At 49.1% G+C, this 57671-nt stretch carries 45 protein-coding genes (1 of these 45 running past the window's edge); 12 read left to right on the top strand and 33 right to left on the bottom strand.

The genetic code is table 11. The features are described 5' to 3' along the window. Positions 1-85: 85 nt before the first annotated feature. The 3 genes from DXT99_RS21310 to DXT99_RS21320 form a co-directional block, all read right to left on the bottom strand. The gene (locus DXT99_RS21310) at positions 86-1000 is read right to left on the bottom strand and encodes a sugar phosphate isomerase/epimerase family protein (RefSeq protein ID WP_115567622.1); all 915 of its coding nucleotides are present in this window, start codon (positions 998-1000) and stop codon (positions 86-88) included. Between the two features lie 32 nt (positions 1001-1032). Beyond that, positions 1033-4629, bottom strand: a complete 3597-nt coding sequence (locus tag DXT99_RS21315; RefSeq protein WP_115567623.1) for a PVC-type heme-binding CxxCH protein — start codon at positions 4627-4629, stop codon at positions 1033-1035. A 392-nt stretch (positions 4630-5021) separates the two neighbouring features. Continuing rightward, the gene (locus tag DXT99_RS21320; protein ID WP_115567624.1) at positions 5022-6020 is read right to left on the bottom strand and encodes an arabinan endo-1,5-alpha-L-arabinosidase; all 999 of its coding nucleotides are present in this window, start codon (positions 6018-6020) and stop codon (positions 5022-5024) included. 232 nt (positions 6021-6252) lie between these two features. On the opposite strand from DXT99_RS21320, the gene DXT99_RS21325 reads away from it, so the two are divergent. Beyond that, positions 6253-7125, top strand: a complete 873-nt coding sequence (locus tag DXT99_RS21325; RefSeq protein ID WP_115567625.1) for an AraC family transcriptional regulator — start codon at positions 6253-6255, stop codon at positions 7123-7125. Positions 7126-7192: 67 nt separating this feature from the next. Here DXT99_RS21325 and DXT99_RS21330 read toward each other — a convergent pair whose 3' ends face one another. The 9 genes from DXT99_RS21330 to DXT99_RS21370 all read right to left on the bottom strand — a co-directional run bounded on the left by DXT99_RS21330 (position 7193) and on the right by DXT99_RS21370 (position 20961). Further along, complete coding sequence (locus DXT99_RS21330) at positions 7193-8404, bottom strand: sialidase family protein (RefSeq protein WP_115567626.1); 1212 nt, start codon at positions 8402-8404, stop codon at positions 7193-7195. Positions 8405-8535: 131 nt separating this feature from the next. Further along, entirely contained in the window at positions 8536-10080 is a 1545-nt protein-coding gene (locus DXT99_RS21335; protein ID WP_115567627.1) for a RagB/SusD family nutrient uptake outer membrane protein, read from the bottom strand. Positions 10081-10103: 23 nt separating this feature from the next. Beyond that, positions 10104-13352, bottom strand: coding sequence for a SusC/RagA family TonB-linked outer membrane protein (locus DXT99_RS21340; protein ID WP_246000919.1), 3249 nt, complete (start codon positions 13350-13352; stop codon positions 10104-10106). Between the two features lie 625 nt (positions 13353-13977). Further along, positions 13978-14190, bottom strand: coding sequence for a hypothetical protein (locus tag DXT99_RS21345; RefSeq protein ID WP_147294271.1), 213 nt, complete (start codon positions 14188-14190; stop codon positions 13978-13980). 155 nt (positions 14191-14345) lie between these two features. Next, on the bottom strand, positions 14346-15392 hold the full coding sequence (locus DXT99_RS21350; protein WP_115567629.1) for an arabinan endo-1,5-alpha-L-arabinosidase: 1047 nt from the start codon (positions 15390-15392) through the stop codon (positions 14346-14348). 109 nt (positions 15393-15501) lie between these two features. Then, complete coding sequence (locus tag DXT99_RS21355) at positions 15502-17010, bottom strand: arabinan endo-1,5-alpha-L-arabinosidase (RefSeq protein WP_246000920.1); 1509 nt, start codon at positions 17008-17010, stop codon at positions 15502-15504. Between the two features lie 193 nt (positions 17011-17203). Next, positions 17204-18211: a glycoside hydrolase family 43 protein gene (locus tag DXT99_RS21360; protein WP_246000921.1), complete on the bottom strand. Its 1008-nt coding sequence runs from the start codon at positions 18209-18211 to the stop codon at positions 17204-17206. Between the two features lie 101 nt (positions 18212-18312). After that, positions 18313-19854, bottom strand: a complete 1542-nt coding sequence (locus tag DXT99_RS21365) for an alpha-N-arabinofuranosidase (protein ID WP_115567676.1) — start codon at positions 19852-19854, stop codon at positions 18313-18315. A gap of 651 nt (positions 19855-20505) precedes the next feature. Further along, positions 20506-20961: an Lrp/AsnC ligand binding domain-containing protein gene (locus tag DXT99_RS21370; RefSeq protein ID WP_115567631.1), complete on the bottom strand. Its 456-nt coding sequence runs from the start codon at positions 20959-20961 to the stop codon at positions 20506-20508. 163 nt (positions 20962-21124) lie between these two features. Between DXT99_RS21370 and DXT99_RS21375 the strand changes: the two genes are divergently transcribed. Then, complete coding sequence (locus DXT99_RS21375) at positions 21125-22078, top strand: asparagine synthetase A (RefSeq protein WP_115567632.1); 954 nt, start codon at positions 21125-21127, stop codon at positions 22076-22078. Between the two features lie 366 nt (positions 22079-22444). Next, a complete protein-coding gene (locus tag DXT99_RS21380) occupies positions 22445-23863 on the top strand; it encodes a thioredoxin-like domain-containing protein (protein ID WP_115567633.1) in 1419 nt (472 codons plus the stop codon). Positions 23864-23907: 44 nt separating this feature from the next. Here DXT99_RS21380 and DXT99_RS21385 read toward each other — a convergent pair whose 3' ends face one another. From DXT99_RS21385 to DXT99_RS21395, 3 genes are all read right to left on the bottom strand, one after another. Continuing rightward, a complete protein-coding gene (locus tag DXT99_RS21385; RefSeq protein ID WP_115567634.1) occupies positions 23908-24543 on the bottom strand; it encodes a YczE/YyaS/YitT family protein in 636 nt (211 codons plus the stop codon). A 362-nt stretch (positions 24544-24905) separates the two neighbouring features. Next, positions 24906-25463, bottom strand: a complete 558-nt coding sequence (locus DXT99_RS21390) for a DinB family protein (protein ID WP_115567635.1) — start codon at positions 25461-25463, stop codon at positions 24906-24908. Between the two features lie 137 nt (positions 25464-25600). Further along, complete coding sequence (locus tag DXT99_RS21395) at positions 25601-27430, bottom strand: M61 family metallopeptidase (protein WP_115567636.1); 1830 nt, start codon at positions 27428-27430, stop codon at positions 25601-25603. A gap of 404 nt (positions 27431-27834) precedes the next feature. Between DXT99_RS21395 and DXT99_RS21405 the strand changes: the two genes are divergently transcribed. Next, positions 27835-28170 (top strand): DUF962 domain-containing protein, encoded by a 336-nt coding sequence (locus DXT99_RS21405; RefSeq protein WP_115567638.1) that lies wholly within the window; start codon positions 27835-27837, stop codon positions 28168-28170. 48 nt (positions 28171-28218) lie between these two features. On the opposite strand, the gene DXT99_RS21410 is transcribed toward DXT99_RS21405, so the two are convergent. From DXT99_RS21410 to DXT99_RS21420, 3 genes are all read right to left on the bottom strand, one after another. Next, positions 28219-28614, bottom strand: a complete 396-nt coding sequence (locus tag DXT99_RS21410) for a hypothetical protein (RefSeq protein ID WP_115567639.1) — start codon at positions 28612-28614, stop codon at positions 28219-28221. 131 nt (positions 28615-28745) lie between these two features. Beyond that, positions 28746-29189, bottom strand: a complete 444-nt coding sequence (locus DXT99_RS21415) for a septal ring lytic transglycosylase RlpA family protein (protein ID WP_246000924.1) — start codon at positions 29187-29189, stop codon at positions 28746-28748. Between the two features lie 17 nt (positions 29190-29206). Beyond that, positions 29207-29911 (bottom strand): alpha/beta fold hydrolase, encoded by a 705-nt coding sequence (locus DXT99_RS21420; RefSeq protein ID WP_115567640.1) that lies wholly within the window; start codon positions 29909-29911, stop codon positions 29207-29209. 120 nt (positions 29912-30031) lie between these two features. Here DXT99_RS21420 and DXT99_RS21425 point away from each other — a divergent pair, with 120 nt between their 5' ends. Beyond that, entirely contained in the window at positions 30032-30382 is a 351-nt protein-coding gene (locus DXT99_RS21425; RefSeq protein ID WP_115567641.1) for an MmcQ/YjbR family DNA-binding protein, read from the top strand. Positions 30383-30464: 82 nt separating this feature from the next. Here the strand turns inward: DXT99_RS21425 and DXT99_RS21430 are convergent, their stop codons facing one another. The 3 genes from DXT99_RS21430 to DXT99_RS21440 are packed head-to-tail and all read right to left on the bottom strand — an operon-like array spanning position 30465 to position 32020. Then, positions 30465-31226 carry a hypothetical protein gene (locus tag DXT99_RS21430; RefSeq protein ID WP_246000926.1) on the bottom strand — a complete coding sequence of 254 codons (762 nt, stop codon included), beginning with the start codon at positions 31224-31226 and terminating at the stop codon, positions 30465-30467. A gap of 54 nt (positions 31227-31280) precedes the next feature. Further along, complete coding sequence (locus tag DXT99_RS21435) at positions 31281-31586, bottom strand: hypothetical protein (protein WP_115567642.1); 306 nt, start codon at positions 31584-31586, stop codon at positions 31281-31283. Positions 31587-31588: 2 nt separating this feature from the next. Then, positions 31589-32020, bottom strand: a complete 432-nt coding sequence (locus tag DXT99_RS21440; RefSeq protein ID WP_181885212.1) for a GNAT family N-acetyltransferase — start codon at positions 32018-32020, stop codon at positions 31589-31591. A gap of 258 nt (positions 32021-32278) precedes the next feature. Between DXT99_RS21440 and DXT99_RS21445 the strand changes: the two genes are divergently transcribed. From DXT99_RS21445 to DXT99_RS21455, 3 genes are all read left to right on the top strand, one after another. After that, positions 32279-32506 (top strand): PH domain-containing protein, encoded by a 228-nt coding sequence (locus DXT99_RS21445; RefSeq protein WP_115567644.1) that lies wholly within the window; start codon positions 32279-32281, stop codon positions 32504-32506. Positions 32507-32726: 220 nt separating this feature from the next. Beyond that, positions 32727-33008, top strand: a complete 282-nt coding sequence (locus DXT99_RS21450; RefSeq protein WP_115567645.1) for a hypothetical protein — start codon at positions 32727-32729, stop codon at positions 33006-33008. Between the two features lie 224 nt (positions 33009-33232). Then, a complete protein-coding gene (locus DXT99_RS21455) occupies positions 33233-33493 on the top strand; it encodes a hypothetical protein (protein ID WP_115567646.1) in 261 nt (86 codons plus the stop codon). A 57-nt stretch (positions 33494-33550) separates the two neighbouring features. Here DXT99_RS21455 and DXT99_RS21460 read toward each other — a convergent pair whose 3' ends face one another. Continuing rightward, positions 33551-33937, bottom strand: a complete 387-nt coding sequence (locus tag DXT99_RS21460) for an Hsp20/alpha crystallin family protein (RefSeq protein ID WP_115567647.1) — start codon at positions 33935-33937, stop codon at positions 33551-33553. A 560-nt stretch (positions 33938-34497) separates the two neighbouring features. On the opposite strand from DXT99_RS21460, the gene DXT99_RS21465 reads away from it, so the two are divergent. Both DXT99_RS21465 and DXT99_RS21470 read left to right on the top strand, forming a co-directional pair. Next, positions 34498-35190, top strand: a complete 693-nt coding sequence (locus DXT99_RS21465) for an OmpA family protein (protein WP_115567648.1) — start codon at positions 34498-34500, stop codon at positions 35188-35190. A 256-nt stretch (positions 35191-35446) separates the two neighbouring features. Further along, positions 35447-35881, top strand: coding sequence for a hypothetical protein (locus DXT99_RS21470; RefSeq protein ID WP_115567649.1), 435 nt, complete (start codon positions 35447-35449; stop codon positions 35879-35881). A 35-nt stretch (positions 35882-35916) separates the two neighbouring features. Here DXT99_RS21470 and DXT99_RS21475 read toward each other — a convergent pair whose 3' ends face one another. Next, positions 35917-37446: an FAD-dependent oxidoreductase gene (locus DXT99_RS21475; protein WP_115567650.1), complete on the bottom strand. Its 1530-nt coding sequence runs from the start codon at positions 37444-37446 to the stop codon at positions 35917-35919. A gap of 292 nt (positions 37447-37738) precedes the next feature. Between DXT99_RS21475 and DXT99_RS21480 the strand changes: the two genes are divergently transcribed. Continuing rightward, entirely contained in the window at positions 37739-38185 is a 447-nt protein-coding gene (locus tag DXT99_RS21480; RefSeq protein ID WP_115567651.1) for a hypothetical protein, read from the top strand. Between the two features lie 207 nt (positions 38186-38392). Next, complete coding sequence (locus DXT99_RS21485; protein ID WP_115567652.1) at positions 38393-38797, top strand: Dabb family protein; 405 nt, start codon at positions 38393-38395, stop codon at positions 38795-38797. A gap of 198 nt (positions 38798-38995) precedes the next feature. Here DXT99_RS21485 and DXT99_RS21490 read toward each other — a convergent pair whose 3' ends face one another. The 10 genes from DXT99_RS21490 to kaiC all read right to left on the bottom strand — a co-directional run. After that, complete coding sequence (locus tag DXT99_RS21490; RefSeq protein ID WP_246000929.1) at positions 38996-40975, bottom strand: OmpA family protein; 1980 nt, start codon at positions 40973-40975, stop codon at positions 38996-38998. 16 nt (positions 40976-40991) lie between these two features. Continuing rightward, on the bottom strand, positions 40992-41966 hold the full coding sequence (locus DXT99_RS21495; protein WP_115567653.1) for a PorP/SprF family type IX secretion system membrane protein: 975 nt from the start codon (positions 41964-41966) through the stop codon (positions 40992-40994). Between the two features lie 4 nt (positions 41967-41970). Continuing rightward, the gene (locus tag DXT99_RS21500) at positions 41971-46113 is read right to left on the bottom strand and encodes an ice-binding family protein (protein WP_115567654.1); all 4143 of its coding nucleotides are present in this window, start codon (positions 46111-46113) and stop codon (positions 41971-41973) included. Positions 46114-46633: 520 nt separating this feature from the next. Further along, positions 46634-47593, bottom strand: a complete 960-nt coding sequence (locus tag DXT99_RS21505; protein WP_115567655.1) for a PorP/SprF family type IX secretion system membrane protein — start codon at positions 47591-47593, stop codon at positions 46634-46636. A 2-nt stretch (positions 47594-47595) separates the two neighbouring features. Continuing rightward, the gene (locus DXT99_RS21510; RefSeq protein WP_246000931.1) at positions 47596-51330 is read right to left on the bottom strand and encodes an Ig-like domain-containing protein; all 3735 of its coding nucleotides are present in this window, start codon (positions 51328-51330) and stop codon (positions 47596-47598) included. 707 nt (positions 51331-52037) lie between these two features. Next, positions 52038-52451 carry a response regulator gene (locus DXT99_RS21515; protein WP_115567656.1) on the bottom strand — a complete coding sequence of 138 codons (414 nt, stop codon included), beginning with the start codon at positions 52449-52451 and terminating at the stop codon, positions 52038-52040. Between the two features lie 587 nt (positions 52452-53038). Then, positions 53039-55048 (bottom strand): OmpA family protein, encoded by a 2010-nt coding sequence (locus DXT99_RS21520; RefSeq protein WP_115567657.1) that lies wholly within the window; start codon positions 55046-55048, stop codon positions 53039-53041. 11 nt (positions 55049-55059) lie between these two features. Next, on the bottom strand, positions 55060-56757 hold the full coding sequence (locus DXT99_RS21525; RefSeq protein ID WP_115567658.1) for an Ig-like domain-containing protein: 1698 nt from the start codon (positions 56755-56757) through the stop codon (positions 55060-55062). Between the two features lie 327 nt (positions 56758-57084). After that, positions 57085-57360: a circadian clock KaiB family protein gene (locus DXT99_RS21530; RefSeq protein WP_181885213.1), complete on the bottom strand. Its 276-nt coding sequence runs from the start codon at positions 57358-57360 to the stop codon at positions 57085-57087. Between the two features lie 65 nt (positions 57361-57425). Continuing rightward, positions 57426-57671, bottom strand: partial view of a circadian clock protein KaiC gene (gene kaiC, locus DXT99_RS21535; RefSeq protein WP_115567660.1) — the final stretch only. It continues 1218 nt past the right edge of the window; only the last 246 of its 1464 coding nucleotides appear in the window; its start codon lies beyond the right edge, outside the window; it ends in the stop codon at positions 57426-57428.

Genomic DNA, 57671 nt, shown 5'->3' on the forward strand with positions numbered 1-57671 from the left:
CCCCAAAGCCAAGCCCCACGATTGCCACGTTTATCTTCTTCTGGCTCATGATGTAGTATGTCTTATTTACAGTTGAACAGATGTTTTACTTTGTCTCAGCGGTCGCTTTCTCCCTTGCCTCACGGCCGGCGGGTGCTGCGCCTTCGGCCCACTGCCTGAGGAACTGCAGTCCTTCGCGGGCGAAGTCGTCCTGGCTGGGCACCAGCGGGCGCCAGATGCACACCGCCCCGGCAAGCTCCTTCACCTCGGGAGTGAAGCTCTCGATGGAGACGGCGCCTTTGTAGTTTATCGCCTCCAGCCCCCGCCTGTAGGCGTCCCAGCGGGTCTGGCCCGTGCCGGGGGTGCCGCGGTAGTTCTCCGATACCTGCAGGTGGATGAGCTTGTCGCCGGCCAGGCGGATGGCCCGTTCGATGTCGGGCTCCTCGATGTTCATGTGGAAGCCGTCGAGCAGCACGTTGGCGGCCGGGTGGTCGATGTCCCGCACCAGGCGCATCACGTCCTCGGCCGTGTTCACCAGGTCCGACTCGAAGCGGTTGAGGGGCTCGAGGGCAATCTTCAGCCCCCGGTCTTCGGCCATCTGGCACACCTTGCGCAGGTTGGTCACCGCCCGCTCCCACTCGGCCTTCTTCTGCTCCGGGGAGACAAGGCGGGCCTTGCCCACGGCCGAGTACATGGGCCCAGCCAGGAAGCCGGCGCCCAGCGCCACGCAGATGTCCAGGCAGGCCTCTATGTAGTCAAAGCTGGTCTGGTGGTAGGCGGGGTCCTCGTGGGTCAGGTCGCGGCTGGGGCCGAAGGCGCCGCAGATAACCGGCCGCAGCCCGTTCTCCGCCAGCGCCTGCTTCACCTTCTCCACGTCCAGCAGGGCCGGGTCCTCCACCGGTATCTCCACCACCTCGTAGCCCATCTCCTTTATCTTGGGGAAGAGGGAAACTGTTTCTGTGCTGAAGGGCGAGGTCCAGAGCCAGGTGCTCACGCCGAATTTTATGTCTTGCAAACTCATTTAGCTATTCTTTTGTGATTTATGCCAGAGGCTTATATACTGTTCGCTTCTACTTTGATGATTCCGTTCATCAGGCGCCAGTGGCCCGGCACAGTACATACAAAAGGATATTCGCCCGGCTTGTCAGGCACTGTAAACACTAATGTTTCCCTTCCCTGCGGGTCCACTAGTCGTGTCGCCACAATCACTTCCGGTATCTGAGGCACATAGTTCTTCTCTGCTCCTTTCGGGTCTCTGGCCAGTGCATCGGCGGCCTTTCCTACCTTCTCCAGAGTCCCGGGTTTTGCGATGACGAAGTTGTGCTGCATGAAATCAGGGTTCTCAAAATTGATGGTCACCTTCTGGCCGGCCTTCACTGTAAAAGTCTCTTTGTCGAACTTCATCTCGTGCTCGATTACCTTGATGTTGATGGTGACTGCCTTTGCTGCTGTTTTGGCCGCAGCCGTTTTAGCGGCAGGCTTGGCTGATGAAGCTGTGGTTGTTTTATTACCCGCTTTGGATGCAGATGCCGCTGCTTTTTTATTTGTGGAGGCCATCGCTGTTTTTGCAGCAGGCTCTTTGAGGGCTAATATCCCGTCACTTCCAAAATCTCCCCGGAAGAAGAACCTGTTCGGGTAATCCCCGATTCTGTCCTCATCATCCAGGTCACGGCCTACGCGTACATCTGCCGGTGTCAGGGCCGAGGCAAACAACATTGGCGCCTTCCCCTTTGCCACCGTTTTGTCGTTCACGTCAATGCTCATGTTGCCCTCATTAAGGAGTCTGGCCACTACGTTAAATCTTTCTTCTGGCAGCGCAGCAGTAGTGGAGGCTTTATAAGTCTTGCCGTTCTGTTTTACTATCCAATGCAGTTTGTTGTCCTGCACATACAGGCTGTACCCTGCGTCTTTTCCACCCTGAGCCACTAATACGCCCTCTATTCCGTTACTTGACGGACCGATAGAAGCCTTTACTGTGATTTCCTTCCCGGTAACATCCGGTGGGAACATGATGGCGGCTCTCCTGTCGAGGTTGTACTGCTCCTGGCTCACGCTCTTCACGATTCGCTCTGATAAGGACAGGACAGAGTCAGGCTTGTGGGCCAGGTGCTCATCTTTCGGGGCTGCCCCGAAATAACCTGCCTGGTGCGTAAGTGCAGCCGCAAAGAATGCCTGCGGAATGTATTCATCCTCCGCGTTATCGGCATTCACACTTGCTTCGTACAACAGTTTTCCGGCTTCAGCGGAGGCAGGCATATCAGCAACGGCCAGCACAGCTGCCATTCTGGTTTTCATGTCCGGGTCTTTGATCAGGTTGGCCTCTATGATGTAGTTCAGGCTTCTCTCGTTTTCAGGCAGCACCTGCACGGCATTTTTTCTGACACCGGCAGCAGGGTGAGACAGAGCCTTCTTCACCACTTCCATTGCCTCTGCGTTAGAACCATCCAAAGCACCCAGTCCATGCAGCGTCCAGAGGGCGTGCACTGCCGGACTGTTCAGCCCGATCTCATCCATGCTTTGGTCATTTATAAGCTTGTACAGGCCTGGTATGGCATCTTTCTTCTGGTTCTCCACTAGCAGGCGCTGCGCCGTGGTGCGCCAGAACATGTTGTCGTGACTTAGCGCTGCCACCAGCCCTTCTGTATCGTCTTTTGAGAGCTGCATCGGCTCGTAAGGCTTGGCGCCTTTGTATACCACCCGATAGATGCGGCCGTGCTTGCTGTCTCTTAAAGGGTTGATGTAGGCATTGCCCTTCCCGTTCTCGAAACCGCGCGGGGTTGGGTTGTGCTGTATGATGAAGTTATACCAGTCGGCCACCCATACGGCTCCGTCCGGACCTACCTCTGCGTGCACCGGCGAGAACCACTCATCTGAACTGGCGAGCAGGTTATAGCCATTCTTTTCTGTGTAACCGGCTCCCTTGCGCTCCAGTATGGCGTTGTGCAGCACGCGCCCTGTTGGCTCAGCCACAAAGCCTACCCTGTTCCAATAGGACTTCGGATAGTTTCTGGCAGTGTATAGGTTGTGTCCGGCTGCCGCGGTATAACTTCCGTGCCAGTCAACCTGGCGCAGGTAAGGTGTCAGGTGCGGCATGTCGTAGTGAGAGTCTGTCCTGAAAACAGTGTTTCCGGACCCACCCACCAACACCCTCTTGATGTACTGGTTCGGCATGGCGAAGTAAGCACTGTGCAGGCCGTTGGCAGTAGAGATGAACACGTCAAACTCTTCGGAGAAACCCAGTCCCCAGGTGTTGTTTGTGGTTCTGCCCAGGTACTCCAGGTTCTCTCCGTCCGGGTCGAAGCGGTAAACACCTTGGCTGAAAGCAAGGTCCTGACCGCTTACAGTTCCTTTGAAGCCTGAGTAGCCCAGCACGCCCCATACTTTATTATCCAGGCCATACTTTAGGTTAGAGGGACCGGCGTGCGTATCGCTTTTGCCCCAGCCTGTGATGATGTTTTCCTTTACATCAGCCTTATCGTCTCCATCTGTATCCTTTAGAAAGACAAAGTTGGGAGCCATGGAGATAATTAAACCGCCGTTGGCAAATGTAAGGCTGGTCGGTATGTTCAGGCCATCTGCGAAAACAGTGAACTTGTCTGCTTTGCCGTCACCGTCTGTGTCCTCCAGTATTTTGATTCTGTCTTTGCCTACTCCCGCTTCGTCACGCACCTCGTTTGGGTAATCTTCTGTTTCAATTACCCAGAGGCGGCCTTTTTCATCCCAAGCCATGGCGATGGGGTTGATAATGTCCGGCTCAGAGGCAAAAAGCTGTAGTTCGAAGTCAGCAGGCACCTGCACCAGTTTCTGAGACTCCTCCGGAGAAAGTGGGTGCTGGAATTTAGGGGCTGGATCACGCTTCTCGTAGTTCGGGATGTCAGCCTCGCTGAATGTTGGGGTAGGAATATTCAGGCGCGCCAGTTGGTCTTTCGCCTTATCGCCTACCGCCCAAAGGATGCCCTGCTCCATCAGTTGATGAAAACCGGGGTTGTTCCAGGTGCGCTCGTCATGTCCGTAGGCGGTGTAGAACACCCTGCCCTCGCCCTGCTTTCTCACCCAGGTCCACGGCTCCCGGTGGCTCCCTTCTACGCGCTCCATCAGCACGGTCATATCCGGGTTTACCTTGGTGTGTACATATGTCTCGTCCCAGGTTGGAAACTCAGAAAGCCCCTTTACTACTTCATGCTCTGGCTTTATAATGTCAGCAACAAAAGTGGCCGTATCGTGCTTCAGAAACTGCCCGCCTACTGTATTGATATACCAGTCAGAGTTTTTAAACATGAAGGAAGCGCTGTGTACCGGAATCAGTCCTTTGCCACCTTCCACGAAGCCTTTCACCGCCTGCTCCTGCTCTGGCGTAATTTTTTCGTGGTTGGCGTAAATCATCAGGCCGTCATACTTGCTCAGGTTCTCTGGCGTCAGGTCCGCAGGATCGGCAGTGTATGTGATGTTAATCCCTTTCTGAAACAAAGGCATGGCCAGCATAGGCGCATATTTTTCGGAATTATGGTGCCTGCTGTTGTGCCCGAGAAAGAGAATCTCAACGCGCTTGGCAGGGGACAGCGCCTGTGCACTCTGTTCTGTTTGCGTCTTTTGTGAGCAGCCGCCCAGCAGGGTGCCTCCAAAAGCCAGTATGTACAGTAACTTCTTCATAAAAACAATTTTGTATGATACACTCTTTTGTTGGTATTTATGGTGTTCTATTGACACTTGTAACCATCCACATATTATGCTTGTGTTGCATTTTGCTAAAAGCAACTCTAGGCTCTAATCTTGTAAACTCAGCTAAATCAGGGAAAGGATTTTAGAAATGTTACTTCCACATTTCTAAATATATCTAAAAAAAATTTACTTACACAAATTAAAGCAAGCCCATAATTATTTTTTTTGTGATTAATCACTTAGATGCCCAAATACAGCCTAAGGTATTATCTTCTTTACTTCCCTGGCTGCTCATCTGAGCTGCACCTGTGCACTTACAGGAAGCCAACATAGCCTGAGTTAAAAAGGGTAAACCTGTTGAGCATTTGCAGGGAAGCCCGGCATCATTCAACTGCTACTTCAGGCCAGCCAGCACTATCCCATGCCAGTTCTTCTATCCTCAACTTTGATTTGCCTTTATCGGAAGCATCATATCCGTGGAATACCAGGTAATCCTTCCCATCAAAATTGTAAACAGAGTTATGTCCTACCCCATGCCAGTCCTTGTTGCCTGCTAACACAAGGGTGCCACCGCCTTTTGCCATGGAAGCACCCTCTTTGTCGAGGTATGGCCCTTTTACATCTTTGGCTCTGCCAACTACCATTTTATAAGTGCTGTTTTCGCCCTTGCAGCAATAATCAATAGAAGCGAACAAATAATAATAGCCATTCTTCTTAAAGATAAAAGGCGCCTCGATTGCATTACCGCCTGCCTTTACAGGCTTATCGCCTTCTGCAGGAGCATCCTTTTTGCGGCTTGCAATGGTAGGCAGATTATCTGTGCTTTCTGCGATGCTCATCCTGTCCTCCTTTAACTTCACAAGCTTTAAACCATCCCAGAACGACCCGAAAGAAAGCCACGGTGTGCCGGCATTATCAGTGATCAGGTTCGGATCGATGGCATTCCAGTTGGTTTCCCCTGGCACTGATTGAATAATTTTGCCATAGTCTACCCATTTATAATTTTCGTCGGTTGGGTTTAGGGTAGTATTCGTGGCCAGGCCAATGGCAGACGTGTTTTTACCAAATGCTGATACAGAATAGTATAGGTAGTACTTATCTTTATAATAGCTGATATCAGGTGCCCAGATGTGGTTTTTGAAAGTAGGAACTGCTTCAACGGCCCATGCGGGTGCCTCAGAAAACACGGCCTCTTCACGCTTCCAGTTCTGCATATCTTTTGATGACCAGACAGCTATCCCCCGACCTGTAGAGAAAAGGTAATAGGTATTGTCCTGCTTTATCATAACGGGGTCGTGCACAGCTATATTCTGCTGCATGTCCTGTGCTCTAGCCTGTAGAGCCAGCACCAGCAAAAACGACAACCAACATGCAAATTTCATAAGCTTTCCTGATTTAGATATCTGCAGACAACAAGGCAGCCTCTTTTAAAAAAGACCGGGCGGCTTGCGACATAACTCCCGCCACTGCATGTGACCACCCACTCATCTTTAAAGCTTAACAATATTCCTAATAAAATTTTAATAAGTATTACTCTTTCCAAGCCAATTCTGACTGTTTCTTGCTATCTTAGAGAGATTATCAGTGTATTCAGCGCATCATTAGGCACAATTAATGAAAGCAGCAGTCAGAAAATCAGCCATCCCAGGCTCGAAATCATTTCTTCTAAAAGAGCTCATTGCCCCTTACTTTGACCGAAGCTGGCACTTCCATCAGGAGTACCAGATTTTCCTGGTACAGGAAGGCAGGGGGACGCGTTTTGTCGGTGACAGCATCCGGACCTTCCGGGAAGGTGATCTTGTGTTCCTGGGGCCTAACCTGCCCCACCTTTGGCGAAGCGACAATGAATACCTCCATAAGAACAGTTTACTGCAGACAAGAGGCATCGTCATTTATTTTCAGGAAGATTTTCTTGGCGGCAGCATCTCTAAGAAAGAAGAACTGGAATCGCTTGATCATTTATTTAAAAGGGCTAAACAGGGGCTGGAGGTTCATGGCTATACAAAAAGTATGGTAAGCCATATGATGGTAGAACTGCTGCACCTGACAGGGGTAGAAAGCATTATTCAATTGCTCCGTATTATGAATACGCTGGCCCTCTCAGATGAATGTACTGAAATAGCACATGTTGGCTATATTAACCCGAGTACAGAAGCGGATACAGATCGTATCGGGCGGGTTTATGAGCACATCATGCTCCATTTTAAAAACAAGATAAGCCTCGAAGAAGTTGCTGCTATTGCTAATTTGTCACAAAGCTCCTTTAACCGTTATTTTAAATCGAGGGCTAATAAGTCTTTTTCCGACTTCCTGAGCGAGGTGAGGATTGGGCATGCCTGTAAACTACTGCATGAACAAGACCTGACGATAAGCCAAGTATGCTATGAGAGCGGCTTTAACACGCTCTCTAATTTTAACAAGCAGTTTAAAGATTTAACAGGCATTACGCCGTTGCAGTATAAGAAAGAACACCAAAAGCACCTATAGCATACTAGCTCTTTCGCAGCAGCAGGCTGCTATACGCTACATCTACCCGCTGCAGATAAGTTAGAAATTATTGAATATGTCCTTCCTTCCAATACACCTCACTGTGCCCGTCCGCATAGTTTCGGGTTGTGATAATGACCAGCGTCTGCGGATCTTTTAGAAAGAGTGAACTGTAGTATGCTCCTTCGTTCAAAGGCAGGTCTGGCCAGGGATAGCTGATGTTGGTAAAATTTTTGGCAACACTGTTGCCCACCAGCACCAGCATCGTGTTCTTTTTCCAGTCAGAACCTATGGCTCTGCCGCCTCTGTCCTGCACCGACAGCACCGTTTCACCGGTCGGCAACTGAATAATGAAAGGGGCTCCTCCCCATATAGGTTCTCTTGTGGCAAGCCAGCGCCTTTCATTTTGTATGGTACCTACACCTGCATAATCCCACCTCGCCTCCAACGATGACCATACAATCCAGGGGGAGGCTGTGTTGTTTACAGACTCAACAGGAAAAACAATGCCTTTCTCATCCTGCAGCACAAGCGGTACCGCCATGCCATCGCGCATACCCGGTGTATAGGCCACCTGAACAGGATGAGACCAGGTAGCTCCGTTATCCGTGGAACGCACCATCAGTATCTCCTGCTGCTCGGCTGTGGCGCCCGGCCCGGCCCACCAACGGGCCTCACTGGAATAGAAGAGTTCTATTTCACCATCCGGCAGTAGTATCATGGCAGGCTCCCAAGAGCGGCCGGTCGCTACTATCTGGGGCGGGCCAAATGTCCAGCCTCTGTCCTTGCTGACACGGATCTGAATATTAGCGTGTGCATTATCATCGGGGTTACCACGACCGGTGTAGGCCAGTATCACATCTCCGTTTTGGAGCGTGATCAGCTCCGGGTTAGCAAATCCGTAGTAGTTGGGGTTGTCGTCGGCCACAATGGTTTCTGCCTCAGACCAGGTGTTACCGCCGTCAATACTCCTTCTGATGGCGATATTGTCCCACTCATTCTGAAAAGGACCAAAATGATAGGTGAACAAAACGGTATCTCCTTTTACCCTGTGTGCCCGCCCGTACTCAGCAAAATACACGTCATGCGACATCTTCATGGCATCCTCTTCCCAGGTGATATTCAGGCTGGGCGTGGAGGTATCTACCGGCGGCAGGTCATCTGGCGCAGCCGTGACGGGAGTCGGGGTAACGGGGTTAGTTTTCGGGTCCTCTTTGCAGGAAACTAAAAACAGATGCCCTAATAGAAGTACAAGAACTTTAATTTTGAGAAACTTCATACTTTTGGAGTTAGATTTATTCTGGCAGCTTAGCCTTCTACTGCGTGAACAGGTTGCCAGCTATATAAAAAATCTCAGGGTTCTGAAAGTTGCCGGAGCAACTTTCAGAACCCTGAGATAAAGTGTAAGCCTTAGTAATTCGGATTCTGCTCTAAGTTCGGGTTAATGTCAACATCCCGCTGTGGAAGAGGCAACAAGCGGTGCCTGTTAAGCACAAAGTTTGCAAAACCAGGATCTCGCTGAATGAGTTCATTTAGTTTCTCCTGGCTCTCAAAGTAACCCCATCGGTCCAGGTCGTTCCAACGGTGACCTTCACCGGCTAATTCTGTTACTCTTTCGTGCTCAATCTGCTCATGGAACTGCTCCTGCGTCATGCCAGGTCTAACCTCTGAGAGAGGAGCAAGGTTTGCTCTTTCTCTTACCCGGTCTACATACGGATATGCTTCCTGTGTTCTTCCCAGTTGGTTCAGCGTCTCGGCATACATCAGCAGCACATCCGCATACCGGAGAAAGCGGTAGTTATTGGCGGAGCGGAATCCTTCTCCTGTACGACCTGGTTCAGCATCGTTGGCAAACTTTCTGAGCCATACCCTTGTGTCGTCCAGGCCGTACCGTTGCGCAAACGTCTGCCCATATATCATGCTAAACTCAGGCCCCCGCACATCCGTCGAGTCGAAGAAGAAGGAAGCTTCCAGACGAGGGTCTCTTTCCCCGTTCACAGTTTCCTCTTCATGAAACTCATTTACCACCCAACGGTGAAATTCAGCATCGGAGAAACCCACGTTGGCCGGTGCGATAAACTGGGCAAGGGGCGAACCGTAGTTCTGGTTTGGTGTTTCGGTATCCTCAGGCGTATATTCTGACTCGTTGGTTGCTAACTGCCATTCAAACACCGACTCCATATTGTTTTCTGTTGATGCCAGGAAATTATCACGGTAGTTAGGCATCAGATCATAAATGTCACTGCCCTCTCCTTCTACTAACCACTGCAGTGGCTCTAAGGCGGCCTCATAGTTCCGCGTTTGCATGTATACTTTCGCCAGTAGGGCATTTGCTGCCCCTTTTGTAACACGGCCTACGTCTTCGCCACTGTAGGTGGTTGGGAGCCCCTCTGCCGCCTCTCTCAGGTCCTGAGCTGCCTGTGCCCAAACTTCCTCTCTTGTAGCATTTGGTGGCAGGTCTGTTGGAGTAGAAGGCTCCAGTATAAGCGGTACATTGCCGTATAAGCTGGCCAGGTTATAGTAAAAAAAGGCCCTAAGAAATTTTGCTTCCCCAAGCAAGCGTGCCTTCAGAGACTCATCCATTTCTATTTCGGGTATATTGGCCAGGGCCTGGTTTGCCCGAAAGATTCCTACATAGTTATCGGAATAAACCAGGTTTGTCCTTCCGAAGTTGTAGTCTGTAATCAGGAACCTGTCCATGTTGTTCGGAATAGCCGAGTCAGGGCTGCGGCTAAAAGCCTCATCGGAACGCACTGTGTAATAAAACCACTGCCACAGCACCATCCGGTCGCGGTGCAGGGTACTGTAAACAGCATTTACCCCCTGTACCGCATCCGTTGAGTTCTGCCAGAAAACTGTTGTGGTAGGCGCATTCGGATTCACAATATCTAAGTCATTCTCACAACTAGACAGTGTCAAGCCGGCTGCCAACGCAAAATATAGTATCTTTTTCATAAAGAAGTTCTTCTATTTAATACCTAAAACTCAAAGTTTAAACCTAGCGAGTACACCCGACTCGCTGGCCAGTTACCGGCATCCAGGCCTCTCTCCAGAATGCCAGCACCGGTTACATCGGGGTCAAGACCTGAGTAGCCTGTAAAGGTTAGCAGGTTCTGACCACTGATAAACACGCGGGCATTATCGGTGTGAAGGCGGCTCAAGAAAGTTGCCGGCAGGCTATAACCTATTTCGAGGTTACGGACCCGCACATAGGAGGCATCCTCCAGCCAGCGGTCGCTGGCGTAACGGTTATTCAGCGCTACGCCCTCTTCTGAAGGTCGGGCTAACCGTGGGTCTGAGGTGTTAGTGTTCGTAGGCGTCCAGGGACTTAAGTCGCTTCGGAAATTGGTGTTCTCGTATGAGTCCAGGACTCTTCTCACATCGTTGAACACAGTATGGCCGAACACCCCCACCAGTTGCAGGTTGAGTGTAAAGCCACCGTAAGAGGCATTGAACTGAGCTCCCGTTTGCAGGGTAGGCCATGGTGAGCCGGCAAAAGTGCGGTCCTCGTCATTTATCTGGCCATCGTCGTTCAGGTCCACAAAACGGATATCACCGGGTTGAGAGAAAGGCTGTATCAACTCTCCAGCTGAATTCGTATGATTCAGCACTTCTTCCTCGCTTTGGAAGATACCGTCAGTTTCCACCACATACCACTCACCGATACCGCGGCCTATTTGAGAACGGGTTGCACCAGCTTGCAAGTAATCTATTCCTTCGCCCAGGTTACCAACATCCTCTACCCTGTTCCTGATTGTGGTAAAGTTAGCTGACACATCCCACTTGAAGGCATTCTCCATACTGCGGTAAGTGGCAGACACCTCCACTCCACGGTTGCTGATAGAAGCTGCGTTCACAAATGGGTCACCACCCAGGTTACCGGTGTAGAACGCAATTGGCAGTCGCACTAACACATCCTCAGACAGGGAATGATAATACTCAGCAGTCACAAGTATTTTATTATTCAGGAAGGCTGCGTCAAAACCAATGTTCTGAGAAGTCCTTATTTCCCAACGCAAATCCGGGTTCACCAGACTTGCCTGGTAGGCACCTACAGCAATGGTCTGATTATCAGCCCCAAAAACAACACGCGGGTTATTATTAATTACCCCAATATAATCCCATGACCCAACTGTAGCGATGCCCAGCTGCCCGTAAGAAGCCCGAAGCTTCAGGTCAGATAACCAATCAAGGTTCAGGAACTCTTCATCACTTATTCTCCAGCCCAAAGCCACAGATGGGAAAAACTTGCTTCGATTATCTGCCCCGAAGCGAGAGTCCTGGTCGTAGCGGCCGGTGAGCGTTAGCAGGTACTTATCATTAAAGGTATAGTTTATTCGTCCCAAGGTACCGTTGAGGCGGTAATCCTCTAATATTTCGCCCTCTGATGTCTGATCACCAATACCAGAACTGATTGTAGTGAAATATTGATTACCAAAATTTACCAGTTCATTGCGACGCGCTTCCATTCTGTCCCTGTTGGTGCGCTGCTGGGTGTATCCGACTACACCATTGATTTCGTGGAGTCCGAATGACTTATTGAAATTAAGTGTATTTTCGAAGAGCAGCGAGTAAAAGCTCTGCCGATCCTGATAAACGTGGCTTGGCTCGTATGCCTGGGCCAGAACCCAGTTGCCGGGTGTCCGGACATTTTGATGCCAATCAAAGCCTCCATCAATACCTGCATTGAAGCGGTAGCTCAACCAGTCGGTGATTTCCACATCGGCATAAGCATTTCCTACCAGCCTGGAGAATCTGTGTGTGGTGTTAAAAAGCTCTGTCATCGCAATATAGTTCCATGCGTAAATAGGGGCTGCCGATTGGTCTCCTAATCCCCAGCCACCAGGGTTATCCGGAAGACTAACTAAAGCCGGGTCCCTCACCGGGATAACAGGAAGTAACTGCGGCATGTCATAAAAAGGATTTGCCAGTAAAGGCCGCTCTTCCCAGGAATGTGTCAACACCAGATTCTCACCAAAGGTTACTCTGCCTTTTTTACCCTGCGTATTCACGCGCGCACTAACGCGGTCAAATTGATTGCCGACTACAACGCCTTCATTTGTAAAGTATGATCCGGAAATTAAATAGTTTCCGGATTCTGAACCGCCTGACAACGTAACATTGTAATCAGCCAGTGTACCTAGCTGTGTTATCTCATCCTGCCAGTCTGTGTCTGTCACGGTCCAGTGCCTTACGCTGTTAGGGCCGGTAGCAGGAGGGGGGTTAAGGGAAACACTGGCGGGTGGTGTAGCACCGGAGTTTTCATACTGCAGCCTTTGCGTCGCTGCAAACTCCTCTGAGTTCATCACGTCCCATCGCCTTGGCAGCTGCTGTACACCATGTTTTACAGAAACACCGACTCTGGCCGGCCCTTCTTTTCCTCTTTTAGTTGTAATGATGATAACACCGTTACCGGCCCTTGAACCATAAATAGCTGCCGCAGAGGCATCTTTCAGGATCTGGATCGATTCGATATCGTTGGGATTCATTGTAGGAGTCGCTTCTGCAATCATCCCGTCAATCACATACAGGGGATTTGTATTTGTAAAGCTGGCAACTCCGCGGATATCAACGGCTGCGCCTGCTCCCGGCCGGCCTGAGTTACGCACGGTTACCCCTGGGGCCAAGCCTTGTATTGACTCCGCTACGGTAGCGGCTGTAACACGATTAGCTGCTTCCGGACTTACAACAGAGGCCGCACCCGTCAGGTCTTTCTTCTGTATGGTCTGGTAACCGATCACCACCACCTCTTCGAGTGCTGTTACATCGGGTGCTAGCTCCACGTTAATAGTGCTCCTGTTGTTTATCGGCACTTCCTGTGCCGTGTAACCGATGTAGGAGAAAATGAGGGTTCCTTCCTCCTGTCCATCAGGCACAGTTAATGTGTAGTTGCCTTCAACATCTGTGATAGCACCTACAGACGTCCCTTCTAAGGCTACACTTACTCCTGGTAAACCGGTACCGTCTTCGTCTGTCACTCTACCGGATACAGTGATGGCAACTGCTTTCTCTGACTTAACAGCCGATTTTACAGCCAGCACGATGCTCTCATTCTGGGTAGCAGACGGAAGCAGAGGTGAATTATTCTTTAGCTTCTCAATAAACAAATTCTTGTCAGGCAACGGCCCTGACATTGCCGTGAGCGCCTGCGCATGGGCGGGAAATTGCAGCCCGGCACACAGCACTACTGGCATCAGTAGCGGAAATTTGCGGAAAGGTTTCATCATGTAGTTTTAAATTTGTGTGTGTGTGTAGTGTATTATCTGGAATTACTTCTATCCTATTTAACCTGGTGGCGGGTTCACACTGGCTTTTTATAATTTTGACCATTCCTCTTTTTTGGTTTTTAAGACGAAATAACACCTTCAACGCAGTGCAGATTTTTATCCGTTTAACCGGAATACACTGCTGACCTTATTCTGACCATACCAGCCCTTGATAAGGTGACCTTCTATGCTGATTATCTTGCTGTACCTGGGCTACCGAGGTAAGTGGGGCGTCTGAGCTAATTATCTTATTACAAATCATACAGATTTCATTAGTGAGCAATCAACTTCTTGCTCGGTTCAGTAAAAGGCATGAGTAAAAGAAACTGTCGCCGAGCATTTGTATTCGATGTTATCTTTCACGCTTTCTTCTTTCTCCCGCCCTTTTTTGCTTCATTCACCTGCTAAGCTGCCAGCGCATCCGCTTTGTTAAAAGAAGGTGCGCCACCTATTTCTTTATGACATTTTAACCCTGACAACATCAACAAAGCAAAGCTGCTTCTGCTGAGGGCTCAGTGTCAGGCTTTTCGAAAGAGTACTCCTGATTCAGGTTGTTGCTCTGTAAAACAGTGATAGCACCTCTTTGTTAGAGCCTTTTCACACCGTACACCACAAACTCACTCTGCAGCTGCTTATCTGAGGTGTTCACCACTTTCAGAATCAGCTCATTTGTGTTTCTATCAATTGTGGCAGAAGCATAAGTTCCGCCCTGGCCTGCTACCGGCTTATTATTCAGCAGCACCGTCACTATATCGATGAGCTTTAGCCTGCCAGACAAAGCCTGTGAGTAACTACTCAAATATAAGCGTCTTTTTGACGATTAAAAAATATTTAACAGAAAACAGGCCTGAGCCCCTGGAGGAACCGGTTGTTTTTCAGCACAAAACACAGTATCTACACCCACTTGTAGGTTATACGATACTTTTATTTTATTGTACTCCAGAAAACTGGAGGTCACTTTTCATTTCTTGCTTCAGTCGCCCCTCCGGTTACCTTAGGCCAACCGTTCTTGTCCCAGCTTAGCTTTTCTATTCTAAGCTTTGGCTTGCCCTTGTCTGCTGCGTCATATGCATGGAAAACCAGGTAGTCCTGCCCGTCAAAATCATATACGGAGTTATGCCCGACGCCATGCCAGTTACTATCGCCTTCCAGGAGCAGACTACCGCCCCCTTGCGTCATCTTCTTCCTTTCTCTGTCAATATAAGGCCCGGTCACCTTCTCAGAGCGGCCAACAACCATTTTATAGGTGCTTTCAGGGCCGCGGCAGCAATAGTCAAAGGAGGCAAAGAGATAGTAGTAGTTACCCTTTTTATAAATAAAGGGCGCCTCGACAGCACCATTGCCTGCGTATCTTTCATCTAATGTATCGATGCGCTCCCGCTGCACAACCGTATGCCACTCCTGCGGATTTTCCGCTACAGAAAGCAGGTCTTTCTTTAGCTTCACGATTTTCAGCCCGTTCCAGAAAGAGCCAAAAGACAGCCACGGCTGGCCCTGTTCATCAAGAATCAGGTTAGGATCAATGGCATTCCACATATCCCGCCCCGGCACCGACTGCACCACAATACCATGATCCAGCCATTTATAGTTCGGGTCATTGGAGTCCAGCGTCGTATTTGTCGCCACTCCGATAGCAGAAGTATTTTTACCGAATGCAGATACAGAGTAGTAGAGATAATACTGACCGTTGTGGTTAGCAATATCCGGAGCCCATATATGATTCCTGAAACCCGGCACCACGTTGCTAACCCATCCCGGAGCCTCTTCAAAAACAGACTTCTCTCTTTCCCAGTTTACCATGTCTTTCGACGACCACACCGCTATACCTCTCCCTGTGGCGAAAAGATAGTAGGTATTGCCCTGTTTAGTCATCACCGGATCATGCACAGAAATCTGCTTGCTCTGTTGTATCTGAGCAAACGCAGAAGGCACTGCCGCCAGCAGGAAAGCAAGTAGTACCACTAACCTTAGCACGCCTGCTTTTTTCAGGTTATACAACATAGACTTGGTTTTTATTTATAAAACATCCTTATGAGTGCAAGAAACAACGGCGAGAGAAAAGCACTGTACCTGCTCTTTACCGTAACAATCAAAATACCCCTTGCTACTACTAACGCTTCTTTCCCCATATAGCAGTGCCCTGCTCATCCAATCCTGTAAAAAGCAGTGTGCTGGCCTCTTTATTTTCCCAGTCTCTTCCTCGTTCCACATACACCTTTTCGGTGCTGCCACTGCTCCATTTCAGTTCCAGCCAGGGAGACTGATATGCCCAGGTACTGGCGGGGTCGGTGTTAAGTGTGCCATCTGCATTCAACTTTAAGCTGGTAGCTACCTGAAAGTCGGGAGAAGTCTGCTCGTTGGCATAGCCGGGCACAATATTATACTCCAGCACTATCCGCTCCCAGTCTCCAGCCAGTTCATCGGCAGCAACTGCCGTTTGTTCTACATCCGCGTAGCGCTCCGGAGATACCACAGGCCAGCCACCTTCCGTCCAGTGTATTTTGCGCACGTGCAGCACCATAAAGAATTTGTTCTCACCCGGCCTTCCCTGGTGCGCCATGTAATACTGCCCGTCATCTGCTCTGAACACAGCAGGATGCGAGGTGCCCTGCCAGCCACTGTGGCCCATAAACTGGTAAGGCGCCAGAATCATCGGCAGGTTATCCTCTGCCTCGTTTAGATCGTTTCCATTGAAATCATAAAAAGGGCCTTCCGGGGAATCACTGCGGCCAACGCGCACGTTGTATTTTGTCTCCAGCCAGTCGTAGGAGATAAAGAGAAAGTACTTGTCCTGTTCCGGGTTGTAGATAACCTCCGGCCCCTCTATATTGCCGTTAATGCTGTTTCCGGTGAAGCCTCTTTGGGCTATTCTCCGGCCTTTGTCACCTGCCGTTGCAGCTAAGCCTGTGGCAGCGTCCAGTTTCAGCACGTAGATGCCATCCCAGGCGGAACCATAGTAAAACCAATGGTCACCAGCTTTGTCTACCACTACTGCAGGGTCGATAGCGTTGGTTTGTATGCTGTTATCGTTAAGGGATGTCACCACCAGGTCCTTCTCTACCCAAGGCCCTTCCGGACTGGAGGATGTAGCCAGGCCAATGACACTTAAGCGCGGAGTGGGCTCAGGCGAGGACAAAGAGTAATAAAGCCGGTACTCGTTCCCAACTTTCATGATATAAGGTGCCCACAAAGAGTTGAATGGAGTACCTCCGCGCTGCGTAATGAATTCGCGCCCTTTTTGAGGCAAGCCGTCAAAGGCCAGCCCTACATACTGCCAGTCTATCAGGTCTTTTGACCTTCGGACCTGTATGCCTGCCGGCACTCCACCTCCAAACGCGACATCTGTACTGTAACTGTAGTAGTATTCCCCCGCCTTGATAATGGACGGGTCATGCGTGTTGTAGGGCCCCCACCTGTGGCGGAACTCATAAGGCGCAATGTTAGCGTAGGTGTCGTTAAGCTGGTCTATATCAAAGTCCGGGACATTTACTACAGGAGGAGTTGTGCCCGGCCCGGTTGGCACCGGCTCGTCCTTCTCCTTTGAGCAGGAAAACATGCCCATACTTAGTAAGCAGGCAGCAGCTACTGCGAATAACCTCCCCCGTTTCTTCTCCATCATATTGTTTTACTCTGAAAGTACTCTTCCCGTTGCTGTATTAGCTTAGCAATTCGCTTTTATTAATGTATTTTTTACATTTATAAAATGTAGTAAAAAAAACAGGCAAACTTCTATATTGTTTACCTGTTTTTTAGAAGCTATATATACTGTAAATGGCTGCTTTGGTTTTAAAAAAGAACTGCTGTTCAAACACTTACTTCCTTCTGTTCTTTTTTGCCGCGGACTTTGTGCCCTCTTTTGCTGGCGCCACACCTTCCGTTGTCATCACAACGCGCTTCATCGTTTCATCAGGGTTATAAAAGATTTCATCTATGGCCACTGAGCGGCGGAAACTACCCCCGTTCGGCTGGATGCCACCGGTATGGTATATGAAGTACGTTTTCCCTTTGAAGTCAATAATGGCCTGGTGATTTGTGTTTGAGTTACCTGCCAATTCATTTAAAATGCCTTTATACTCCCACGGTCCCTCAATGCTCTTGCTCATGGCATAAGCGGTCTTTTCAGGGAACTGGTAGGCATAGGAAAGGTAGTAGTTGCCCTTGTGCTTGTGCACAAAAGGAGCTTCGGTAAAATGAGGGAGGTTGTCAATCGTTTTGATCGGGCCATCCAGCTCTACCATATTATCCTTCAGTTTAGCGTAATAGGCTTTGGTATTGCCCCAGAACAAATATGCCTGGCCGTCATCGTCTATAAAAACAGTAGGGTCAATATCATCCCAGTCGATGGAGGTTCCGGTGGTCATATCATTTGTGATAAGCGCTGAACCTCGGGCATCTTTAAAGGGACCTATAGGGCTTTCGGCAACGGCAACACCTATGGCCTTTCCTGGCTTGGTATCGTCGTGGGTAACGGTTACATACCAGTAGAACTTGCCATCTTTCTCGGTAACCTCTGCTGCCCAGGCGTCGCCCTTAGCCCATTTAAAATCAGATGGTTTTAAAGGCACCGGGTGCTCTGTCCAGTTTTCCATGTCCGGTGACGAAAATACCAGCCATTCGTTCATCCTGTAAAAATGAAAGTCGAGCGGTGCTTCGTCGTGACCGGCATATAAATACACCTTTCCGTCGTGCACAAGGGCTGCCGGATCAGCAGTATACTTGTGTGTGATAATTGGATTGCCGTTCGCTTTGAACACCGTATCCGCAGGAGCGGAAACGGTGCCCGCCGATGCGGGGGCGGCAGCAAGTAATGCTACCGCCACAGCCAACGAGCTGGTTATACTGCTTATTTTCTGGGAAAACCTCATCTACTTTATTCTGATTGTTTGCCTTGTACTCTTCCTATTCTATCCTTCGGCTCTATCTATTTCAGTTCCAGCACAACCACAGAGAATGGTGGCAGCTTTACAGTCAGGTTATTGCCTCTTAGCCTGGCGCCTTTAAAGTTCTCCGGCTTAATGTTGTTCGGGTTATCGAAGGAGTTATAATCCTGCAGCTTCTTAGACGTCAGCGCACGGCCTGTTATATTCTTATACTTTGCACCATCAATGTTGATGGTAACATCCTGTGCTTTTTTGGAATCGATGTTTACAAGCGAGATATGCGTCAGCCCGTTCTTATCTCTGGAGGCCGAACCAGACACGGCCGGCAGCTTCTCGTTGCCCATTGTATAATCCTGGCTCTTGATATTCAGAGGCAACCAGCTGGCGTCCTGGTGCACATTGTACATCTCCATCACGTGGTAAGTAGGCGTCAGGAGCATTTTCTCCTCGTCCGTCAGGATAACCGCCTGCAGCACGTTGATGGTCTGTGCCAGGTTGGCCATGCGCACGCGGTCGCTATGGTTATTAAAGATATTCAGGGTAGTACCGGCTATCATGGCATCGCGCATGGTGTTCTGCTGGTACAGGAAACCTGGATTGGTGCCCGGCTCCACTTCATACCAACCACCCCACTCATCCACCACCAGGGCAATTTTTTTCTCCGGGTCATACTGGTCCATGATGGCAGTGTGCTTGTTTATCAACTCATCCATAAACAGCGCCCGTTGCATGGTTGTAAAATACTGCTGCTCAGTAAAAGTAGTGGAAGGTCCTTTTTTATCCCAGTCAATCACTGCATAATGGTGCAGCGCCACTCCTTCTATCAGGTTCTTGGGGATGTTCTTCATCAGCACCTCCGTCCAGTGGTAATCAGCGGAATTGGCACCGGAAGCTATGCGGAAGAGGCCGCCTGAGTTGGTCCAGTCAGACACGAACGTGGCATATTTGCGGTACTCGTTGGCATAGTACTCTGCCGTCATGTTACCGCCACAGCCCCAGGCTTCATTGCCAATCCCCCAGTATTTCACGTTCCATGGTTCATCACGACCATTCTCACGGCGCAGGTTCGACATCGGGCTCTCGCCGGCAAAGTTCACATATTGTACCCAGTCCGCCAACTCCTGCACCAGACCGGTGGCCATGTTGCCCGCCAGGTAAGGCTCCGTCTCCAGCAACTCGCACATGTTCAGGAAATCGTGCGTACCGAAGCTGTTATCCTCGGTTACACCACCCCACCAAGCATTTACGATGGTAGGACGCTCTTCTTTCGGGCCAATGCCATGCTTCCAATGATAAGTATCAGCAAAGCAGCCGCCGGGCCAGCGAAGGTTCGGAATCTTCAGTGTCTTTAGAGCTGCCACTACATCATTTCGCACACCTCTTGTGTTCGGGATTTTCGTGTTGTCTTCCCCTACATAAAAGCCTCCGTAAATAGAGCGCCCCAGGTGCTCGGCAAAGTGCCCGTAAATATGACGGCTGATGACCCTGTCTGTGTTCGTTGGCACCTTTAGTTCGCCGGAGTTCTGCGCGTAAACCGTGAAGCTGCAGACAAGCGCCAGGCAAACTGCTAGTATTCTTTTCATGTTAAAGCTTGAGTTGGTGTAAATCATAAAAGAAAGGGTATTATACTTCAATACTTTTTAAATGTTATTTTTACATTTATAAATATAGGCCATTAATTACATCAAAAGCAAGTATAGCTTTATTAAACGTGCTAAAAAAGTGAGCACTACCTTCTAAAAATATTCTGGCTTGCATTTATTATCCCTCCAACCCGATGCGTGTTGAGCGAAGTAAGCTTTTATTATATCGCTTTTGAGCGTTTCCCCTCGTGCAAAAGTAGTGAAGGAGCCCGGGCAAATACTGCCTGCCGCTATTCAGAACCTAAACTCAGCACGTTGCTAAAAACTTCAGGATCGACTTCAGGTACTTTTTAGATTAACCTCACCTTGTGCAAGACTTAGCTACACTTATGCTCTATGGCAGTTTATATTTTGCACAAGGCAAAGCTGCAGCGGCACCCTTCTCCACCTTTGGCTCTGTCCGCGAACTAAACTGGTTCCGGCTATCCGTTGGCGGAGCCTCGCTGGAAGAATCAAGATATTTTTTGAACGGCTGCAGGAGGCATTGCAGAAGCTGAAGCAGAGGGACAGCTGCTTACAGACAAGAGTCTGTAAGGCAGAAAAGCCGCTGCAAATTATACTGCAGCGGCTTTTTGTGTTGTGGCTTTAGCCTTATAGCAGAATCTGCCGGCTTATACTTTCTTCCAGCGAAATCAGGGTTTCCGTGCGTTGTACGCCCTCTACTGCCTGCAGCTTTTCGTTCAGCACTTCGCGCAGGTGTTTGGTATCGCGGCAGATAAGCTTGGCAAACATGCTATAGGTGCCTGTGGTATAGTGCAGCTCTACCACCTCCGGTATCGCTTTTAACTGCTCCACGGCATCTTTGTACTCTGAGCCTTTCTCCAGGAATACCCCGATGAAGGCACAGATATCAAAGCCTACCGCCGCCGGGTTAACCAATAGTTGGGAGCCTTTTACCACCCCCATCTCGTTCAGCTTCTTCATCCGAACGTGAATAGTACCACCCGAAACGCCTAACTCTTTGGCGATATCAGTATAAGCACGAGTTACATCCTGCATCAGCAGCCTCAAAATCTGCTTATCCAGATTATCGATTTCATAATTCATAAGCTCCTATACTTGCTGTTTTTGACAATGTTTCAAATATAACATCTATTTCATATAAATATATCAATTGTGAAAAATATATTTATCGTATTATCAATTAAGCATTAGGGTCATTATATTTGTTAAGTATAAAATTGGAAGATCTTAATAAATCCGCAAAATAATGGAGCAACAAACCACAGGAACACCAACAGCACTGGATGCTACACTGAGTCACCTAAGTCGTACTGTTCTGCCAAAAGTTTTGCAAGTGCAGCAGGGCATTATTCGCGCCACGCATGAATTCATGTTTAAGAAAGGCCTGACGCAGCTCATGCCGCTCATGCTCTCTCCCATTACCGACCCGTTGAACCATGGCGTGGTAGATGCCACCATCCAATACGCCGGGCAACACTGGAGCCTGACCAAGTCCATGATTTTTCATAAGCAACTGGCCTTGCTGCACGAAGACCTGGATAGTATTTACATCATATCACCCAATGTGCGCCTTGAGTTCGCAGACCGTGCCGACACGGGCCGCCACCTGTTTGAATTCACGCAGATAGATTTCGAATTCAAGGGCAAAGACCGCTTCTTTGTGATGGAGTTTATGGAAGAGCTGGTGAACTTTGTTTTTGCCCGCCTTAATTCAGAAATACCGGAAGTGCTGCTGGAACTTCGCGGGGAGCTGCTGCCACAGTATGAGCAATGGCCGGTGTTCCGAACCGAAAAACTGGAAGCTAGCTTAGGGCCTGATTATGAGCACCTTCAATCGAAAGAGGCCACTACTCCCTTTTGGTTGCAGAACCACCGCCGCGAATTTTACGACAAGGAAGATCCAAAGAAGCCCGGTACCTACCTGAACTATGACATGATATGGCCGGAAGGTTACGGAGAAGGATTATCCGGAGCGGAGCGCGAGAATGAGTATAACCAGATTCGCAAACGCATGGAAGATGTTGGTACGGACGAAAACATTTTCAGGCATTATTTAGAAGTCGCGAAAGAAGGCGGCTTACCTAAATCTGCCGGCGGAGGCTTTGGTGTAGAACGGATGACGCGCTTTATATGCCGCTTAAAAGATGTAGACGAAGTAACTGTTTTCTCGCGCAAGCCTTTTACTCCCGCTATATTTTAGCTCTGCTGACCAAAGCTGCGCAATAGTCCCAGCGGGACGGCCTGTTGATAGAGTTAACCCCTGTATTGCTTTAGCTCCAGCGGAGCGACCTGTATGATGAATTTACAGGTCGCTCCGCTGGAGCTAAACTGCTTATGGAACATTGACTACCAACAGGACGTCCCGCCGGGACTAGAACACACTGGATAGGGCTTGGCAATCCGTTAATGATGGCCTGCCGTTAATGAACACAAGCTTTCACTTTGCCTTAGAAGTATAATAAGAGCTTGTTTCAATGAGCAGGCTCTATTATAAGCAACTCTTCAAAGCTAACCGCAGCACTGCCACTTCCCGTAGTAAACACGTACAGCAAATTAAAACAAGCTTATGCTAACCGGACGTGTAAACGCACCTGAAATAAAAACGGAATACGGCTGGCTTAACACCAGCCGCGACTGGTCTATCAAAGACTTCAGAGGCAAAATCGTGCTCCTCGACTTCTGGACCTTCGGCTGTATCAACTGCCAGCATATTGTGCCGGACCTGAAGCGACTGGAGGAGGAGTTTGCCGATGTGCTGGTGGTGGTGGGCGTACACTCCGCCAAGTTCGATGCCGAAAAGCAGAGCGAGACCATTCAACAGGCTATCCGGAAGTTCGGCATTGAGCACCCCGTTGTGAACGATGCGAATTATAAGCTGTGGAACGAATATGGTATACGGGCCTGGCCGACCACTGTGCTCATCGATCCAAACGGGAAGGTAATAGGGCAGCATGCCGGGGAAGGCGTGTACCAGACGGTGCAGCCTTATATTCAGAAACTGAAAGAGGAGTTCGAAGGCAAATTAAACCGGGAGCCGATCGATTTCCAGGCAGAACAGCGCAAAGAGGAGACGGTGCTATCATTCCCATCTAAGCTTATCAGCGATAACGATGGCAATATTTATCTATCTGACAGTGGCCACAACCGCATCCTGAAACTGAACCAGGAAGGCCAGGTGCTGGAGGTAATAGGCAGCGGCAGACAGGGCTTCGACAACGGCAGCTATACTAAGGCAAGCTTTTACGAGCCACACGGCATGGCGCTGCATGGCCATTTTCTGTATGTGGCCGATGCCAAGAACAACGCCATCCGGAAAATAGACTTAGCGCAACGGCACGTAAGCACTGCCGCAGGAACAGGGGAACTAGACTACTATTTTATGGACGATAAGGTGGACGTGCCCGTCAATCCGAACAGTCCCTGGGACCTGCTGCTGCTGGAAGACAATATCTATATTGCCAGTGCCGGCAACCACCAGATTCTGCGCATGGACCTCAGCACTGAAAAAGTGTACCGTTTCGCCGGCAATGGCCATGAAGCACTTGCAGACGGCCATTTACTCGAGGCAGCTTTTAACCAGCCCAGCGGGTTGGCTAACAACGGCCCAGTGTTGTATGTAGCTGATGCCGAGGCCAGCGCCATCCGGACTGTGCACACAAACACCGGCATGGTGCTCACGCCGCTGGGAAAGGGCTTGTTTGATTTTGGGGATGTGGACGGCCACGTAGACGATGCGCTGCTACAGCATTGTGTGGGCCTGGATATTATTGACAGCAACGTATACATAGCCGACACTTATAACGGCAAAATAAAAATGCTGAATATGAGCAGGCTGCGCGTGCACACGGTAACAGACGGGCTCAGCGAACCCAATGATGTTCTGTTCTTGAACGGGCAGCTGTGGGTAACCAGCACTAACAGTCACCAAATCTTCAAAGTAGAGCCACATACCGGGGAAAAGGAGGAGCTGGTGGTACGGCTATAAGAAAGCACGCGCACAATTCCCTTTCAAGAACCAACGTATCTTTTTTACGCCTTCACGTTCTCTGCCTGCTCTGATGTGAGGGAGACTCGCAGCTTCTGGAAGAAACGGAGTGTGACCTGGAAAATAGGGCTGATGATAAAGGTATAGAAGAACGTAACAATGAATACAGGTCCGCCTAAAAGCCAGCCGATGCCGAGCACGATACACTCCACCACAATACGCGCACGGCTCACCGATAGCTTTGTTCTTTCGGCAACGGAAAGCATGAACCCATCTCTCGGACCTGCTCCTACGCCTCCTGCTACATATAAGCCTGCTCCTATTCCTACAATGACAATAGAGCAGGCAAGCTGCAGGTAATCCCAGGGCGTGTGGGAGGCATCCGGCAGAATCCCCACCCACAGGAAAAAATCCATGATAGGACCAATGAGCAAGGCGTTCAGGAAAGTACCAATGTTGATGTACTTCTTGTTCATGTACCAAGACACTACCACCACCAGCAGCCCCACTACAACGCTCCATGCGCCAATGGTAAGGCCAAACTTCTGGTACAGCGCCACATTCAGCACCTCCCAGGGATGCAGGCCCAGGTACTTTACTTTAACAGCAATGGCATTGCCAAAGCCGAATAAGATCAACCCCAGAAAAAAGAAAGTATACTGTATAACCCGATCGCGCATTTCTCAATAGCTAGTGCTTCGCACCTGTGTATAAACAACAAAAGCGCCGCAAGAAAGCAATTTTATACGGGAACAGCTCAAAAAGAAGGTAAAGCTCAGGCATTGGGTGGGCAATGTTGTAGAAATAATAACTGCTGCTATGCGCATGAGTCCCAGCGGGACGATCTGTTGACAGAAAGAAATTCATTCCTTCTCCAGCTCCAGCGGAGCGGCCTGTAAATGTATTCTAAACAGGCCGCTCCGCTGGAGCTAAAGGTGTCTTTAAGCCATCATACTATCAACAGGTCGTCCCGCTGGGACTAAAGAATAAGCTGATGCGGTTCCGCCTAATGTTACATGAGAATATACAAATGAAAAATGCCCTACGCAGCGGCCTGTTTTGCAAGTTGCGTTTTTACCCGCAGGGCCTGCTGTATATGGCGTTCCTCGTGCAGCACTACAAACTCCAGCGCTTCCCCTATTCGCAGCTTCAATAACTTGAAAAATTCCACGGGCACAGCTTTTTTATGCAGGTTGGCTTTGCCAGCACGTTTTAGCAGGTGCAGCAGCCCCTCCTGGTGCTTCAGAAACTCTTTTACTGTGGCAGGCCCGAGGGAGCTGTTGTTCGGGTTCATGTGCTTCACGGTCTTATGCTTCTTTGCATGCTGCGGCCGCACCATCTCCAGTGACTTCATCCCGAGCCAGCTGTAGCTTATACTTTGTACATCATCAGCAGCAGCAGCGTTAGCTTCGATAGCCTTGGCGAGGGCAGGATTGTAGTAGCGGCTGTAGCGGTTCAGGTGCTCCAGGCATTCCAGTATACTCCAGCTATCAGGAGCAGCTTTGAAGTTGAGGGCACTCAAGTCCAGCGATGCAAGTTCGGAGCTTACGGTTTGGGACAGGCTGCGTGTAATCCGGGTTAAGCTCTCTAAAGTGTTCATAGCGTTAACGTTTTATGTTGATAGAGCAAATGCAAGACACAAGCTGATTTGATTTAATCCAAATCAAGATTTACACATAACCAACGGAAGCAGCTTCTTCAAAGGCTGCTCCCGGTAATGATTTCTATCTGCAGTCACTACAAATCCTGAGGTGCCTTTAGCAGCAGGCGCTGGCGCAACTGCTGTTGCGCTGGCAGGGCATCCGGGTTATCTTCTACTACAAACCTAAGCTCCACACGCTCCTCTTCCGGCGTAAAAGCCTTTTTGTGTAACTCGTTCTGCCGCAAATAGGCAAGCTCCACTGTATCTTTGCCTTCCACCTCAATCAGCGGCTTTATGAGCTCATAAATGTTCTCCTCTGTCAAGGGCTCACCGTTTACCGCATACAGGATATCATACTTCTCCAGACCGAATCTATTGTCCATTGGCTCGGCTATCCAGAAGAACTTCTTTTCTTTCTCAAAGCCCAGCCTGAACTCCCCGAAGGTTAGCTTTGTGCCTTCCTTCTGGTCTGCATAGGCCCAGCCAATCTTGTTGTAGTACTCTTCATAAGGCAGCGGTGTACTGCCGATCACATAGTCATCGAAGAACTGGCGGATTTCAGGATAGGTACTGGCCACTATCACATCAATCAGTTCATCATCTCTGAACGGCTTGTTAGGGCCGTATTGCTTTGAGAGGTTCAGCATCAGTTCGCGCAGGCCCATCTGCCCATTGCTCAGTTCCTTCAGGCGGATATCGAGCAGGAAACCGATGAGCGCGCCTTTCTGATACACATTGCTGTACATCTCCTGGTACTCCGGCTCAATAATACGGCGGCTCATTTCTGTGAAAGACACATCTTCATATTCGCTCGCGCCACGCATTTTGTCTATCATCTCCTTCTGAAACGCCTCATAGGTTTTAAGGCCTTCCTGCAACTGCACGAGGTGCGAGAAGTATTCTGTTACCCCTTCATACAGCCACAGGTGCTGCGACAGCTTCGGTTCTTTGAAATCGAAATACTCTATTTCCTCACTGTGCACATTGAGCGGCGTAAGGATGTGCAGAAACTCATGCGAGGCCACGTCCAGCACCATACTCTTCAAATCGTCTCCGGTTTGTTCGGGCAGGAAGTACATGGAGCTATAGGAGTGTTCTAGGGCGCCGTAGCCACCATACCTGGTAACAGCAGACCTTCCCATCTTTGGGAAGTACATAATAAACTGGTAGCGGTCCACGGGCATACCCCCAAAGAAGTTGGTGAGCGCCGTGGCCAGCGGTTTAATCATCTCCCGGATGCTATCTGCCTGCACCATGCCCGTCTCGGAATGCACTGCTACCGAAACGGTAGTATTGCCGGTGCGGAAGCTGGCGGTATCGGGGCGGCTGTACATGATAGGGGCATCGGCCAAACGCACAAAGTCAGGGGCCTGCACCACATCCTGCTCCGGCGACTCGTGCGTGACGGGCAAAGAAGTGGCAGCCAGCAGGTGCGCCGGCTTCTGCACATTCAGCGTGTAAGGGAGCATCTTATAGCCTTCCAAATAGCCGTAAAAGCCGAAATGGTTGATCACAAAGTTGCTGTTGGCTTCAATGTTGGTGCCGCCCGGCTGGAAAATATAATTATCCTCTTTCTCTACATCCCAGGTATCGTCCACGAAATACTCGAGGCGAGCCAGCTTTTTTGCCTTCTCAATCACGAAGAGGTTCTTTCCCTGTCGCTTTGCTTTGAGCTTCTTCCCTTTTGCATCGTAAGCCTTAAAATTGCTGATGAAGCGGCCATAGTCTTTCTGAGAATAAGAACCCGGAATTACGCTTGGAATAATGTAGGTGATTTTGTTTTCCTTCACCTCCGGCGTGTTCACCACTACCTTCACTTTGTCATTAGGAACATTCTGCAGATCAAGGGAGATGGTATAAGCTTGTTGCGCCATCACCACAGACGACAGCAGGAGCAAAGAGCCCAGGAGGGAGATGCGTTTCATGTGCACGTTTTTTGTTGTACGAGGGGAGCAGCGGGATTGCTTCCCCTGCTCACAGAGTATAAGTAAAGATAGAAAGTATAATTCACTTATCCTTGTGCTTTACTCCTGTAAACGTGAGCCTAACGGCCGTAACAGCGCATGTACTCAGGGAACAGCTGGTACAAGCCGCTCCCTGAGTACATGCGCTATAGTGCCGGAAAAAGGAAAGGCCGAAGGAGGGAACCTTCGGCCTGACACACCTTAAACAAACAAAAACTTTAATGCATCACTATTTAGCTTTGCTATGATAAGAACCAGCTCAAGTTGTAATTGTTTGGTCAGCATAGCATTATTTTGCCAGAACTTTTCTTGAACAGAAAAGGCATTTTCAGTATCTTCCAGAAGAGCAACAGAAATAAAAAGCCATGAGTCAGCCAGCCTCCCCAAAGCGCTATACTTCCTTCAAAGAGTTTTACCCTCATTACCTATCGGAGCACCAGAATACAACCAGCCGTGTACTACACTTTACAGGCACCGGTTTATTGATTCTAGTTGCCGTGGTGGCTATTGCCTTAGGAAACTATCTGTGGTTGCTGCTGGTGCCTGTTATCGGCTATGGCTTTGCGTGGGTGGGACACTTCTTTTTTGAACGCAACAAGCCAGCTACATTCAAATACCCGTTCTATAGCTTAGCGTCAGACTTTAAACTCTTTTTTGATATTTTGCGGGGCAGGCAGGGGTTTAAAGCCAGCCGCAGGTAAGGTATGTAGTAATGCTGGAAATGAAAGCTTGTGGAGAAAAAGAAGGAGTTACATAATAGTAGAAAGCAGCGTCGCAATTAATGCTTTTACTGCAAGCATCACCACATTAGTGTTAGAAGCAGAATCTGCGCTATCTTCCTCTGAAGAGAAGGCATTCTTGAAATAAGCCATCGGGCTGGCCAGCACTTCCGTATCCAGCATCGATTTCTCAGGGGGCTTGGTAATCACTTTCTGCTTGGCCTTCGCAGGATTAGTATCACCGGCAACAGCTGTAACTGCAGACTGACTGTTTGTTTGCTCAGAGACAGTAGCTGCAGTTGATGTGGTGCTAGCTCCTCCGTTATTATTCGTGCTTGCCTGGGCAGTAGGCACTATTATCATACATAGCAGCAATACTGCTGCCATAGGTACATACTCACGCATTTGCTGCCACAGGTTTTTCATGCTCAAAAGTAAGAATAAAATTTACAACGAACAACAATTTAGTAGGATAATTTAGAGAATATGATTTTTACTATAACCTTCACATCGCCCTTATTACTAGCATTTTAACTACTTAAGCAGTTACCTTACCCTTACTTGCCTTTGGCAGGTTGAATTACTTTTAATTCTACAGGTACTACGCCTGCTTTGATAAAATCCAGCCGCCTCGCTGCCTTTTCTGATAAGTCAACTATACGTCCCTTTATAAAAGGCCCTCTGTCTGTTATCTTCACCTTTACGCTCTTATTTGTTTTAACGTTAGTCACCTTTACCCTGGTTCCTAAAGGCAACGTGCGGTGCGCAGCGGTCATTTTTCCCCGGCGGTATGGCTGGCCATTGGCCATGTCACGGCCCTGGAACTTACGGGCATAGTAAGAAGCTTTTCCCTCCTCGGTATAGCCGCGCTCCCCGAAAGCCGGGGCCGAGTTGGCACAGGAGCTAAGGCAAACAGCCATACAGCCAACGGCTATCACGCGTTTTGCCCAAATAACAGCAGGGTGTAAGGGTGTAGAAATGGAGCGCAAGGGCTGTAACATAGGTATATTATGATATTTTATATTGAAACGGTTGCCTGACTGATGAATTGCCTGATTTCCTGGTTTAACTTATCCACAGAAACAGCTTCGAGAGGGTGGCGCGTAGCAGGAAGCACCTGTAGTTGTGCCTTGGGAAGCTGCCGGTAAGCCCAGAGCGTCTCCTCCACGCTCACCATATTGTCCTGATCGCCCACAGCCAGGTGTACGGGCACCTGTATCTGCGGCAGCACATCGGAAGTAAGGTCGGGCTGCTCCCCCAGGTACAACATCATTTCAGCAGTTTTATGCATCACCTGCTTCCAATCCTGCGGATGGTGCCGCGTGGCCAGCGCCTGGGCAAAAGCGGGCACCTTTTCGGCTATCTTTTCCGGGTTCAGTAGCTTTATCTCTTTTGCTGCCGTTTCCGGGGACCAGGAAAACTTGGTAGCCAGCGTAAAAACGCTTTTTACGCACTGCGGGTGCTGCTGCGCCAGGCTTAGCGCGGCATAACCACCCATGCTATAGCCAAAGATATGCGTGCTGCTGATTTCCTTTTCCTCCAGCAACCGGAGAATATCCTGCACAAACAGCTGCATGCTGAAAGGCTCCTGCGGGAGAGGTCTCCCTCCATGGCCTGTAAAATCCAAAGTATGAACCTTAAACCGCTCCTGCAGGGCATTCGCAAGAGGTTCCATGGTAGAGGCGGCGCCAAGGGCGCCGTGCAGCAGCAATAAATTCTCCATAGGTAACGTAACGGCTTGGTTTGGCTAAGCCCAAAGTTAAACTTTTACAGTTGCTAAATTACAGAACTCCTAAATTAGCATTAAAAGTCCTCTAATATACACAAAATAGAATATTGCAGCATGACAATAGAAGAACTGCAGGACATTTGCCGGGAGCTGCCCGGCGTAACAGAGGACATTAAATGGGAGAATGACTTATGCTTTTGCGTAGAGAGCAAAATATTTCTGGTTGTGGGCCTGAACCAGTCGCCCGCTACAGCCTCCTTTAAAGCTACCCCGGAAGAGTTTGCTGCCATGACAGAGCGCTCAGGCTTTGCCCCGGCACCTTACCTGGCGAGGCACCATTGGGTATTAGCCAAAAGCATACACCACCTGACGAGGCAGGAGTGGGCACAGCACGCCCGGAAGGCATATGAGTTGGTAGTGGCTAAGCTGCCGAAAAAGGTGCAGCAGGCGCTACAGCAGCGGTGAAGCTCAGCAGGATTGGCTTGTATAAAAAAAGCCGGAGCAGCTGTATAGGCTACTCCGGCTTTTGTCTTTCTATCAGCTTTCTTTATTGCTGCTTTAGTTGATAATTATACACCTCCATGGCTTGGGTCAGCTTGTCTTTCTGGAAGAGGTTGATGACAAACTGGGCACCCAGCACACCGGCTCCTGCATACATTAGCGGGGAAATGCTCACGCTGCCACCGTTGGTCATATCCTGCGAGCTGTTAAAAGAGGATATAGCCCCGGCTGCCAGCAAACCTCCACCAAGTATGCTAATCCCTGTGTTGATAAGCTTATCTTTTTTGTGTTTGCGGAGCAGTGCCATACTGGACGCATTATCGGCAAGTACCTGCTCCAGGTTCTCGTAGTTTACCAGGTAAAGCGGTCCGTTGTCTTTTGAGAAGAAGTAGATACGCCTGCGGCTGCTGCGTGGCCCTCCCATTCCGTAAGGAGAATAGCCATAAGGAGAGTAGCCGTAGCCCTGGTTATAGGTCGTGCGGCTGGTGTAAAACCTGTCGATTCGCGGGCCATCCAGAATGCGCTTGGCAAAACTGTCGTAGCTGTTGCCAGCCTCAACACGGGCAAAAAAGCCTTCGTCGTTCTGGAAAGCGTTTACCATGCTGGGGTTATACTTCAGCGAGTCATCTACCAGAAAATGGCTCGACTTGAAGATAGGGGATTTGTACTGAATTTTGTTACCATATACAACGTCTCCACTCTGGAGCTGTATAAATTGTCTGCCCGGGCGGTTACTTTCCGTCTGTGCCATGCTGGCATAGCCGGTCAGAAGGCAGAGTATCAGGGTTAAATAGCTATGTTTCATCATTTTAATAACACAGAAAAGTCAAAAATATTGTGCTGTTTCAGTAGTGATTTTGCCTCAGAAGAGCACAAATAACATCACAACCATACCTAATAGTGCCAGGTATACCCAAAGCATTAAATGCCTGCGGTGCTTGCTGGGCACCATGTTGCTTATCAGCATCACCATAAACAAAAGACACAGCAGGTACAATAGTATAAACGTAACTGCCTTTACCCAGTTGGGCACAATCGTGTTCTCGGCCTGGTACTGGTTGCTAAGCCCCATGCCGGACAAGAGCCACTGAAGCCCGAAGAAAACGACTGTCTCAAATATAAGGAAGTAAAATAACCAGAGTACCCAGCTGTGTTTGCCAGCATTCATGTTTAAAGGCTTTTAAAAAAATGGAAACTCTTTACGTGAAAGCCCTCCCGGAAGTAGAACCGGTGAGCGGCACTGTTTGTAACGTAAGCATCCAACATTAAGGTATCGCAGCGGTGGCGCTGCGCCTCCTCCAGCATCCAGTCAGACAGCAACTTGCCCACTCCTGCGGAACGGTGCGCCGCATCCACCACAAAATTATCTGCCTCCAGGTATTTGCCACTGTACAGTTTGGCGCTGATCCAGAACCCCGAGAGCCCTACGCAGTTCCCCCTTTCGTCAAAAGCACCCACCATGCGATAGCCGTTTTGCAGCATCTGCTGCAGCAGTTCCTCATAGCGAGACAGCCCCATGTTTGGGTTTAGCTGCAGTATGAGGGGATGCTGCGCCAGCATTTCAGCCAGCCCCGCTATCTCGCGTACACTGTAAGTTGCCATAGTACCTGTGAGCAAATTTGAAAGCATAAATAGAATTACCTCGTGCTGTAGCCAGGCAGCTCTTTTGTACTGTATCTACTTGTATATAAGAGAACAAATATAAGACTCAGAAATTAAAAATCAGCCCCCATTCTTGTAAGTACACCTACAGGCACTGGTGGGATTGTACAGAAATACTGACAATCCTGCTAAACTTTACGCTTTTTTGAAACAAAAGCAGGGGCATATATCGTTAAAATACCAGGATATTGTAGGGTCATGAAGTTAATACGCAACATAAGATTAGATAATTATAAATTATATAGCGAGGGGGAGGCCAGAAAAATATTTAGTGTAGGCTATGAAAACCTCACTACTTTTATCTATTACCAGGATGGTAAGAACATCTATAAACTGGTAGTGGCCAAAGACGACAACCCTCCTATTGTTATAGAAAAGGACATTACGAGAGCACAGGCTTTTCGTTTAATGAATACCCGCCCATAAAGAAATGGACGGGTATTCGTGTTCCATCTGCTTTTCTATTATCGTATTGTGTTTCTGAGAAGGTGCAACCACCCTTTTCATACATAGTTCTTACATATTTATTATGGCCCACTCCCCGATTTCCTTTTCTGCCTTGCACTAACTTAAGAAACGTCCGACATTTTACCTTAAGGTTAAGAAGCCAAAACCCTGCCCTCCTACACAAGCAGGGGCTATCAGTATGGAATTTTTGATTTCAAAAATGAAGTACGGCAGCCTGAGGCAGAAGCTGCCGCAGGAAAAATACCTTCAGCTTTTTGGATACAGTGGCGTATACCTGAGCATGAAAATAGAAAATCGCTATTATAGAATCGCGGCCATTGGATTAGTGCTGAACCTGTTGCTGCAGGTGATTCTGTTTTTTGCCGTAGACCCGTATTTTGCCTCTATTTTGTCTCCGCTGTATTCTATCTGGTTTATACTGTTTATAGTGGGATGGCGGAATGAACACCCACGCCGCTGAAATGTGCAGCAGCATCAGGCTGCAAACAATTCTGGTCAAACAATGGTTATACTACTATAGCTTTGAATAAGAGGTACCTCAGAAGGCTGCAGGCATTGTACTCAAAACAGATTAAGCCTCACTTTATTGAAGAATTTACACCGAAAACGCAGAAGCCTGATTAGCTTGGCACTTTTTATGATTAAAATTTGCTTGGGTGATACAGCCCGTGTAATATAGTGCCTATGTCTGAAGAAAATATCATGGCCGATGAGAGCCAGGTGCAGCACATGTTCCTGCATGTAGAAAGTAGCGATGCGGTGTGTATGCTAAACATAGCCGGTCACCCGTACCGCCTTCGTGAGCTCGTTTTTATGATGATAGAGAATGGCTGCCGTGTAGTGAAGTCGTCTGCCGAAGCTTACAAAACCTTTGATTTTGATAAAGAGACAGTGGAAGTATATGACTTCCTGACTTCCATTATTAAAGCTAAATTCTTACCCTAGCAATTTGCTTAAACAAAGAAGGCTGCCTGTTACGGCAGCCTTCTTTGTTTAAATGTCTTATAGTTGTTTGATTTCAATTTCTCTTGGTTGGCCTGTGCTTTCATGGTAAGGTAATTTTACCATCAGCTGACCTTCCTGGTATACCGCCTCAACGCGTCCTAAATCTACCTGCGGAGGTAGCATAAACATACGGTTGAACAAGGGCGCGGCCATTTCCGGGTTCTCCTTGCTTTGCAGTACAGAGAAAACAGTCAGGTTATTATTATGAAGCACTATTTTAAATGCCTCTGGGTCTACACCGGCTGCCCAAACATTAATAACAGCTCCTTTTTTGTATTTCTTTATATCAACATATGTCTCGCTCACGCCGCCTCCCAAAGTGTTCAGCAAGTCGATTTGCAAGGCTATGTTCTTCAGTAGTTCTTTATCTTTTATCAATTTCATCTCTTTCTCCTCTTTTCGTTTACAAAGAGAATATTGCAAATGCGATGCCAATTATCTTATGAGGTCAATCTAATACATATTGCGCCAAAATGGCCTAAAATTAAGAAAGGGCAATAAAACAAAAGCCAAATTGTCATACTATATAAATAGTAATAAGAGGTATAGTACAATAAAAATACAGCAACAGCGCATAAAGGCTATCATCAAAGCTTAACCAATTATAGGGCTGCTGTAGAGAGCATCCTGCATGTGCGTAGCAGTGATAGCAGCAGGTTTCTGGAGCTACCATCCTGGCCCTAGAAAGCCGCCAGCAGAATCACCTTACAGGGATTGTGGTAGTAGATAAAAATCCGCATTAATAAACCATAACACCCTGTTGTTCCCCCACTTCAGTCAATCCCTGAGCACCATAAAACTACCAAAGAAAAAGCTCAAAATAAGGAAGAAGCTTGCCTTAGGCAGCTGCCTGCAGAGTAAGCACAAAACCAGAATACAGAACAACATCCCGAAACCACCCGTACATCCAATCATACAATTAAGCAACCTAAACAAATAAAACTATGAGTACAAGAATAATGACACTACTACTGGCAGCGGGCCTTCTGGCTAGCTGCAGTGAAACAAACCAAGAAGTAGAAGACACCGGAGATGTGCAAGAACTTGCCTCCGAAGACACTGCTGTAATGTATGAAGACATGGCAGCACGGGAAAGACTTACCGCCGATGGCCTTGAGGTAAAGGACATGGGCGAAGGCTTTTGGACCGGCGTTGATGTGAATGCACCTGTTGTAGAAAACCCCCGCATTACGGACACTGACGTAGAGACCCGCCGTGGCCAGGGATATGACCTCTACACCATGGATGAGCGGGTGCTCTTTGACCTTGACAAGGCACAGTTACGCGAAGGAGCCGAAGATAAGCTGCGCAGTGTAGCGGAGTCTATCAACGAGGTGAGCCCAAGCGGCCCAATCAGAATTTATGGTCACACTGACTCACTTGCCAGTGCTTCTTACAATGAGCAACTCGCGGCGGAACGTGCCAACACTGTGAGAGACTGGTTCGCGAACAACACCGACATAGACCCTGCCCGCATGACCACGCATGCCGTAGGAGAGGAGCAACCAAGAGCCACAAACGAGACAGCTCGTGGCCGCCAGCTTAACCGACGCGTGGCAATAGCGGTGGCTACAGGAGATGAAGCGCAGGCCACGCCTGCTCAGCAGCAGCAACAAATGCAACCGCAGCAGCCATAATTGGATTTGGCTGTGACCGCAGCTTCACATCTTACCTGATGCGTGAGAAGAATAGTAGCTGCAAAAATTGAATTAAATTTTGGCATATGAAGAATTGCCCAAACAGGAATTATTAATAAAAGCAGAGGGGAGGCATACGTGCCTCCCCTCTGCTTTTATTATGTATCTCATGGCTCGTGTAATTTGTATTTGTTAAAATGAATATTGTATTTGCTATACTTCTGCCTTTGCATGGCCTATAAGCACAGTATTACCTATGAAACAAATCTACTTCAGGAACAACTTTGTAAACATCTACTATGACAAGGATCTTTGTCTGGGCAAAGCTGAATGGAAAGGCGATTTAATAGGAGCTGAATACAGGGAAGCCGTTCTGCTGTGCCTGGACCTGATAGACAGGCATGAGCTGATTGGCTGGCTTGGCGATAACCGCAGAATGAACTCTATACGCCCTGACGACCTGGAGTGGAGCGTAAGGGTGTTTTTGCCGAAACTGCTGGAGAGTTCTTTACTGCGGCTGGCAAACCTTCCCTCTGAGAATGAGCAAAACCGGACGGCAGTGGAAGCCATCTACAACAAAACCAACATCCCGGACAAGGAGCTAACAGTACGCAGTTTTATAAGCGAAGAGGAGGCAGCGGCATGGCTGAGGGAGTTGCCTGAGGCGAAAAAAGCCAGGGACTCCGAATAGCGCCCCTGACTCTTCCTGGTTATACCTCTTTTCCTTTACTCTTTCTTTATATCATTTGGCTTTGCCAGGTTGTGGTAAGCAGGGCCTTCCAGCACCTCTCCCTCTACCGAGAAACGGCTACCGTGGCAGGGACAGTCCCAGCTCTTTTCGGCGTTGTTAAAATGCACGACGCACCCCATGTGCGTGCAGATAGAAGAAACTACGTGCAGTTGCCCCGTATCATCTCTGTATGCCGCCAGCTTTTCATCGTCTATTTCTATCGTTTTGCCTTCCCCGGCCTTTATGTCCTTTAACTGATCTGTTTCACCATAGAACATATAGTCCTTTATCAGGTGCGTGGCCACGTGCACATTTTCTTTGATGAATTTAGGCGCAGAAGCCACAGGCGTAAAGCGCTTCGGGTCGTAGGTTTCAGCCCACTTGTTTTCCCTGCCAGCTATCAAATCACTTATAAGCATACCCGATACAGCACCCCAAACAAGTCCGTCAGCAGCGAAGCCAGTAGCGATATAGGTGTTATTTTGCATCGGGCTGGTACCGATGAAGGGAAGGTTATCGTCTGGTTTATAGTTTTGGGCTGCCCACTTATATACAATGTGGTCTACATCGAAATGCTTCGTCATGTACTCCTCTATCTTCAGAAAGCTCTCCTCGTTGTGCTCCTTGTGCCCTACCTTATGCGGCTCGCCCAGCACCAGCAGGAAGTTGCCCTGCTCGTTGCTGTAGGGGCGCACAGAGTGCTGCTGGCTCTGCATCTGGTGCCAGTATACGCCGCCCGCCAATGGGTCACCTTTCAGGCGCACAGCCATGGCATACTCGCGGTGTGGTTCCATTTCAGTGTGCACCATGTAAATTCCTTTGGGAGAATGAGTGGCCATCACCACCTGTCTGGCTGTTACTGTACCTTGTTGTGTTTTCACAATACACGGCTCCCCGTCTTCAACATCCATTACCTTCGTGCCTTCATATATCCGGCAGGTATCGCTCTCGATGGCAGCAGCCAGCCCTTGCACATATTTAAGCGGGTTAAACTGTGCCTGGTGTGCAATATTAGCCATAGCCTCCACCTGGTAAGGGAAGCCCGCAGGAACTTCCCCTGTAGCGGGTAAACCTGCTTTTTTGGCTGCTTCCAATTCCTTCTCTACCTGCTTATTCTGGCTGCTGGTTTCGGGGGTAGTGAACAGGTACCAGGGCACACGCACAAATTCACAGTCGATGCTGAACTCCTGCACCCGCTGCTCTATAAAATCGATGGCAGCGCTGCGGGAGTTGGCTACTGTCCGCATCGCTTCCTCGTTATGCTTCGACTCGATGGAGTGAAGGCGCTCATCTATGGGAGCGTAAAGATTGCCTGTGGAGGAACCCGTAGTACCGGAACCTACTTTCAGAGCCTCCAGGACCGCTACCCGTTTACCCGCTTTAGCCAGATTATAGGCTGTGCTCAGCCCGGTGATGCCCGCGCCTACTATGGCAACGTCCACCTCTATATCCCCTGATAATTGGGGATACGTTTTAAAAGTAGTGGTTGCACTCCATAATGCTTGTGTGATGTGATCTGCTGCCATCCTGTTCTTGCTTTAGTGTGTATAGTAGAGGATCGCAGAAAAGGAGGTTGAGGTTTAGCAGAGAGCTTGTTTATCCATGGCACCCCGGTATATTACGTATAAATATGGTGTTGGTAAGTACTTATTACAACCGTACATCCTTTCAGTGCCTTCGCTTCGCTTATAAAATGCACTATACCTTAGCTATAAAGGCTTTATTATGACGCATAAAAGTAAATTTATACGTATTGTACGTATAAACACTTAAGCCCATACTACCTTTGCTGTAGATGGAGCCATTAGCTTTGATGACATGTTAAAAGTATACTACGAAACCGAACACATACGCCTGCGCTATGATGAGGAACTGCAGCTGGGAATGGGCCACTGGAAGGGCTTTGTGAGCAGTAATGAACTTCGGGCTACGGCACTCCACACCCTGGAATTTGCAAATACGCACGGTATAACCCGCTGGCTCTCCGATCGCAGAAAAATGAAAGCCATTCGGCAGCAGGACCAGCAATGGACAGTAGAAGAATTCATACCTAAAGTACTAGCAAGTCCGCTCCGCCGCGTGGCCACTATTGTTTCTGAAGACATATTCAACAACATGGCAGTTGAGCAGATGCTGAAGCGCAGTGGCGGCCTCGGCGATATTGCCCTCCGCGACTTCAACAATTTGGCGGAGGCTATGGAGTGGCTAAAGCAACCTCTTGAACAGGAAAAGGCTACAGGGGCTGGTGCTTCTTCTGCAGACTAGATTCATTTGGCTTCTGGTACAGAGGCATACATAAGCCTCCAAAGCACTTAAGGTCAGGTGCGCACGCTGCCAGGCCTTCAAGATATCATTCTACACCCCCATCAGTTTTTCATGCAGAATATCCAGCATAGGATTTTGTATATCCTGTTAATTATGGCTATACTAGAACGAAATTTAACTATGGTGGCACATATAGCAAATTAAAGCATGAAGAAATTAACAGGTCTTAGTTTAGTTCTGGCAGTGTTCGCTGCCGTTATATTCCTTTCAGGATTTCAAAGCTCAGAAAAAGAACCAATGCGACACATCGTTGTTTTTAAGTATAAGCCAAGTGCAACTCCTGCACAAATAGAGCAAGTGACACAAGCCTTTGGTGAGTTAAAAGACAAAATTCCAGGTATTACAGCCTATGAGCATGGCGTTAACGACAGCCCGGAAAACAAAAACCTTGGCTTTACCCACGTATACCAACTAACGTTTGAAGATGCTGCAGCGCGGGACAATTACCTGCCGCACCCTGAGCACAAGAAATTTGGTGCACTGCTGGGCCAGCTAAATGTGCTGGAAGATGCCTTTGTTGTGGATTATGCTCCGGCTAAGTCCGGGAAATAAAGCCCTTCTTTCTGCCTCCTGTTTCTATTATTGAAAATGGATTTTCAAATTCATAGGCAGGAAATGCTTTTAGAAGAAGCTCCGTGGTTGGCAAAACGCTCGCAGGAGCTGCGCACGCTGCGAGGTTTGAACATTTATAAAAAGGAGGAGCCACAGGAAACACCCTGCAGCTCCTCCTTTTTATATCATTGAAACAAACTATTTCAGAATTTTGAATTCGGTGCGGCGGTTCTCCTGGTGCTGTACTTCAGAACAAACCACGCCGTCGGCACACCTGTTAATCAGTTTAGTTTCGCCGTAGCCTCTTGCTGTTAACCTGTTTCTGTTAATGCCCCTGGAGATGATGTAATCTACGGCGGCCTGAGCTCTTAACTGTGACAGCATATCGTTATAGCGGTTGGTCTGGCGGCTGTCGGTGTGTGAGCTCAACTCTATGCGAATAGCAGGGTTGTCTACCAGTGTCTGTACCAGCTTATCCAGTTCCCTGGCGGCATCAGGGCGTATGTTATGCCTGTCCAGGTCATAAAAGATGTTGTCCAGCACAATAGGCTTGTCTGGTATGCTGCGGTTAAATATCATCTCCACCTTCACAGAGTCGGTATTGTAGCGGCAGTCTGGTGTAATGTTCAATGTCTGCGTCAGGTACCCAGGCTTGGTGCCTTTGATGGTATAGTTTGTGCCTGCTTTTACAGGGAACATGAAGCCGCCATTCTTATCGGAGTATACTTCCAGTGGCGTGGCGCTTCCTTCTTCAGTGAGTTGCAGCAACACCTCTTCCACCGGCTCCTCTGCCTTTCTAGAGGTACCGGCAATCGCAAAGTGCTCAATGGTTTTACCAATCAGGGTGCACGGCACTTTAAAGGCTTCAAAGGTAAAGATGTCGTCAGAGCCGTTCTGCGCCAGGCGACCGGAAGAAAGCATTCCTTTGCTGCCGGTGCTGTCTGTCAGTATCCCGAAATCATCATGCGCGGTATTGAGCGGGTACTTCAGGTTCTTTACTTTCGTCCAGCCCTTATGCGACCCAATAGCTTTAAACATATCCAGACCACCCATGCCCAGGTGCCCATCCGAAGAGAAATACAGACTGCCGTCTTCCCCCAGGCTGGCAAAGCTCTCACGGCCACTGGTATTGATGGCGCTTCCTGCATTCACAGGCTGCCCCCAGGAACCGTCGGTCTGGCGTTCGCTGAAATAAATATCCGTCTCACCCAGGCCTCCAGGCATATCTGATACAAAGTACAGCACCTGCCCGTCAGGCGTTATCGCCGGATGCCCGATGGAGAACTCGTTTGTGTTGTTGTACTTAAAGGGCTTTACGTTTTCCCATTTTTCCCCTTTGCGCTCTGCCGTATAAATGCCGTGGCGGTTGGTGTGGGTGCGGTTGTCGGTGCCTTTAAACCAGCTGGTGGGATCGGGGTTCGTGTGGCCGGCGCTGCGCTTTACCACATGCGTACGGGTAAAGTACAGGGTATTCTCTTTGGCCAGGTAAACAGCCGGACCATTGTGGTAGGCGGTATTTACTGAAGCGGGCAGCGGTACAGGTGCAGCATAGGTACTGTCGGAGGTGGCTTTGGCCAGGTACAGCTGTATGTAGCCGTTGCCTGTCCAGTTACTGCGCTCCGTCTGCTGCTTTTTATCTACTACCAACCTGTCGGAGGCGAACAGCAGGCCATCATTCGTTTTAACCGGGCTAAAATCTGCCCCCTCACCACTTACCCCTTCGTGCTTCTGCACATTAAAGGATTCCGGCCGTTGCATCCACAGCAGCGCAGTATCGCAGGAGGCCGCCATCCGTAAGGCTAAGGCAGCCTGCCCGGGTACTTTGCGGCCATAGTCCAGGAAAAGCATTTTTGCCTTGGCATAGTTCGCGTTGCGCTTCGCAGACTCAGCGTAAAGGTAGATATTTGATGGGTCAGCTTCCGGGAAAGCAATGGCCTGTGCATACCAGAACTCCGCCTCCCGGCTGTTATTCAGAATGCGGTAACTGTCGGCAATGCGCTGCACCACCGTCAGGTTAGGTTCTCCTTTATCCAGTATGCCTTTGTAAGCCTCGAGGGCAAGGCTAAACTCGTAGTTATGGAAGTACTTGTCTGCTTGCTTCATCTCCTGTGCCGTCACCGCCACAGGCCCTCCAATCATCAGCCACAGCAAGAGCAGCAGGGTAAATTTTGTTCTCATAAGGGTACGCTAAATATTATAGGTTTCGTGGCGTCAGGATGCGGCCATACTTCTTTTGCAGGAAGGTGTAGCCGAGCGATACCTCATGACTACCGTAGTTTCTCAATGCGGTCAGGCTCATGTCATAAGAGTAACCTACCCGGAATTTTTGTGTGACATATACTTGCGCTATAACTGCGAGGGCATTTCGTTTGTCCAGCTGCTTCATCTCCTGCTTTGTGAACATAGGCAGGGCTGTGCGGTAAGAGGCACCAAACCAAAGCCGGTTGTATAGCAGCAGGAAAGTGTTCAGATCAACACCTGTAGGGCTTCTAAAATCCTCTTTCACCAGAATGCTTGGCTTCAGGCGTATGTTCTGGTTTAAGTCAAACATGTAACCTGTAGACAGGAAGAAGTGGCGGCGTGGGGTGGCGATTTCTGTTTCGCTATCCTTAAAAGGAATGAGGCTGGCCGCCGACAAACCCGCATAGTACCGCTCGGTGTTAAAGAACAGGCCCACTTTCAGGTCCGGCAGTATCTGCGACACACGCCCCTGTGGTATCGCCGCGTCCGGTATTTCACTTACCGTACCCGGGTCCAGTCTTGTGCCGTCAAACACATATTGCGAGGCGCCTACCGCCACACCCAACGACAGTGTAGAGAAATGGTCCAGGTCGATACGGGTGGAAGCGTTGGCATATACGGCTGTCTGGCGCTGGACTCCTATCTCATCGTTCAGCAGGTGCAGGCCCCATCCAAGATTTTTGGTATGGGTGGGCCCGTCTATGCTCAGGGTTTGGGTAGTTGGTGCGCCCTCAAAGCCTGTCCATTGGTTGCGGTAGGTGGTGTTGATGTTCAGGATTTGCTTGCTGCCGGCATAGGCCGGGTTAATCACCAGTTCATTAAAGATGTACTGGGTATACTGCGGCGCCTGCTGCGCCATGGCGGCCGGAGCTGCCGACAAGGCAAATAATACCACTAGTATCCTGAGTATTTTCACGTGATTTGCCATCTCCTTATCTTACTATCGTCACAAATCCTTTGAAAGTCTTGTCGCTGCCATCGCACATTCTCAGGCGCGCCACATAAAAGTAGGTGCCCTCACTCAGGTTGTCGCCGTCCCAGCTGTTTCTGTATGATTTGGACTTATACACTTCATTGCCCCAGCGGTTCAGAATTACCAGTTCATTTTGCGGGTAATTCTGCAGGTTCTGGATAACCCAGGTATCGTTGTTGCCATCGTTGTTCGGTGAGAATACATTTGGGAACGACACGTCTGGTTTTGCCAGATCCTTGTTGGGCACTATGCTAATAGGGTCACTGCTGCAGCTTCCGTTACTGGCTGTCACGGAGATAAGCCCTGTGCTTTCGCCGGGTGTAACGGTAATTCTAGGAGTGCCCTGGCCTGACATGATAGTCCAGCCCGTCGGTACTCCCCAGGTATAGGTAGTGGCACCGGCAACGGCTTCTACCTCCACTTCATATACCAGTCCTTCGCAAGGAGTGCTGCGGTCAAAGATAGTAGACGGAGCCGCTATAGGCACACCATTCACCTGCAGCGCAGTTTCATGGCTGCTGCCACACCCGCTGACGGCTGCGACTGCGACTGCGCCTGCACCCTCTCCTGTTACGACTGTGATTTCCTCTGTTCCCTGGCCTGTGGTAATGGTCCAGCCTGCTGGCACGCTCCATTCATAAGCAGCTCCCTCACTCCCTGAAGCTACCCTGTAAACAACCGAACGGCCTATACAAACATTTGCGGGACCTTCAACAGCTGCTGGTGCGGCAGGCACACCCTCTGATGGTATAACCTCTAACACTGCAGCACCGCTACCACCGCAGCTGTTCCTTGCTGTTACCTTCACTTTACCTGCAGCGGAGGCTGCCTCCACCTGGATAGTGGCAGTACCCTGGCCCGACACTATTGCCCAGCCTGCCGGCACCTCCCATACATAAGAATCGATGCCTGCTGAGGCTGCTACACTATAAGTAGTTGCAACGCCTACGCAAGGGCTTTGGGAGCCAGCGGTTATCTGTGGGGTAAGCGGCATTACCTGTGGCGCTACCGCTATTGCTTTTGTGCTACCGGCGCCGCAGGCATTGGCCGCTGTTACTGCTATCTCGCCTCCTTCTGCGCCTGCTGTTACGTTGATGCTGGTAGTGCCCTGCCCTGAGGTAATTGTCCAGCCCGCTGGCACCTCCCAAGTATAAGAAGATGCGTCTGGCAGGGCAGTAATACTGTAGGTGAGATTTGCTGTGCCCTGGCAAAAGCTGCTTTGCGGTGTATGGATAGCTGCTATGGCTGCCGGCACGGCTGCTGTTGGCGCTACTGCCAGTGTAGCATTTTGATTGCTGTCCCCGCACCCGTTTACTGCTGTCACGGTAATGTCGCCTGCTGCAGTGCCGGCTTTTACCTCGATGGCAGTGGTGCCTTGTCCATTCAGGATAACCCAACCAGCAGGCACCGTCCAGGCATAAGAAGTGGCGCCGCTCACAGCAGCTATACTATAGTTTTGATTGCTGCTTCCACAAACAGCCTGTGTCCCGGTTATAGCACCAGGCGCAGCAGGAGGCAGTGTAGAAACAGTTACACTCTTCTCCACCCTTGCTTCTCCGCAACCATTGCCGGCAGTCAGGCTTATAATACCATTAGTACTTCCTGCTTTTACTGTTACCTGCGGTGTGCCCTGGCCGGATACTATTGCCCAGCCAGCAGGCACTTCCCATATAAACGTGCCGATGTTTACAGCATCCAGCACCTCAAAGCTGACAGTAGCGCCCACGCAAACATCGTTATTCCCCTCTGATAACTGAACATTTATGGGAGCAGTAGCGACAGGGGCTACAGACAAGGCGCTTTCAGGGCTGGTGCCGCAGGCACTTACCGCTTTTACTGTAACCCTGCCACGGCCTGTGCCCACCGTAACCTGAATGCTCGTGCTGCCCTGGCCTGTAGTGATGCTCCACCCCTCAGGCACTGTCCATACATAAGAAGTGGCACTGCGCACAGCGGCAATACTGTAGGTATTATTTGTGCTGCTAACACAGGCATGGGATGTTCCGGTAATTGGACCTGGAGTAGCGGGTGCGCCCTGTGTGGACCCTACTGTGATAGCGCTTCTGGCACCGGTGCCGCAATCATTCACAGCCGCTACTGAAATCTCTCCGCCATTACTGCTGGCATTTACCGTAATCTGATGTGTGCCCTGTCCTGCTGTAATCACCCAGCCTTCCGGCAACCTCCAGTCGTAGTTTAGAGCCGTGGCAACTGCATCAACTGAATAAATAAGCCCCACTTCCACGGCACAGGTATGTAATGCGCCCGTAATAGGCCCCAGAGCGATTGGGGCAGCTGTAACAGGCGCCACTGGTAAAGTGGTAGCAGGACTGGTACCGCAGGCGTTCTCTACCTGCACCGAAACGTTTCCTGCACTGCTACCCACTCTTACGCTGATCCTGTTCGTGCCCTGCCCTGAGAGAATGTCCCACCCCTCCGGCACCTCCCAGTTATAGTTTTCAGCACCTGCCACAGGACTTACTTCATAGGCGGCTGTACCGCCCACACAACCTTGCGTAGTGCCGCGTATAGCGGCTGGCGCTGCGGGAGCTTCGTCGTATATCAGCACATCCAGCGCCTGCCCCTCACCGGTACCGCAAGGGTTTACAGGCTGCACACGCACCTGGCCACCGCTCCCGGTGGGGTTCACGGTGATTGCTGTGGTGCCCTGCCCGGTTAAAATCGTCCAGCCACCAGGGACCGTCCAGTTGTAGCTGCTGGCGTTTGCTACCGGTGCAATGCTGTAGGTAAGTGTTTCTGCGTTGCGGCATAAACTGCCTGGCCCCTCTATGGGACCGGGTTTTGCAGGCGGGCCACTCATAGGAGTTACTTCAAAGAGCCTGGCCGGGCCTTCTCCGCAGGTGTTACTGGCCGTAACCTTTATAAAGCCAGTATTTTCGCCTGCTTTTACCTGAATGCTGGTAGGGCTAAGCAAGGTGTAGCTCCAACCTGAAGGCACACTCCAGGTATAGCGTGTAGCACCCTCTACCAAGGCAATACTGTAGACATAGCTTTCATCCACGCACACCTCGCTTGGCCCTGTTACCTCTCCTGTTTCTGACAGGAGCACACAGAAAGTGAGGTTAGCGTTGTTGTTGCCCCGTATTTCATCAATCCCGTAGCCAGACACATCTGCCATCAGGAAGCCGGAGCCTGCCATGTTTAGCCTAACGGTTATAGTGAGCGTGGCTTCCTCTTTGTAGTTCAGGTTTCCTGCCGTCCAGGTGTTGCCACTGAAAGTAGTGCCCGGCTTAGAAGAGGTATAGCTCAGGAGGTTGCCACTATACTGTACCGGCACCATAACACCGTTTTCGTTTACAGGGCCGTTGTTCCTGATTCGGATAGTGTAGGTGACAGTTTCACCGAATTCATACGTGTTCACACCTTTAGAGCCAGGTGTCTTGCTTAGCGTCACTTCTAAATCCGCAGGAAAATGAAGCACGTTGTTCGTCAGCCTGATTTCTCCTTGTGTGGCGATCAGGCGCCCCTGCAGCTGTGCCCCTTCATTCATGGTGATGTTACTCTTGGAGAAGATATTGCCGATGGCTGAGGCACCTCTTCTCACTGTCACCTCTTCTTCTACTACCCAGTAAATATTGATGCTGCCTGCACCGTTCAGCATTTCATATTCTGCCCTTTGAATATGAAGCTTATTTGCAACCTGGATGATGAACATGGCATTTTCCTGGCCCTGCCCGTTAAAGGTCAGCTTTCCGTTGAGACTGGCATCTCCGTTAATGCGGTATACGCCTGGAGTTAAAGTCCTGCCTCCGAGGTGTCCATCGTTCAGGGTAGCAGTCGGAAGCTGACTGCCCAGGAACGTTTGTGCCAAGAGTGCCTCTGCTAAGGCCAGTTCTGCATACAGGTTCTGCTCATGTCTTTCCCGTTTGATTTCTCCCGGTGGAAACCCCTCTATAGGGCCAGCAGAAGTACCTACACTTGCATTTACGACAGTGCCACCCTCATTCACTATTTTTTGCGATGCGAGTGCATTAAATTCATAGACGGCACCAAGCGAAGGAGCAGTTTGAGCAAAAGCAGCAGTTGAGAACGCATAAAAGCCAATCAGCAAGAATATGACTTTTCCTAAAAAGTTCCTCATTAAGTCCTATCGTAAATGTTATTCAAATTAATATTCTCTCCCCAGGTATCCGGCACTGTTATTTTTTAAGCATATTGTATAATAACAACTACTTAAACTTATTTCATTTTGTAATTATGAGTAAGACAAACAATCCACAGATGAAATATTAATATGAAAAAGCGGTTTAAACACTTTACTGGATGTTATATCTTTTGGTACTGCTAAATATCTAAAAACAAGAGTACAATACAAATAAGATTCTAAAATTTTACTTTTCTAGGCATTAAATAATTATGCAATTATAGCGATTAATAAATATACTTGCTTGAAATTATTTTATCTGACAAAAAAAAGAACCATCGTTGAAAACCAACAGAATAGGACACAGGTAATACAACATCTGTGCATAAGCAGGAAGGAAGACTTTTGTATACCAAACATTGTTTAACCACAGATAGAAATAAACATAAAAAAGCCGCTACGGCGCCTCTATCTGAGGCGCCGTAGCGGCTTTTTTATGTTTATTTCTACGCCTTATTTACCACACCCACTGTGGGCAGATAATACGGCGGTCGTTTAGTAGTTTAAATCCAATAACTACCTCGTGCGTGCCGGCGCTTACCCTGTTCAGGCTGGAAGTAGTGGCATCATAAGAGTAGGAAACATCAAGCAAAGGGCTTACATAAACCCCTATCATGCCAATCAATGCATCATTATGGCGGTAAGAAGCTCCCACCCAGAAGCGTTCATCGTACAGCACGCGCAGGTTGGCATCAACAGAGAGCGGACTCGGGTTCGCCAGTTTTAGCATCACCGATGGAATTACATCAATACGCTCCATTGGCTCAAAGCGGTAGCTACCCGTTAAAAAGTAATGCCGCTGCAGGTCCAGTGCTGCATTCGGGCTTCCCTCCGGCTGAAAGCTACCGGTGTTCTCCAGCAGTTGAGCCCCCGATACGCCTACAGAAAAGTTACGGGAGTATACCCAAAGGCCGAGGTTTAGATCAAAAACATTGTTGTTAATATCTCCCCCGCCGATTAACGGGTCGTTAGGGTTCGTAAACTGTAACTCGCCGGCATTCACAGAATTCCGAATCAAGCCTGCCGCTGCTCCCGCTGAAACGTTGATAGACGTCGTGATCGGCAAATGATAGGCATAGGAGAAATTGACACCCGTCCTGCGGAGCGGCCCTGTTTTATCGGTGTGCATCGAAACTCCGACACCATGGTGTGCCAGGGCCCGGTGATACCTGTTGCCGGCTGCCCCTTTGTTCAGTGGCGTGTGCGCCGTGACGTAATAGGTGGTAGGCGCGCCGTCTATGCCAACCCACTGCCTTCTGTTGCTGACCCTGATATCTGCATAATCCTCAATGCCTGTAATGGCAGGGTTCAGCAGGAAATTGTTGAGCATGTATTGGCTGTACTGCGGGCGCTGCTGTGCCATGCCCTGCATGGCCAGTGCTATAAAAACAAGTATAAATAGAAGCTGCTTCTTCATGTTTAGCGGATAATGGTCACATTTCCGGAAATAGGCTTCTCGGAGCTGTTGAGGTAAATGATATAGTAATAGGTAGCCACTGGCAAGGCCTCGCCGTTATAAGAGCCATCCCACGGCTCGTTGTAGCCACCGGAAGTGCTGAATATGATATTGCCCCAACGGTTGAAAACCTCCACCCGCATGTCCGGATACTCTTCGTGGTTCTCGATTTCCCAGACTTCGTTTACATTGTCGTTGTTTGGTGTAAAGGCGTTTGGTACAGTGATAGCCGGTATAACCGTCACGGTTACTTCGTCGGTAGCGGTACAGCCTTCTGCCGTTGTTATAGTAAGGGTATAGGTGGTCGTCTCCATTGGCGTGGCAATCGGACGGGCTATATCCGGGTTGTTCAGGCTTTCGGCCGGCTCCCATCTATAAGACACGCCTCCGCTACCCCGTAACTCTGCTGTCCCGCCTTGTATGATGGTTACATCCGGTCCTGCATCGGCCACAGGCGGCACAATGGTTACCGTTATCTCCGTGCGGGCAGCACTGGTACAGCTGTTCTCGTTCACGGCCTGCACATAATAGGTCGTGTTCTGCTGCAGGTTTGGTGTTTCAAACGTTTCACCTACAAATATAGGTGAGCCACCTTCAGGGGCAGTATACCACTCAATGGTATTGCCGTCTGCGTTGGCGACCTCCAGCGTGGCAGAACCGTTCGGGCAGGCAGTGGCGTTCTGCACCGTAAGCACCGGGTTTTCCGGCAGCGGGGTAACAGTAATCTCTATTGCCTCTGATGACCTGGTGCAACCCTCAGAACTTACGGTGCGCCGGAACCAGGTGGTCTGGCTAATTGTAGGCGAAGTATAGTTAATCGCAGCATTGTCGCCTGGAGCCGGGTTGAAGCCAACATCCGGACCGCTGGTGCTGCTCTCCCACAGGTAAGTATAAGTGCCTGTGCCGCCTGTTGGCGTGCTGCCTCTAAACTCAACTGTAGTCTGCTCCGCGCATACTGTAGACTCCGTAGCGGTAATGGTATTGTTCAGGATACCTTCATTCACCTCAATCGTGACCACATCGCTTATGTTGGGAGTACAGTCTCCCGCTGATACCACACGTCTGTAATAAGTGGTTCTGGAAATATTACCCGGTGTATAGCTCTGGCCCGTGTTGGTACCCGCTGCAGGTGTAAATCCACTGGTTGGGCTGGTCGTGCTGCTTTCCCACAGGTAAGTATAGTTGCCGTTACCACCTGTCGGGGCGGAGCCTGTCAGTACCTCGGGCGGAGTGCCTGTGCACACCTCCTGATCTTCGCTGATGGTGTTATTCGCGAGAGCTGGATAAACGGTGATACTGATTGGCTCGGAATAGGCTGTACAGCCACCCGAGGTAACGGCACGCCTGAACCACGTCTCTTCCTGGTTTAAAGCGCCTGCCGGAATGGTATAGTTCTCTCCGTTATTAGCTCCCGGAGCGCTGACGAACCCTTCGGTAGGTCCGTCGGTACTGATTTCCCACATGTAAGTATAAGGAGCACCCCCTCCGCCCGTAGGACGCGACCCGATAAGTGGTGCCGGAGTGTCGCCTTCACAGATTTCCTGCGAAGGACCGATGGTATTGGCACTGGCTGGCACTGGGTCAACGGCAATAACAGCTACTACGTTACTGGTGTCAGCTGTACAGTTTCCGGAGAATACAAGACGCCTGAACCAGGTATCGGTGGTTACCGGCGCAGTTGGTGTATAGTTGATATTGTTGTTTACACCAGGCGCCGCTGTAAAGCCTGAAGAAGGCCCTGTGGTGCTCAGTTCCCAGGTATAGCTGTATGGCACACTGGTATCGCCGCCTGATGGCGTGCTGCCAGTGAGTTCAGCGGGTGTTTCCCCCACACATACATTCTGAACTTCTTCTTCGTCAACGGCAATGGTGTTATTGGTGACGGCTGGCTCCACATTAATAGCGACAGGTGCTCTTGGGCCAACACACTGTATCCCGTTCGCCGTGTCTACTGCAGCCACATAGTAGGTGATATCCGCTGTAAGCGGAGGAGTTGTGAAAGATGGCCCCACCTCAATAGGAATAGCTGCCGGAGCATCAGAGTTAAACCATACAAAAATGGGTCCTCCGCCTGATGGCGTTAACGTTACCGTATCGCCGATACAGGCAGTGCTCGGTGCCTGTATCGTTGGCCTTGCCGGCTGCTGCAAAACAACTACTTCCTGCGTTGGAGGCTCCTGCCCCTGGTAAATGTCATCTGAGCTACCGCACTCGTTCACCGCTTCCACCGAGACGGTATAAGTACCGGGCGTGGTAAAGTCGTACTCAAAGTCGAACGTGTCTGAATTAAACGTGCGCGTTGTGCTGGTAGGGCCGGTAATGGTGATCGTAACCGTGACTTCTTCGCCCAGGTTCTTGTCTACCATCAGGCCGCCACCACCTGCACCGCCTGCTCCCGGAATAGCGCCGCCTCCGCCGCCAGGGCCACTGCTGCTGTAATCGATGGTGGTAGGGCCACAAGTGGTAACACTGGAAGGAATTTGCACCTGTGGCCATCCTACTACAATACTTTGGGAAGTGGTATCGGTGCCGCAGCCGTTCTCTACTATCAGTTCAATCTGGTAAACGCCTGACACGTCGAATATAAAAACAGGGTCAGGGTCAGTTAGGGTGCCTGACTCCAGGGTATAGCCCTGGTCCGGCTGCACCGACCATGTATAGGACAGGTTGCCGCCCGAAGAGCTGTCGGTTGGGGTTACCCGGACCGGCACGCAGGGTGGTATCTGGTCTTCCTCTACCCGCTCCTTGTTATCCAGTGTGAAGTCTGCTTTAGGCTCCTGGCTTAGATTGAATTCCTGCGTGAATACAGTTTCACAGCCGTTGCTGTTTACGGCCCGTATGCTGATGGGGTAACTACCTATCGTGTCGTACGGTTCCGGGGTTTCGATCGGAAATTGGTTGGGCAGGTATTCTACCTCGCCCTCTCCTTTTCCCCAGTCTACATAGTAGCGGGAAATATCGTCCAGAAAAGGATCTTGTGTGGTGTTTGTGATGATAGCAACAATAGAGGTGTCTCCGGGCTCAACGGAATCAGGCAAACACACCTGGAAATCATTTTCTTCTGTAAAGGAAATCTCAGGGGCCTGCCTTATGCTGATAGACTGGGACAGCGTATCAGAAGAGCATCCTTGCGGGTTTACACCGTACACCTGCACATTAACGGATTCAGTACCTATTCCTATAGACTCAAATGTTCGTGTAACAGGCGCGGATCCTCTGGTAGATTCTGTATCGCCATCTCCAAAGCTCCAGACATAAATAACTTCTTCCGTAGGATTTGTGATGTTGAATTCAAGTTCAGTGCCGGAGCAGATAGTGCCTGTCGGGGAGATATTAAAAGTAGGTCGTGCGGGCGTTGGGTCAACTGTAACTCTGATTTCTCCGGCTGTAATAGTGCCCTGGCAGCTTGCACTACTGGCCTGCAACGTATAGATACCACCAATATTTGTCTCGTATGAAGCTCCTGTGGCTCCTACGATCTCCTCCCCGTCGCGGAACCATTGATAGGCTGTTGGAGTAAAATTATTTCCCGGCCTGGCCCTTAGCTCGATAGTCTCTCCCTCACAAATATTGGAAGATTGATCCGATACAATTGCCAAGGTACACGTAACGGTGGTTTGGGCGTAAGAATGCCCTACAAACAGAAAGCACAGCAGCAGCCAGCAGATGTAAAAGTGCTTTTGTATAAGAAAATGCATTAGATCGGAGTTAAGGGTGAACTATAGGCTTAGTTTGTTTTAGAATACATATTACTATATTCATATGTTTTAAGTTCGTATTGAATAGCTTACTCCGGCTATGAACCAGGTATTTCAGGCCAAGGTAAGGGTATCAGAAGCCCGGCCTACAGAAAGAGAACCGACGGTTGAGGGCAAATGCACCCAATACCTCTATTGATAAAAGCTAAAAAAGGTTACACAGCAGCTTATATTTTATCAGAACAAATATCTAACGTCCTAAATGCTTGCAAATTGCATTAGAATCCTACATAAAAAAAGCGTGCATCGCCGCCAGAACTACAGCGTTCGCCTTCAGGTGTAAGGTTTTGCTTTCGCCGCTCCAAACAGCTTTTGCACTGCATGCAATTCAGCTGCACTAGAATATTGCCAAAGCAGGTGATGTAAGCTTTTCGCAGCACTGCTAAAGTAGTTAGTCCTGGTTTAGAAGATTCTTCCTGAACTGCCCTTTAAAGTTAATGATAATAATTGAAAGGCTTTTGAACTGCACTTGAAGCTCTGTAGAAGAGCATGTTGAATGGGCTGTATGGCACTTCTTTCAAAGTAATTCTGGGCTTGAAGTCAACATTGGACTTTGCCCTTCCACCATATTTAGTTTATTATGGGGTAGGAAGAATATTTCATACAGAAGTATTCAGTTGTAGCGGGGAAACTACAAAGGAAATTAATTAAGCTGCTGTACAGGTTCGCTTTTTGTCTGCAGCCAGACTCAAAAGGTAACTCACATGGTCCTGGGATAAGGGCTTTGTCAGGAAACCCTTCACTATAGGGCAGTGCAGGGCTTTGTCGCTGTCCAGATAACTCTCCGACGTCGTCAGCAGCACAACAACAGGGGCATTGAATCCAGGGGTACCCTGAAGCTTCTGTAAGGCTTCCAGAAACAGAAATCCGTCCATCACGGGCATGTTTACGTCCAGCAGAATGAAATCCAGTGCCTCCTTTTTTATCAGTTCCAGCGCTTCATTCCCGTTCCGGGCCTCAAACAACTGTGCGGCCGCGTCTGCCTGGCGAAGCGTGCGCGCGCTTAAGAAATTGTTTGTCGAATCGTCATCCACAAGCAACACTTTCCCTAACTCTTGCATGGCTCCTTTTTGTTTAAATTAGTTTTCACCTGAGCATTATACTATGATTATTACAATTAAGTTCTAAATAATGAAAGTATAATACTAATACGTAGAAATTATAGAAGATATTGTGTGTACAGACCAGAAAATAAAGTGAAGGTGACCAAATAGTCTCTTTATCTTACGCCATACCCTATATATAAACAGATGAGGATATTTAGGTTGATTATCCGTTCCGTTCGTTCATTATATTAAATGAACGCGTAAGAAATAACTACATCCTGAACGTTTAATTGGCACACACCACAACTCTACCGCGACGTTGGTTATTGGCATGTAGAAGTAGATGAAGCGGCGCTACCGCAGGAAAAGGTATATTTTATTATTCTGCTTAAGTATATGTATAGTAAGCTATTTTAACATTAAGCGTCTGAAAATCATTTTTTGAATTTTGCTGGTGGCTTGAAACTTAACAGAAGGGATGATATTTCAAAAATTTTTAGTTTGTTTAAATCCACTTGATTAGTAGGTAAACTTTAATAAAAGCAAAAGCCGTCCATTCAGACGGCTTTTGCTTTTATAATAAACTGTAATATGATGGTTGATTATTTCCCGGGGACAATATCGATTATAACTGTTCTGTTATAAAAGCGCTCTTCAGGAAACTTGTTGTTGAAGGGTGCCAGGTTTTGATCTTCGCCAAATCCCTGCACTTCAAAGGTCACATCTGTTCTGCCTGCTTTAGCCAGGCTGCTTTCGATGATTCTTTTCACATCATTAGCCCGCGCTAAAGAAAGGTTCCTGTTGTTCGTTTCATCCCCGATGATGTCTGTATGGCCATGGATAATAACCTTGCCACCTTTGGGTATCTTAGGCGTCACGATCTCGGTCAGGTATTTCTCATAGGTGCTGATAGCCTTGGAATCGTTGAACTCATAGAGCACACTGTAACGCTGGCCTTCTTCGTCTTTTGCCGGGGTCCAGAGCACCATGTTCACGGTTGCCTCTTTCTTCTCAATAGTGCCATCTTCTTTCGTGCCCAGCATGGTGACCAGGTAAGTGCCTTTCGGGCGGCTTCCTAAAATGGATTTGCCAGGTATGCTCACAGTTTCCTGCATGTAGGGACCAAAGTTCTGAACGGTGCCTTTGTCATCTGTTAGCTCCATAGACCATGAAGTATATGCTTCAGTTGAGCCTGCTGTCGTAAAAGTAACATAGGAATCAAGCGGCGCTTCCTGTATGGCCGTAATCTCCACTGGTTTCAAGGCAGCTTCAGGGCCACTCTGGAACTCCATCAGCAAGGCTGGAGAGTTACTTTCAATAGACACACGACGGTCGCCTTCACGCAGCAAATCCAGTTCTTTTGTGCCACCCGGCTGTTCCGAAGGAAGTTTAGGTTTGTTACGTCCTTCAACAGTGATGCGCGAAGCCTCGATATTAAACGTATTCACTAGGTAGCTCTTCACAGTTTCAGCCATTACTTTGCCTTCCTGCGGGCCATTCTCAGACGAACCAACCAAGGTTATAGTTGCTGCTGGGTTTTTACCCATACGGTCACCAAGAATGTTGAGTACATTATAGTACACCGTCATTTCGCGTTCCGAACGGCCAGATAGTGTTTTAGGAGTGAACACTTCCAGTTGGTCTTCTTTGAAGTCTTTTACCTGATCTTTCTCTAATAGCACATAACGATCTGGAATGGCAGTAGAACCCTGGTTAAAGAATACATAGTTACGAAGCGGGAATGTTTCTCTTACCCTGCGGTCTGCCGTGATGTTGGTAGGCGAGTTAACGGAGAACTGCACATTGTTTACAACTGCAGGTGTGTTCACCTTTCCGCGTCCGAATTTAAGGGCGGCACCTACCCGTAAGGTATTTACCGTCATCGTCTCGATGCTGCGTGGCGACTGGCCAAAATATGGCTGGTACGTCACGAAAGGAGAAAGTACAAGCTGGTTACGGTTATCCTGTGAGTTAAGCGGAATGTCGTATCCGGCCCCAACCTGCATCGAAAGAAGTCTCTCTTTTACATCACTCAGGTCACCATTCACAACAGGGTTCTTTTCCTGATCCGGGTAGGCAGGGTTAACGCCTAGTTCATACCTAAACTCCTTCTTCACATTAAAGGCCAGTCTCGGGCCACCCATCAGGTAGAAACCGGATGCTTTGAAAGGCGCGAAGCGCAGGCTTGGCTCCACAGTGATATAGCTGAGCTTGGTGCTTAGGCCTACAGGGCAATCGCACGGGGTAATTTGCTGATCAAAGGTGCCTCTGCGGCTGTCGTAGCCTGTCTGCAGCATAAGCCCCCATCTTGATTCCGGACGGCGGTACTCTATAAGCGGTGCCGCGAAAAGACCGATGCCGTTGCCCTCATGGAATGCTACCGGCGGCGTTAGCTGTGCGTTCAGCTTCTGTGTTGAACCGTTGTAGAAGTTAAAGTTTGCACCAGCTGCTGCGCCAAACCACCACGATGGTTTCGTGAACGGAGCATCCTGTGCCTGTACTGTCGACTGTACTCCGGTGATAAGTAAGGTACTTAGCGCTATACTTTTGATTGTAAGCTTAGAGGCAGACCACGCTTTGCGCGATCTGGTATTGTTATTTCTGATGGTCATTTTCGTGTTGATTAAGGCTTCTCGATGATGTTGGTGTTGGTCATTACTACTGCGCCGTTCAGCGCCAGCATTCTGCCTACTGCTCTGGCACCTGAGTTCATGGTGATAGAGGTCAGGGCAAGCACGTTTCCTTTAAAGGAGGTGCCGTCGCCGATGGTGGCAGAGCTACCTGTTTGCCAGAAGATGTTTTTAGCCTGTGCGCCGCCAGTAAGTATAATGTTACCGCCTGCACCACCAACTGTGGTAAAGTCTGAAGCTATCTGGAAGATCCATACTGCATTCGGGTCGCCTTGTGCATCCAGTGTTAAATCACCGGCCTGTATTAATAAAGTGGAGGTAGATTTGTAGATACCCGGGGCAAGTGTTCTGCCACCCTGGTCGCCGGCTACTGTGGCTGGTGCCGAAGAAGATGCGCCTTCAGCAAAAAGGTAAGCTTCCAGCAGGTCCTGCTTCGCCTCTAACAGCATGGCGGCAGTGCCCGGAGGTGCAATGTCATCGGATGCATAAATGGCGCCGTTCACAACAATAGCTGGCGGGAAACCGGTTACGGAGGAGCGAACACCCGGTGTTATACCTACATCCAGATTTCTGATTTCACTAAACCCTGCATTGTTACTGATGCCTACACCTGCAAAGATGCCGAACCGGCCCGCAGTTTTCAAATCAACTCCCATTTGTGGTGTTGCCGGTGTACCTGGTTGCGAAGTATTATTGGCTACCGTCGTAAATGTCCACTCATAGTTATCGGCTAAGGCGACATAATTTGTGCTCTTAGCTGCAGTAGTGATGGTAGCTGTATAAGTAGTGTTAGCAGCCAGGTTATTGGCAGGTGTGAAACTTGCCGTAGTGCCGGTGTAGCTAATGTCGCCAGCCACTGTTGTTGTTCCTGCTTTTAATGTAAAGGAAGTTGCTGTGAACGTTTCAGAATTCATTTCTTCGCTGAAAGCAGCGCGGACAACTTCATTCAGTGCCACGCCTGTAGCTTGGTTAGCAGGTTCAGTAGCAGTAACTGTTGGTATGGTATGAGGTTTAGTGGTAAAAGTCCACACATAGTTACTTACCAGCGGGGTGTCTTCAGTGTTTTTGGCACCAGTTGTAATGGTTCCGGTATACACTGTATTTGCTTCCAGGTTGGTGGCAGGCGTAAACACGGCTGTTGTGCCGGAATAGGTAACTGTTCCTGCAATAGCTGTTTCACCCTGGCTTAGGCTAAAAGTGGTTGCGTTAAGCGTTTGCGGATCCATGGGAACACTAAAGGAAGCGGCTATTGCTTTATTCAGCATGATGCCCGTTACCGTATTCGCCGGGTCAGTAGAAACAACAACAGGCGATACAAGTGCACCGGTACTGAACGTCCAGACATAATCTCGTTGCAGGGCATTGCCCATCAGGTCTTTCACTGATGTTGTTACCCTACCTGTGTAGGTAGTAGCGGGTTCAAGCCGGTTGGTTGGGTCAAAAGAGAGTGTATTGTCTTCAGTGTTGTAGGTGATGGTGCCTGAAACACGCTCTGAGCCCACCAACGAGAAGGATGTTTGGTCGATTGTCTCAGGATTGATTTTTTCGTTGAAAGTAACCGTTACTGTCTTTTCCCGGGATACTTCCGTGGCGCCATCTTCAGGGCTGGTGGATAGGACAACAGGGCAGACGCCAAAACTTTCAATGAATGTATCTTCCTTACATCCGGCAATCACAACAACCGATGCCATGGCAAGGGATGTCAATAGTCTTTTTAATTTCAATGTGGTAAATGATTAATGTTCCGTTACTGGCGGTTGTGTGCATCTTATATTATGCACAGCTTTATGATAGGACAAAGATGGGGGTGATCAGCTTGTGATGTATTACATACTAATATCTATATATTACATAAATCACATGTTTTGAAAATAAATTAATTTGATTGCTGACCAACGGAACAAATAGATGAGGTAAACAGAAAAGATGTGGTGCCTTGACGTATAGTATGATGTTTACTTATACTAACAGGCCGTGTTATGTGGTAGAAATGAACATGCATGGCTAAAGGGTATACTTTAGACATGCATACTCGAAATTCCTAATCCGGCTAGTACGCGGCTCCTTACGTTTAAGGCTCCTATGATGCGGTTAACGGGTGTTGGCATCATTCTAATTAGAGTAGGAATGGCTATAATGCCTGCTTCCTCTGCCTTGTCAGGGTCTTTCTGTATGTCTATTATTTCGAGCTTATAATTCCCGTTTAGTTTTTCCTCGCAGATTTTAAGAAGTGTGTCCACTGCCTCAATTGAATTGGGACTGTGTCCGTTAATAAAGAGCTGAAATACATGCATGCTCATCTTGTTGTTTTGGCTAAAAGTTCCGGTAAGTACCGGTGTGGGTGTACTGTTATGAATTGCTACTCAAGTTTAATTAGCATCGGGTTGCCCGTCAGGATGCCGCTGATGCCTGCGAAGTGCTTTCCTATCTTAGCGCCTTCATCTGTGATAGAAAATTTCCGGATAGAGGAATCGTGCCTGGAGCCGCGCATTTTGAGCACCGCTATGCTTCGTTGCATTTCCCCGTTCATCTCTACATAGCGCAGCAGAATAATAGAGTCCGTAATGGGAGAGATATTGCCTTCCGTATCGGATGTGCCGCCTGC

Source organism: Pontibacter diazotrophicus (assembly GCF_003367245.1).
GTDB lineage: Bacteria > Bacteroidota > Bacteroidia > Cytophagales > Hymenobacteraceae > Pontibacter > Pontibacter diazotrophicus.

Excerpts from the sequence above, each read along its gene's own strand:
- DXT99_RS21520 (WP_115567657.1), bottom strand. The coding sequence starts at position 55,048 with ATGACCATCAGAAATAACAATACCAGATCGCGCAAAGCGTGGTCTGCC.
- DXT99_RS21460 (WP_115567647.1), bottom strand. The coding sequence starts at position 33,937 with ATGAAATTGATAAAAGATAAAGAACTACTGAAGAACATAGCCTTGCAA.
- DXT99_RS21410 (WP_115567639.1), bottom strand. The coding sequence starts at position 28,614 with ATGAAAAACCTGTGGCAGCAAATGCGTGAGTATGTACCTATGGCAGCA.
- DXT99_RS21370 (WP_115567631.1), bottom strand. The coding sequence starts at position 20,961 with ATGAATTATGAAATCGATAATCTGGATAAGCAGATTTTGAGGCTGCTG.
- DXT99_RS21310 (WP_115567622.1), bottom strand. The coding sequence starts at position 1,000 with ATGAGTTTGCAAGACATAAAATTCGGCGTGAGCACCTGGCTCTGGACC.
- DXT99_RS21515 (WP_115567656.1), bottom strand. The coding sequence starts at position 52,451 with ATGCAAGAGTTAGGGAAAGTGTTGCTTGTGGATGACGATTCGACAAAC.
- DXT99_RS21415 (WP_246000924.1), bottom strand. The coding sequence starts at position 29,189 with ATGTTACAGCCCTTGCGCTCCATTTCTACACCCTTACACCCTGCTGTT.
- DXT99_RS21495 (WP_115567653.1), bottom strand. The coding sequence starts at position 41,966 with ATGGCAAATCACGTGAAAATACTCAGGATACTAGTGGTATTATTTGCC.
- DXT99_RS21385 (WP_115567634.1), bottom strand. The coding sequence starts at position 24,543 with ATGCGCGATCGGGTTATACAGTATACTTTCTTTTTTCTGGGGTTGATC.
- DXT99_RS21455 (WP_115567646.1), top strand. The coding sequence starts at position 33,233 with ATGTCTGAAGAAAATATCATGGCCGATGAGAGCCAGGTGCAGCACATG.
- DXT99_RS21465 (WP_115567648.1), top strand. The coding sequence starts at position 34,498 with ATGAGTACAAGAATAATGACACTACTACTGGCAGCGGGCCTTCTGGCT.
- DXT99_RS21530 (WP_181885213.1), bottom strand. The coding sequence starts at position 57,360 with ATGCATGTATTTCAGCTCTTTATTAACGGACACAGTCCCAATTCAATT.
- DXT99_RS21380 (WP_115567633.1), top strand. The coding sequence starts at position 22,445 with ATGCTAACCGGACGTGTAAACGCACCTGAAATAAAAACGGAATACGGC.
- DXT99_RS21480 (WP_115567651.1), top strand. The coding sequence starts at position 37,739 with ATGTTAAAAGTATACTACGAAACCGAACACATACGCCTGCGCTATGAT.
- DXT99_RS21315 (WP_115567623.1), bottom strand. The coding sequence starts at position 4,629 with ATGAAGAAGTTACTGTACATACTGGCTTTTGGAGGCACCCTGCTGGGC.
- DXT99_RS21470 (WP_115567649.1), top strand. The coding sequence starts at position 35,447 with ATGAAACAAATCTACTTCAGGAACAACTTTGTAAACATCTACTATGAC.
- DXT99_RS21505 (WP_115567655.1), bottom strand. The coding sequence starts at position 47,593 with ATGAAGAAGCAGCTTCTATTTATACTTGTTTTTATAGCACTGGCCATG.
- DXT99_RS21490 (WP_246000929.1), bottom strand. The coding sequence starts at position 40,975 with ATGAGAACAAAATTTACCCTGCTGCTCTTGCTGTGGCTGATGATTGGA.
- DXT99_RS21525 (WP_115567658.1), bottom strand. The coding sequence starts at position 56,757 with ATGGCATCGGTTGTTGTGATTGCCGGATGTAAGGAAGATACATTCATT.
- DXT99_RS21350 (WP_115567629.1), bottom strand. The coding sequence starts at position 15,392 with ATGTTGTATAACCTGAAAAAAGCAGGCGTGCTAAGGTTAGTGGTACTA.
- DXT99_RS21475 (WP_115567650.1), bottom strand. The coding sequence starts at position 37,446 with ATGGCAGCAGATCACATCACACAAGCATTATGGAGTGCAACCACTACT.
- DXT99_RS21330 (WP_115567626.1), bottom strand. The coding sequence starts at position 8,404 with ATGAAGTTTCTCAAAATTAAAGTTCTTGTACTTCTATTAGGGCATCTG.
- DXT99_RS21405 (WP_115567638.1), top strand. The coding sequence starts at position 27,835 with ATGAGTCAGCCAGCCTCCCCAAAGCGCTATACTTCCTTCAAAGAGTTT.
- DXT99_RS21435 (WP_115567642.1), bottom strand. The coding sequence starts at position 31,586 with ATGAATGCTGGCAAACACAGCTGGGTACTCTGGTTATTTTACTTCCTT.
- DXT99_RS21355 (WP_246000920.1), bottom strand. The coding sequence starts at position 17,010 with ATGATGGAGAAGAAACGGGGGAGGTTATTCGCAGTAGCTGCTGCCTGC.
- DXT99_RS21510 (WP_246000931.1), bottom strand. The coding sequence starts at position 51,330 with ATGCATTTTCTTATACAAAAGCACTTTTACATCTGCTGGCTGCTGCTG.
- DXT99_RS21440 (WP_181885212.1), bottom strand. The coding sequence starts at position 32,020 with ATGGCAACTTACAGTGTACGCGAGATAGCGGGGCTGGCTGAAATGCTG.
- DXT99_RS21390 (WP_115567635.1), bottom strand. The coding sequence starts at position 25,463 with ATGAACACTTTAGAGAGCTTAACCCGGATTACACGCAGCCTGTCCCAA.
- DXT99_RS21485 (WP_115567652.1), top strand. The coding sequence starts at position 38,393 with ATGAAGAAATTAACAGGTCTTAGTTTAGTTCTGGCAGTGTTCGCTGCC.
- DXT99_RS21365 (WP_115567676.1), bottom strand. The coding sequence starts at position 19,854 with ATGAAAAGAATACTAGCAGTTTGCCTGGCGCTTGTCTGCAGCTTCACG.
- DXT99_RS21375 (WP_115567632.1), top strand. The coding sequence starts at position 21,125 with ATGGAGCAACAAACCACAGGAACACCAACAGCACTGGATGCTACACTG.
- DXT99_RS21320 (WP_115567624.1), bottom strand. The coding sequence starts at position 6,020 with ATGAAATTTGCATGTTGGTTGTCGTTTTTGCTGGTGCTGGCTCTACAG.
- DXT99_RS21430 (WP_246000926.1), bottom strand. The coding sequence starts at position 31,226 with ATGATGAAACATAGCTATTTAACCCTGATACTCTGCCTTCTGACCGGC.
- DXT99_RS21450 (WP_115567645.1), top strand. The coding sequence starts at position 32,727 with ATGGAATTTTTGATTTCAAAAATGAAGTACGGCAGCCTGAGGCAGAAG.
- DXT99_RS21325 (WP_115567625.1), top strand. The coding sequence starts at position 6,253 with ATGAAAGCAGCAGTCAGAAAATCAGCCATCCCAGGCTCGAAATCATTT.
- DXT99_RS21395 (WP_115567636.1), bottom strand. The coding sequence starts at position 27,430 with ATGAAACGCATCTCCCTCCTGGGCTCTTTGCTCCTGCTGTCGTCTGTG.
- DXT99_RS21425 (WP_115567641.1), top strand. The coding sequence starts at position 30,032 with ATGACAATAGAAGAACTGCAGGACATTTGCCGGGAGCTGCCCGGCGTA.
- DXT99_RS21420 (WP_115567640.1), bottom strand. The coding sequence starts at position 29,911 with ATGGAGAATTTATTGCTGCTGCACGGCGCCCTTGGCGCCGCCTCTACC.
- DXT99_RS21335 (WP_115567627.1), bottom strand. The coding sequence starts at position 10,080 with ATGAAAAAGATACTATATTTTGCGTTGGCAGCCGGCTTGACACTGTCT.
- DXT99_RS21445 (WP_115567644.1), top strand. The coding sequence starts at position 32,279 with ATGAAGTTAATACGCAACATAAGATTAGATAATTATAAATTATATAGC.
- DXT99_RS21340 (WP_246000919.1), bottom strand. The coding sequence starts at position 13,352 with ATGATGAAACCTTTCCGCAAATTTCCGCTACTGATGCCAGTAGTGCTG.
- DXT99_RS21500 (WP_115567654.1), bottom strand. The coding sequence starts at position 46,113 with ATGAGGAACTTTTTAGGAAAAGTCATATTCTTGCTGATTGGCTTTTAT.